The sequence below is a fragment of the Aquipseudomonas alcaligenes NBRC 14159 genome (assembly GCF_000467105.1).
Taxonomy (GTDB): domain Bacteria; phylum Pseudomonadota; class Gammaproteobacteria; order Pseudomonadales; family Pseudomonadaceae; genus Aquipseudomonas; species Aquipseudomonas alcaligenes.
In genome coordinates, this window is the sequence record NZ_BATI01000028.1 from 56088 (window position 1) to 110887 (window position 54800).

Genomic DNA, 54800 nt, shown 5'->3' on the forward strand with positions numbered 1-54800 from the left:
CGTTCGGCTACAACCTGTTCCTGATGCGCGCCATGGCGCCGCCGGAAGTCAGCCTGGGCGACATCTACCGCTCGGTCACGCCCTTCGTGGCGATCATGGCGCTGACCCTGGTGCTGGTGATGATCTACCCGCAGATCGCCCTGTGGCTGCCGCAGTGGCACTACGGCGGCTGAGGCAAATCGGTTTTCAGGGCGGCGGCCCGGGAGTGTCTGTTGTGCGAGCGCCGGTCTGGGAGAGAGGGGAGGCGCAATGGTGCGGCTCCATTCAACGCTTGGAGACGACAGCATGACTACGAGACGCAAGTTCCTGCAGACCGCCGCGCTGGCCGGCGGCACTGCAGCCCTGGGCTCGGCGCACATCTACGCCGCGGAACCGAAGAAAATCACCTGGCGCCTGCAGACCTACGCCGGCCCGGCGCTGGCCGAGCACGTGATCAAGCCCTCCATCGATGCGTTCAACAAGGTCGCCGAGGGGCAGATGGAGATCCAGCTGTACTTCGCCGACCAGCTGGTGCCCACCGGCGAGCTGTTCCGCGCCATGCAGAAAGGCACCATCGATGCGGTGCAGAGTGACGACGACTCGATCGCCGCGCCGGTCGACGTCGCCGTGTTCGGTGGCTACTTCCCCTTCGCCACCCGCTACAGCCTCGACGTGCCGGTGCTGTTCGAACAGTTCGGCCTGCGGCAGATCTGGGAGGAGGCCTACGCCGAGGTCAAGGGCGTGACCTGGCTCGGCGCCGGCGCCTGGGACCCCTGCCACTTCGCCACGGTCGAGCCGATCAACTCGCTGGCCGACCTCAAGGGCAAGCGGGTGTTCACCTTCCCCACCGCCGGCAAGTTCCTCGCCCGCTTCGGGGTGATCCCGGTGACGCTGCCCTGGGAGGACGTCGAGGTGGCGATCCAGACCGGCGAGCTGGACGGCATCGCCTGGTCCGGCATCACCGAGGACTACACGGTGGGTTGGGCCAACGTCACCAAGTACTTCCTCACCAACAACATCTCCGGCGCCTGGATCGGCTCCTACTTCGCCAACTCGGAGAAGTGGGCGGAAGTACCGGACAAGCTCAAGGACCTGTTCCGCCTGTGCATGGACAGCTCGCACTACTACCGCCAGCACTGGTACTGGGGCGGCGAGGCCAAGCTGCGGGTGGAGGGTGACAAGCTCAAGCTGACCACCATTCCCGCCGCGGAGTGGCAGACGGTGGAGGACGAGGCGCGCAAGTTCTGGGACGAGATCGCCAAGACCAGCCCGCGCTGCGCCAAGGTGGTCGAGACCTTCAAGCGCTACAACGCGCTGATGGACAAGGCCGGTCCGCCCTATCGCTACTGAGTGCCCGGCCTCCTCGCGGCGCGTTCGTCGCCGCGCGCCGGGCCAGCGCCCGGCGTGGCGATCTCAGCGGCTCAGCTGGCGGACCTCGGCGCAGCTGTCGACTAGGCTGTAGCGCTGCGCGTCATCGCGCATCACCCGGCCCATGGCGATCTGCGGGTCGTGGGTGAACACCAGGCGGCCGTCGCGGGCCAGCAGGCTGTCGAGCAGGCGCTCCTTCTCTTCGATCAGGCCTTCGGGAAAGCGGTCGTAACCCATGGTCAGCGGCAGGTGCACCCAGGGTGCACCGGGCACCAGGTCGCCGGCGAACACCACCGGGCCTCCCGGCATGGCGACTTCCGGCAGCAGCTGCCCGGGGGTGTGGCCGTCGCTCCAGTGCAGCCGCCAGTCGCCGCCGAGCAGCGGCGACTGGCCCTGCTGGTCGAGCAGCTCCAGGCGGCCGCTGGCCTCCAGCAGATCGAGCAGTTCCGGGATGTACGAGGCCCGGTCGCGCGGATGCGGACTGCGCGCGCGCTGCCACTGGCGGCGCCCGACCAGGAAGCGGGCGTTGGGGAACAGCAGGCGCGGCGGCTGGCCCTCCTGCCACGCGGCGAGCAGGCCGCCGGCATGGTCGAAATGCAGGTGGGTGAGGATCACCAGGTCGATGTCGGCATCGCTCAGGCCTTCGGCCGCCAGGCTTTCGAGCAGCACATGGTGCGACTCCTGGACGCCGAAGCGGGCTTTCAGTTCGGGGCTGAAGAAGGCGCCGATACCGGTCTCGATGAGGATGTTGCGGTCGGGCTCGCGCACCAGCAGGGCGCGGCAGCCGAGATCGATGCGGTTGTGTTCGTCGGCCGGCATCCAGCGTTGCCAGAGGGCCTTGGGGGCGTTGCCGAACATGGCGCCGCCGTCGAGCTTCTGGCTGTTGCCGCGCAGGGTGGTCAGGGTTCGCATGAGGCGCTCCGGGGGAATAAAAAGGCGCGGCCGGCAGGCCGCGCAAGTCTCGCTCAATGGCTCAGAACTGTTCGGCGTCGTGACCGAACAGCGGCGCGCTGCCGCCGCGGATGCAGGCCTCCAGCCCCAGGCAGCGGGGCAGCAGGCGGCGGAAGAAGAACTCCGCGCTGGCCAGCTTGCCGGCGTGGAAGCGCTCGTCTTCGTGGCGGCGTGCCGCCGCGCAGTCGGCCATGCGTGCCCACATGTAGGCGTAGGCGGTGTAGCCGAACAGGTGCAGGTACTCCACCGACGCGGCGCCGATCTCGTTGGGGTTGCTGCGCGCCTGTTCCAGTAGCCAGCCACTGATCGCGCGCAGGCGCTGCACGGCGTCCTTCAGCTCGTCGGCATACAGGCCGCCGCGAGCGGCCCAGGCCTCCATCTCGGCGCAGAACGTCTGCAGGCTGGCGCCGCCGCCGGCCGCCACCTTGCGCCCGAGCAGGTCGAGGGCCTGGATGCCGTTGGTGCCTTCGTAGATCTGCGCGATGCGCACATCGCGCACCAGCTGTTCCTGGCCCCATTCGCGGATATAGCCGTGGCCGCCGAATACCTGCTGGCCGTGGATGCAGCTGTCCAGGCCGGTGTCGGTGAAGAAGGCCTTGGCCACCGGCGTGAGCAGCGCGACCAGCGCCTCGGCGCGGCTGCGCTCGTCGGCGTCGTCGGCGTACTTGGCCAGGTCGAGCTGCTGGCCGACGTAGCAGGCGAAGGCACGGCCGCCTTCGGTCATGGCCTTGATGGTCAGCAGCATGCGGCGCACATCCGGGTGCACGATGATCGGGTCGGCCGCCTTGTCGGTGGCCTGCGGGCCGCTCGGCGCGCGGCTCTGGATGCGCTCGCGGGCGTAGGTCACGGCGTTCTGGTAGCTGGCCTCGGCGCAGCCTATGCCCTGGATGCCGATGGACAGGCGCTCGTAGTTCATCATGGTGAACATGGCCGCCAGGCCCTTGTTGACCTCGCCGACCAGGTAGCCGGTGGCGCCGTCGAAGTTCATCACGCAGGTGGCCGAGGCCTTGATGCCCATCTTGTGTTCGATGGAGCCGCAGCTCACCGCGTTGCGCTCGCCGAGGCTGCCGTCGGCGTTGACCATGACCTTGGGCACCAGGAACAGCGAGATGCCTTTCGGGCCGGTCGGGGCGTCCGGCAGCTTGGCCAGGACCAGGTGGATGATGTTCTCGGTCAGGTCCTGCTCGCCGCCGGTGATGAAGATCTTGCTGCCGCTGATGCGGTAGCTGCCGTCGGCCTGGGCCTCGGCGCGGGTGCGGATCAGCCCCAGGTCGGTGCCGGCGTGGGCTTCGGTCAGGCACATGGCGCCGGCCCAGCGGCCCTCGTACATGGGCGGCAGGTAGAGGCTTTTCAGTGCTTCGCTGGCATGTGCGTCGATCGCCAGGCAGGCGCCGGAGCTCAGTGCGGAGTACAGCGCGAAGCTGGAACCGGCGGCATACAGCATCTCCTCGAAGGCCACCGCGAGCATCTTGGGCATGCCCATGCCGCCGTACTGCGGGTTGCCGGAAAGGCCGACCCAGCCGCCCTGGATATAGGTCGCATAGGCCTCCTTGAAGCCCTGCGGCGTGGTCACCGCGCCGCCCTGCCATTGCGCGCCTTCTTCATCGCCGCTGCGGTTGAGCGGGGCGATCAGCTGCCCGGTGACCTTGGCGGCTTCCTCCAGAATGGCGTCGGCGGTGTCGGCATCCACGCACTCGGCCAGCGCGGGCAGGCGAGACCAGAGCTGCGCGGCCTGGAAGACCTCGTGCAGGACGAAGCGCATGTCGCGCAGGGGGGCGTGGTAGTCGGGCATGGCAAACCTCTCGACGAAAGCGCCGGAGCGAGGCTCCGGCGGTGGGTGATAAAAAGGGACCGCCGCGAGGACGGTCCGTAGGGTCGGTGGACACCGAAATCACCACCGACAGCGTCAATCTCGGATCAGTGGCTGGACGCGGCGGCGGCGCCCAGGCCGGTCTGCGCCCGGACGAACTGGTCGTCGAAGGCGGCGCGCTCACGCTCGGCGCGGGCGCTGCGGTCCATCCTGGAGACCACGACGATGACCAGGAAGGCCAGCGGCATGGAGAACAGCGCCGGATGGTCGTAGGGGTAGATCGCCTCGGCATGGCCCAGCACCGCCACCCACACCGCCGGCGACAGGATCACCAGCACCAGGGCGCTGATCAGGCCGGCGCAGCCGCCGAGCAGGGCGCCGCGGGTGGTCAGGCCCTTCCAGTACATGGCCATGATCAGCACCGGGAAGTTGGTAGAGGCGGCGATGCCGAAGGTCAGGCCGACCAGGAAGGCCACGTTCTGCTGCTCGAACAGGATGCCCAGGCCGATGGCGACCAGGCCGAGGCCGACGGTGGCGATGCGGGTCACGCGCATTTCGTCGCGCTCGCTGGCGCGGCCCTTCTTCAGCACGGTGGCATACAGGTCATGGGAGATCGCCGAGGCGCCGGCCAGGGCCAGGCCCGCGACCACCGCGAGGATGGTGGCGAAGGCCACGGCCGAGAGGAAGCCGAGGAACAGGTTGCCGCCCACGGCCTTGGCCAGGTGCATGGCCACCATGTTGCCGCCGCCGATCAGCGCGCCGCCGAGCTGGCCGTCGACGAAGAACTGCGGGTCCTGACCGACGATGACGATGGCGGCGAAGCCCAGCACCATCACCACGAGGAAGAAGAAGCCGATGAAGCCGGTGGCGTAGAACACCGACTTGCGCGCTTCCTTGGCGTTGGGCACGGTGAAGAAGCGCATCAGGATGTGCGGCAGGCCGGCGATGCCGAAGACCAGGCCGAGCGACAGCGAGGCGGCGTTGATCGGGTCGGCCAGCATGGCGCCCGGGCCCATGATGGCGCTGCCGATGGCATGCGCATCGACGGCGCGCTGCGCCAGGTTCTCCAGGCTGAAACCGAACTCGGCCAGCGCCAGGCCGGCCAGGGTGGTGCCGCCGGCGAGTAGCAGCACGGCCTTGATGATCTGCACCCAGGTGGTGGCGATCATGCCGCCGAAGATCACGTAGACCAACATCAGCACGCCGACCACCATCACCGCGGTGCGGTAGTCGAGGCCGAACAGCAGCTTGATCAGCTGACCGGCGCCGACCATCTGCACCACCAGGTAGCAGCACACCACGGTCAGCGAGCCGAAGGCGGCGAAGGTGCGGATGCGGTTCTGGTCCAGGCGGTAGGAGACGATGTCGGCGAAGGTGAACTTGCCCAGGTTGCGCAGGCGCTCGGCCATCAGGAAGGTGATCACCGGCCAGCCCATGAAGAACGCCACGGTGTAGACGAAGCCGTCGTAGCCCTTGGCGAACACCAGGCTGGACAGGCCCAGCAAGGTGGCGGCGGACATGTAGTCGCCGGCAATCGCCAGGCCGTTCTGGAAGCCGCTGATGCCGCCGCCGGCGGTGTAGAAGTCGGCGGTCGACTTGGTCTGCCGGGCGGCCCACCAGGTGATCGCCAGGGTGGCCATGACGAAGACGAAGAACATGCCGATGGCGGTCATGTTCACCGGCTGGCGCTCCGCCACCAGCGGTGCGGCGAAGGACGCGCCCGGCAGCATCACGCCCAGTGCCAGGGCCCAGGTCAGTACCCAGTTCATCGACAGGCGGCTCATTTCAGCTCCTCCAGCAGGGCGCTGCTCAGGCGGTCGAAGTCGCGGTTGGCGGTGCGCACGTACCAGCCGGTGAGCAGCCAGGACACCAGGATAATGGCGCCAGCCACCGGAATGCCGACGCTCAGCTGCTGGCCATCGACCAGCGGGGCGTGCAGCCAGCGGGGGGCGAAGGCGACGATCAGCATGAACAGGTAGTAGCCGCCCAGCACGGCGGCGGTGAGGCTCCAGGCGAGGCGCGAGCGCCGCCGCACCAGCTCCTGGAAACGCGGGTTGCTGCGGATCTGCGCATAGCGCTGGGTATGCGGTGAGGTCTGGGTCATGTGAAGTTCCTTGTTGTTTTTGTGGAACCTGGGCAAAGCCTCCCCGTGCGACCGGCATGAGCCGGCCGCCGGAGCGGCGGTACGGAGTGGGGGGCGGGCTTACAGGGCCTTGGCCATGTCGCGCAGCACGTACTTCTGGATCTTGCCGGTGCTGGTCTTGGGCAGCTGGGTGAAGACCACGGTCCTGGGCACCTTGAAGCCGGCCAGGTGCTCGCGGCAGAAGGCGATGATGTCGGCCTGGGTCACGTTCTGGTGGTCGGCCTTGAGGGTGATGAAGGCGCAGGGCGTTTCACCCCACTTCTCGTCCGGACGGGCGACGACGGCCGCTTCCAGTACGCCGTGGTGGCGATAGAGCACCCCCTCGACCTCGATGGTGCTGATGTTCTCGCCACCGGAGATGATGATGTCCTTGAGGCGATCGCGGATTTCCACGTAGCCGTCCGGGTGGCACACGGCCAGGTCGCCGGTGTGGAACCAGCCGCCCTCGAAGGCCTCTTCGGTGGCGGTCGGGTTCTTCAGGTAGCCCTTCATCACGGTGTTGCCGCGCATGAAGATCTCGCCGATGGTCTCGCCATCGCGCGGCACCGGTTCCAGCGTCTTGGGATCGCCGACCATGACACCTTCCAGGGTCGGGTAGCGCACGCCCTGGCGGGCCTTGATCTGCGCCCGCTCATCCAGCGGCAGGGCGTCCCACTCGGCATGCCAGGCGCACAGGGTGACCGGGCCGTACACCTCGGTGAGGCCGTAGACATGGGTGACATGGATGCCCATTTCCTCGACCGCGCCAATCACCTTGGCGGGCGGCGCCGCGCCGGCCACCATGGCCTTGACCGGGTGATCGATGGCGGCCTTGGCTTCCGGCGGCATGTTGACCAGGGCGTTGAGCACGATCGGCGCGCCGCACAGATGGGTGACCTGCTCGTCGCGGATCAGGGTGAGGATCTTGGCCGGGTCGACCCGGCGCAGGAACACGTGCACGCCGGCCAGCGCGGTGATGGTCCAGGGGTAGCACCAGCCATTGCAGTGGAACATCGGCAGGGTCCACAGGTACACCGGGTGGTTGCCCATGTTCCAGGTCATCTGGTTGCCGAGGGCATTCAGGTAGGCGCCGCGGTGGTGGTAGACCACGCCCTTGGGATTGCCGGTGGTGCCGGAGGTGTAGTTGAGGCTGATGGCGTCCCATTCGTCGTGCGGCCACTGCCAGGCGAACTCCGGGTCACCCTCGGCCAGCAGCGCCTCGTAGTCGAGATCGCTGACCGGCTGGCCCTCGCCGTACTCGGGATCGTTGACGTCGATCACCAGCAGCGGGTGGCCGAGCATGCCGACGGCGGCGTGGATCACGTCATGGAATTCACGGTCGGCGATCAGCGCCTTGGCTTCGCCGTGCTGCAGCATGAAGGCGATGGCTTCGGCGTCCAGGCGCACATTGAGGGTGTTGAGCACGGCACCGATCATCGGCACGCCGAAGTGCGCCTCGAGCATCTCCGGGATGTTCGGCAGCATCACCGCCACCGTGTCGCCCTTCTTGATGCCGCGGCCGGCCAGGGCCGAGGCCAGGCGGCGGCAGCGCGCATAGGTCTGGGCCCAGTCGCGGCGTACGGCGCCGTGCACCACCGCCGGGTAGTGCGGGTACACCGCCGCCGTGCGCTCGATGAAGCTCAGCGGGCTGAGGGCGATGTGGTTGACCGGGGCAGGATTCAGGCCTTGCTCGTAGATCGACATGGCAAATGACACCTTTGGCGAATTGTTAGCTCTGGTATATCCGGTGTATCAGACAGGTACCGGTTTTATTCTGGATGCCATTTATAGTTTTTGCGCGTTCAGTATGGAATCAATACTATGGTTGTATAGGTTAATTACTATAAGGCTCTGGCCGTGACATCAGCCGCCCTGTCTGCCGATCTTTCCCTTCAGGGGTTGCTGCGCGCCGTGCGCGAGGCGGCGCCGCTGGCCGTGCGTGCCGACGCGCTGCGCAGCGCCCTGCTGGCCTGCCCGCAGGTGTGCCAGGTGTGGTACCTGAGCTGGCAGCCGAGCGCCCTGACCTATGCCCAGGAGGGAGGCGTGGCGCTGCCGCCCGGGCAGGGCGATCCGCTCGCCGCCAGCGACCAGGTGCTGTTCGAGCGCCTGCAGGATGAGCCGGTCATCGACTTCGCCGCGCTGCGCGGGCTGCCCTGCTGGCTGGCAGGCCGCCTGCGCCGCGCCGCCGTCCACCAGGGATGCGCGCTGGCGCTGGAGCTGATGGCCGGGCGGCCCGGCCTGCTGCTGGTCGAGGTGCGGCAAGCGGCCGACCAGCACTGGCTGGCCTGGTTGCGCGAGCTGCTGGTGCAGGTTCTGGGTCTGGCCACGGGCATGACGCGCAGCTCCCCGCTGCTCGGCGGGGACCCGCAGCCGGCGCTGTTGCTGGATGCCGAGGCGCGCGCGCTGGACATGAATGGCGCCTTCCGCGCGCTGCTCGGCGAGCGGGGCGCCGCTGCACTGGAGGCGCTGCTGCCGGTCAACCGGCAACAACTGGTGCGGGCATGTCTGACGCAAGGGCGGGCGGTCGAGGGCGTCGAGGCGCAGGACGGCGAACGCATTCTGATCTGGTGCTTCATCCCCGATGTGGTCGAGCAGCGCGTGCTGGCACGCTGCCGCGACGCTTCGCACGAGGTACGCGAGGCGCGCGAAGCGGCGCGTGCCGGCAGGCTGTACCGGCTGATCACCGAGAACACCACCGACCTGATTTCCCGGCATACCCCCGAGGGGGTGTTCCTCGATGCCTCGCCGGCCAGCTGGACGCTGCTCGGCTACTGGCCGGAACAGCTGCGTGGGCGTGGCGTGCAGGCCCTGCTGCATCCGCAGGACCGCAAGCAGCTGATGCCGCGGGCCGGCGAAGCCCTGGCGCAGGATGGCTACCACACCATGACCTACCGCATCCGCCATCGTGACGGCCACTGGCTGTGGTTCGAGACCGCCAGCCGGGCGATTCGCGAGACCTACACCGGCACGGTGGTCGAAGTGGTCAGCGTCTCGCGCGATATCACCGCCCGGGTGCAGGCCGAGGAAAACCGCCGGCGCCTGGCCGAGGTGGTGGAAGCCAACACTGACCTGGTGCTGTTCAGCGATGCCGACGGCCGCCTCAGCTACCTCAATCCGGCCGCCCGCAAGGCGCTCGGCCTGACCGGCGCTGCGCCGCTGCCCGAGTTCGCCGAGCTGCTGGCTGCCGCCGACCTGGCGCGCCTGCAGGGTGAGGGACGCGACACCGCCGAGCGCTCCGGGGTGTGGAGCGGCGAGCTGCGCCTGCTGCGCCAGGGAGCCGCGCCGCTGCCGGTATCGCTGGTGCTGCTGGCCCATCGCGCTGCCGGCGGCGAGCGCTACTACTCGATGGTGGCGCGTGACATGAGCGAGCGCGAACTGCGCGAGGCGCAGCAGCGGCGGCACCAGGACGAGCTGGCGCACACCGCGCGCCTGGTGACCCTGGGCGAGCTGGCGTCCGGCATCGCCCACGAAATCAACCAGCCGCTGGCGGCGGTGGTCAATTACGCCGGTGCCAGCCAGCGCTACCTGCAGAGCCTCGGCAGCAACCCGCAGGCGGCCGAACGCATCGCCCAGGGCCTGGCGCGCATCACCGAGCATGCCAACCATGCGGCGCAGGTGATCAAGCGTCTGCGCGGCTTCCTGCGCAAGGGCCAGCGGCGCATGCAGGCGCTGCAGCCCGAAGAGGTGGCGCGCGAGGCGGTGCGCCTGTGCCAGTGGGAAGCCGGCAGCCGCCAGGTGAGCATCGACGAAGATTTCGCCGCCGGCCTGCCGGTGGTCTACGCCGACCGCGTGCTGCTCGAGCAGGTGCTGCTGAACCTGTTGCGCAACGCCATGGACGCCAACGGCGAGGCGCATCCGGGGCAACCCTCGCGGATCGAGCTGAGCGCCGTCGAGGAGGGCGGCCTGCTGTGCCTGCGGGTGACCGATCAGGGCCCTGGGGTCAGTGTCGACGCGCTGGAACACATCTTCACCCCCTTCTACACCAGCAAGGCGGAAGGGCTGGGGCTGGGCCTGTCGATGAGCCGCAGCATCATCGAGGGCTTCGGCGGCGCCCTGGAAGCGCGGCCGGCTGCCGGCGGCGGCCTGGTCCTGGAATGCCGCCTGCCGCTGGGGCGTACAGAACAACAACAAGAGGAGCTTGAATGAGCGTTCAGGAGCAAGTGGTGTATGTGGTCGACGACGACCAGGGCATGCTCGATTCCACCGTCTGGCTGCTCGAGTCGGTCGGCCTCAAGGCGCTGCCGTTCACCAGCGGGCGCGCCTTTCTCGAGGCCTGCGACCGGCAGCGCAACGCCTGTGTGCTGCTCGATGTGCGCATGCCCGGCATGGGTGGGCTGAATGTGCAGGAAGAGCTGCGCCGGCGCGGTATCGACCTGCCGCTGATCTTCGTCAGCGGACATGCCGATGTGCCCATCGTGGTGCGCGCCTTTCGTGCCGGCGCGGTGGATTTCATCGAGAAGCCCTACAACGAGCAGCTGCTGCTCGACAGCGTGCAGCAGGCGCTGGCCAGCCGCGTACAGCCACCGCCGGCGGAAGCGGGACGGCTGGCCGAGGTGCGGGCGTGCCTGGACCAGCTCACCCCGCGCGAGCGCGATGTGCTGCTGCCGTTGGTGCGTGGCCATACCAACCGGGAGATCGCCGAGCAGCTCGCCATCAGCGTGAAGACCGTCGATCTGTACCGCTCGCGGGTGATGAAGCGCATGCAGGCGCAAACCCTGCCCGAGCTGGTGGGGATGGCCATCGCGGCCGGGCTGGTCGACCCGCTGGCGCTGCGTGGCTAGTCGGCCCAGCCGTGCCAGACCCAGGTCAGCGGGCGCGGTCCCTGCAGGTAGCGGCTGTGGACTTCCCTGAGGCGGAACCCGCCGGCCTTGAGCAGCGCCGGGATGTCGCGGTTGAGGTGACAGCCGCCGGCCAGTGGCCGCCACAGCGGTGTGAGGCGGTCCTGCCAGACGCGGACCTTGAGGTCCGGCGCGCGGCCATGTTCACCGAACAGGAACTGGCCACCGGGCTTGAGTACCCGTCGCATCTCCTGCAGCGCGGCCAGTGGATCGGGGATGGTGCACAGGGTGAAGGTGCAGACGATGCTGTCGAAGCTGGCGTCGGCGGCCTGGATCTGCCCCAGCTCCAGGGCGATCATCTCCACCGGGATGCCGATGGCGGCGGCACGCTGGCGCGCCAGGCCTTGCATCTGTGCGGCCGGGTCGACGCCGACGATGGTGCTGACCTTGTCCGCATCGTAGAAGCTCAGGTTGAGCCCGGTGCCGATGCCGATCTCCAGCACCCGGCCACTGGCCTGCGGCACTATCTGGGCGCGGGTCTTCATCACCTGGCCCATGCCGCAGGCGAAGTCGATCAGGTGCGGCAGGATCTTCTCGTCGTAGAACTTCATCAGCGCCCCAGGCGGCGCAGTTCATCAGACTCGACGATCCGCGTGCCCTCGCCCTCTTCCAGCGCCAGGCGCCACAGCGCGCGGGCCAGCACGGCGGCCTCGATGCCGCGGTACTTGCCGGGGATCCAGCGCATCAGCGGTGCGGCCAGGCGCTCGCCGAGACGGAACTCGCGGCGCGGGCCGAGCAGCAGCGACGGGCGCACGATGGTCAGTTGCGGCCAGCCCATCGCCTGCAGGGCTTCCTCGGTCTCGCCCTTGACCCGGTTGTAGAACACCGACGAGCGCGGGTCGGCGCCCAGGGCGCTGATCACCAGCAGGTGGCGGGTGCCCAGCTCGCGGGCGCGGCGGGCGAAGGCCAGGACCAGTTCCTGGTCGACGGCGCGGAACGCCTCCTGCGAGCCGGCCTGGCGAATGGTGGTGCCCAGGCAGCAGAAGGCCGCGTCGATCCTGCCGTCGAGTTGCGGCAGCAGGTCACGCAGCTGGCCGACTGGGTTGTCCAGATGGGCATGCTCGGCCAGCGGGCTGCGGCTGGGGGCCAGCACGCGGCTGATGGTCGGCTCGCTGAGCAGGCGGTCGAGCAGGTGTTCGCCGGTCAGGCCAGTGGCTCCGGCGAGCAGTATGTGCTGGGGCGTCAGGTACATGCTGTTCCTCCGCTGTTCAGTATCAGGTTAGAGCGAATTGGCAGAAGCGGGCTAAAACTGATCGCCATTTATTGCGCTTTCGTCGCCGCGCTCAGCGCTTCTTCCGCCTGCTGCCGACGCAGCTTCTTCCAGTGTTCGAGCACCGGCCTGGGGGCCCACAGCTGCGGCTCCGAAGGTTCGAAGTCGTCAGCCTGCTCGCGCTCGGCGACCCGGGTCTTGGCCAGCTCGAAGGCGCGTGCGAGGTCGTCGGTCTCGTTGAGCGCCTCGGCGAACAGGGCGCGGCCGAAGTAGGTGAAGTCGTTCTCCTCGGAACAGCCGAAGGACACCCGGTCGGCCCGCGCGGCGGTCATCACCAGGGTCTTGTCATCCTTCAGCGGCGGGATGAAGCCGCCGGAGTAGCAGGCGGAAATCACCACCACCCTGTAGCGGTCGCGCAGGGGCTGCAGCAACGCCGCCAGTTCGCCGGCCGGCAGGTCGGCCAGCTGCAGCCGCGGCTGGTCGATGCTCAGCTCGTGGTCGTGCGAGCCGTGGCTGGTCAGGTAGAGGAACACCAGGTCCTCCGGGCCGCTGCGCTCGGCCAGCGTCTGTACGGCGCGGGTCAGGCTCTCGCGGGTAGCCAGCGGGCGATCGGCCAGGTGATCGCGATGGTTGCTCAGGGTCACGTTGCCGCGGGCGCCGAAGCGCTCGCGCAGCAGCTTGCTGACGTAGTCGGCCTCGCGCAGGAACACGCTCTGCTTGCCGTCACCGGCCAGGGTCAGGCTGTACAGCTCGACGGCCGGGGTGGAAGCGGGCAGGGCATCCAGCGCCTGTTGCAACAGTTGACCCTGTTGCAGCAGGCCGAGTTCCAGCGGGTCCGGTCGGGCTGCGCCGTCGGCCTGGCGGATCAGCTCGCCGCCGCGCCAGGTGCCCGCGGTGCGACTACCGTCCAGCGCGGTCAGCTCGCCCGCGCCGGCGTACTGGCCGTTGGCGAACTGGCCCTGGTAGACGCTGCCGTCGGCCAGGCTCAGCTTGCCCTTGCCGTGGAACTGCCAGTGGCGGAACTCGCCTTCGTAATGGCGGCCGTCGGCGCCGCGGAATTCACCCTTGCCGGTCAGCCCGCCGTTCTCGAAGCGCCCGCTCCAGACTTCGCCTTCGCCGTTCTGGTAGCGGCCCTTGCCATGGAACAGGTCGTTGCGGAAGCCGCCGCTGTAGCGCTCGCCGTCCTCACCCTGGTAGCTGCCTTCGCCTTGCAGCATGCCGTTCTTGAAGGTGCCGCTGAACTGGCCCTCGGCGTTCTTGCGCACGCCCTCGCCCTGCGGCTCGCCACGCACGAAGCGGCCCTGGTAGCGGCTGCCATCCGGCCATTCCAGCGTGCCGAGGCCGTGGTAGCGGTCATCGCGGAACTCGCCGCGATAGCTGACGCCACCCTGCTGCAGATGGCCCTCGCCATGCATCCTGCCCTGCTTGAAGCCACCCTGGTAACGGGTGCCGTCGGCATAGACCAGCTCGCCCTGGCCATGGAACAGGCCGAGGTGGAACTGGCCGGTGTAGCGTTCGCCACCGGCGCCCCGCCAGGTGCCGGGTCCCTCGAACAGGCCATCCTTGAACTGGCCCTGGTAGTAGGCGCCGTTGGCGTAGTCGAGGCGCCCTTCGCCCTGCAGGCGGCCGTCCACCACCTCGCCGCGGTAGCGGCCACCATCGGGCAGTACGGCGTCGGCTGGCAGCAGGGGTTCGCCATCGCCGCACGCGGCCAGCAGCAGGGCGAGGGTGAGTGGGGCGAAGTGGCGGAGCATGGCGAATATCCAGTCTGGGTTCGCGTCGAGTATGCCAGCGGCATAATGCAAACGGGGCGCCTGAGCGCCCCGTTTCTGCGATGTCGGTCAGATCAGACGAAGCACAGCGACAGCGACTCGGCGATGTAGGCCGGTTTGTCCTGGCCTTCGATCTCCAGGGTGGCTTCGATCTTGATCAGCCACTGGCCCGGACGCTTCTCGGTGATGTCCAGCACCTTGGCGGCCAGGCGCACGCGCGAGTCCACCTTGACCGGCTGGATGAAGCGCACGCTGTCGAGGCCGTAGTTGACGGCCATCTTCATGCCTTCCGGGGCGAGCATGAGCTTTTCCAGCAGCACCGGGATCAGCGACAGGCTGAGGAAGCCGTGGGCGATGGTGCTGCCGAAGGGGGTGTGCTTGGCCTTGACCGGGTCGACGTGGATGAACTGGTGATCACCGGTACATTCGGCGAACTGGTTGATGCGTTGCTGATCGATGGTCAGCCATTCGGAACGTCCGAGTTCCTTGCCTACATAGTCTTGCAGTTGTGCAACGGGTACGAGCGGCATAGATCCTCCTTGAGGATGCGAGGTCAGTTGTTGTTTTTGATGAACCAGGCTGGCCCTAGAACAGCATGGGGCGGCGGGGCGGGTCAAGCCGAAAGTCGAGGTTTATGGAGCACCCTCAGGCGTGTCTATAATGGGCGTCTTTGTTCAGCCGGAGTCTTTCGCATGCTGCTTCGCGGCCTGACCTGGCTGGTGCTGTTCCAGTTGCTCGGCACCGCCCTCAACGCCCTGTTCCTGACCCTGCTGCCGGGGCCGATCATCGGCATGCTGCTGCTGTTCGTGTTCCTCCTGCTGCGTGGCGAGGTGGGCGAACCGATCACCGAGGCTGCCTCTGGCCTGCTGCGCTACCTGCCGCTGCTGCTGGTGCCGCCGGCGGTAGGGGTGATGGTCTATGCCGAGCAGATCGCCGCCGACTTCTGGGCCCTGGCCGGTGCGCTGGGGCTGTCGCTGCTGATGTCGCTGCTGTTCGCCGGCTGGCTGATGCAGAAGCTGATCGACCGCCAGGCGCGCCGGGAGAAACGGCCATGAGCCTGGACTGGCACGCCGCGCTGCAGGCGGTCCTGCACCATCCGCTGTTCGGCGTCGGCATCACCCTGGCGGTGTATCAAGGCGCGCTGGCGGCTTATGAGCGCACGCGCTGGATGTTCCTGCAGCCGGTGCTGGTGTCCATGGCGGTGCTGATCGGCATCCTGCTGCTGGCCGGGTTGAGTTATCAGGAGTACCGCGAGAGCACCTTCCTGCTCAGCGTGCTGCTCGGGCCGACCACCGTGGCGTTGGCCGTGCCGCTGTTCCTCAACCTCAAGCGCATTCGCCAGCTGTTCTGGCCGACCCTGATCACCCTGCTGGTGGCCGGCCTGCTCGCCACCGTGCTGGGCGTGGCGCTGGCCTGGGCCTTCGGCGCCGAGCGCATGATGCTGATGACGCTGGCGCCGAAGTCGGTGACCTCGCCCATCGCCATGCTGGTGGCCGAGCAGATCGGCGGCGTGGCGGCGCTGGCGGCGGTGTTCGTGCTGATCACCGGCGTGCTCGGTGCCATGTGCGGGCCCGAGCTGCTGCGCCGCATCGGTGTGCACCATCCGGCGGCGCAGGGCATGGCGCTGGGCATCACCGCGCATGCGGTGGGCACCGCCCGCGCGTTGCAGGAGAGCGAGGAGAGCGGTGCCTTCGCGGCCCTGGCCATGAGCCTGATGGGCATGCTGACGGCCGTGTTGTTGCCGCTGGTGATTGCGCTGGTCGCCTGAGGAGCCTTCGATGAGCTACCCGCTGTTTCCCCTCAATACCGTGCTGTTTCCCGGCTGCATCCTCGATCTGCAGATCTTCGAGGCGCGCTACCTGGACATGGTCAGTGCCTGCATGCGCCGTGGCGAGGGTTTCGGCGTGGTGGCCCTGCTCGAAGGGCGCGAGGTCGGCGAGGCGGCGCGGCGGTTCTCGACCCTGGGCTGCGAGGCGCTGATTCGCGACTTCCAGCAGCGCCCCAATGGTCTGCTCGGTATTCGCGTCGAGGGCGGGCGGCGTTTGCGTGTGGGCGAGGTTAGCGTACAGGCGGACCAGCTGACCCTGGCCGAGGTGAGCTGGCTGGACGAGGCCGAGGATGCGCCGCTGCTGGCCGAGCACGCCGACCTGGCCGCCCTGCTGAGCGCGCTGGCCGAGCACCCACTGGTGGCCGGCCTGGGCATGGGCGGCGTGGTCGCAGGGCAGCAGGCGCTGGCCAATCAGTTGGCCTACCTGCTGCCATTCTCCATCGAGCAGAAGCTGCAATTGCTGCAGCTGGACGCTCCGCTGCAGCGGCTCGAGCTGATCCAGTACCTGCTGGATCGGATGCAGGGCGAGATGACGGCCTGAGGCGGTTGCCCGCCGTCATTGCACTCAATAGCGATACTGCTGGATCGCTTCCGGCAGCGCCCAGGCGCTGACGCCGCCGAGCAGGGCCAGGGTGGCGGGCAGGACCAGCCACCATACGCGTGCGCCGAGGGCCTGCATCGGCTCGCGGCGTTGCAGCCAGGCCAGGCAGGCGGCGCAGACGCTGCCGGCCAGCAGGGCGCCGGCGAGGATGTCGGTGGGCCAGTGCACGCCCAGGTAAACCCGCGACACGGCGATGCTCAGTGCCGGCAGGCTGGCCAGCAGCAGCCAGGTCAGGCGTGTGCGCGCGGCGGCGCCGCGGCCGGCCAGTACACCCAGCGCGAGGAAGAAGGCGAAGGCCGCCGAGCTGTGGCCGCTGGGCAGGCTGAAGCTTTCCAGGGGCTGCTGCAGCACATCCGGGCGGGCGCGGGCGAACAGGTGCTTGAGGCCGCTGGTGGCCAGCGCGGTGAACAGCATGCAGCTGGCGACGAACACGGCGGCCTGCAGGCGTCGGGCGAAGAGCAGCAGGAGGGTTACCAGCACCCCGGCGAACAGTTGTGTCTTGAAGTCGCCCAGCCCGGTGATCAGCAGGGCCAGGCTGTCCATGCTGGCGCTACGGTGCTCCTGCACCAGGGCAATCAGCCCTTCATCCAGGGCGCTCAGATGGGGCACGCCGAGCAGCAAGGCCAGCAGCAGGCTGCCGCTGATGCCGGCCGCGACGGCGGTGGCCCAGCGCTGCTCGCGCAGGCTGCTGTGGATCACCACCAGCAACATCAGGGCGATGGCGGCGGCGACCATGCCGGCGGCACTCCAGAAGCCTTCCGGCAGCGGCAGGCGCAGGGCGGCGCCGGTCGCCCAGCCCGGCAGCATGTAGGCCACCGCCCAGCCCGCAGCGGCCAGCATGCTGACCAGCACGAAGCGCACGAAAGGCATGTCGAGCATGCCGGCTACCAGCGGCAGCATCGGGCGCAGCGGGCCGATGTAGCGGCCCACCAGCAGGCTGACCACGCCGTAGCGCTGGAAGTAGGTCTCGGCGCCAGCCAGCCACTCGGGGTGGTCGCGCAGCACCGGCAGGCGGCGGATGCCCTGGTGGAAGCGGCGGCCGATGCCGTAGGAAATGGCATCACCGAGCAGGCCGCCGGTATAGGCCAGCAGCAGCGTTTCGCCCAGGCTCAGGGCGCCGCTGCCGGCCATCACGCCGAGGGCGAACAGCAGTACGGTGCCGGGGATCAGGATGCCGGCGACCGCCAGGCATTCCAGGCAGGCGGCCAGGAAGATGGCCAGGCCCAGCCACTCCGGGTTGGCCTCCAGCCAGTGCGACAGGGTTGCGTACCATTCGCTCATGGTCACTCCTCGGGGTTCAGCAGAAAGTAGTCACGGCCTTCGACCTGGCCGCGGCGCAACGGGTTGCGCGTGCAGTGGCGGGCGTGAGTGGCGTCGACGAAACGGTAGGGCAGGTGTTCGTCGCGGCCGCCCGGAATGCCCAGGCGGGTGGTCTGGATGATCTGCGCCGGGCGTTCGCCAACGTCGTCGACGAACAGGCGCGCGGGGTCGAAGCGCTGCGCATCCCAGTCCGGCACCTTGAGGCCCAGCGCCCTGCACAGCAGGGTCTGCCCGGCGCATAAACGCTCCGGCGGGCGGCGCTCACCGCTGGCCGCGGGGTTGTTGCCCTGCATGCGTTGCAGGGCGTCCGGCGCGCAGTGCTGATCCAGCCAGGGCAGGGCGGACTTGATCAGCACCGCGTTGCCTGGGCCCTGGGCGCTGAAGTTCAGCGAGTCGCCGCCACGCGCGTAGTACATGTAGATGTGGCCGCCATCGAGGAACAGGGCGCGACGCTTCTCGGTGTAGCCGAGCGAGGCATGGCTGCCCTTTTCCGCCAGGTAATAGGCCTCGGTCTCGATGATTCGTGCGGCCAGCCAGTGCCCCTGGTGACGGTGACGGATGATCTTGCCCAGCAGCGCGCGGGCGAGCACCTGGGCGTCGCGGTCGAAGAAGCTGTCGGGCAATGGGCGTGGCGTGGCGATCATCGGTCAGGGAGCTGGTGAAAGTGGCGCGATCTTAACAATGCCTCGGCGTCGTGGCGGTGAATCTTGTTCCGCGATGTTGCACGGAGGTGACCATCCGCCCGGCAGTGCTGGGCTTGACGGGGTGTGCCCGCTATAATCAGCGACTTTTTCCAACTGCCAGACCTTCGCCGACCATGACCGAGTCCGTGCTCGACTATATGACCCGCCTGGGCCGCGCCGCGCGCGCCGCCTCGCGGGTGCTCGCCCGAGCCAGCACCGCGCAGAAGAACCATGCGCTGCAGGCTGCCGCCAACGCCCTCGATGCCGCCCGCAGCGAGCTGACCGCCGCCAACGAGCTGGATCTGGCCGCTGCACGCGCCAATGGTCTGGAGCCGGCCATGGTCGACCGCCTGGCGCTGACGCCGAAGGTGATCGACTCGATGATCGAAGGCCTGCGCCAGGTCGCCACCCTGCCGGACCCGATCGGCGAGATTCAGGGTATGCGCTACCTGCCGTCCGGCATCCAGGTCGGCAAGATGCGCGTGCCGTTGGGCGTGATCGGCATCATCTACGAGTCGCGCCCCAACGTGACCATCGACGCCGCCAGCCTGTGCTTGAAGTCCGGCAATGCCACCATCCTGCGTGGCGGTTCCGAGGCCATTCATTCCAACCAGGCGATCGCCCGCTGCATCCAGCTCGGCCTGGCCGAGGCCGGCCTGCCGGCCAGCGCCGTGCAGGTGGTGGAAACCACCGACCGCGCCGCCGTCGGTGCGCTGATCACCATGCCGGAGTTCGTCGACGTGATCGTGCCGCGCGGCGGCAAGGGCCTGATCGAGCGCATCAGCCGCGACGCCAAGGTGCCGGTGATCAAGCATCTGGACGGCGTTTGCCACGTCTACGTGGACATCGCCGCCGATCTGGGCAAGGCCATTCGTGTCTGCGACAACGCCAAGACCCAGCGTTATTCGCCGTGCAACACCATGGAGACGCTGCTGGTGCACGAGGCCATTGCCGCCCGCGTACTGCCGCCGCTGGCCGCCATCTACCGCGACAAGGGCGTGGAGCTGCGCGGCGACGCCGCCACCCGCGCGCTGCTCGGTGGCGGTGTGCTGGAAGCGACCGAAGATGACTGGTACGCCGAGTACAACGCGCCGATCCTGGCGATCCGTATCGTCGACTCGCTGGATGCGGCCATCGAGCACATCAACCAGTACGGCTCGCAGCACACTGACGCGATCATCACCGAGAACTTCAGTGATGCCCGGCGCTTCCTCACCGAAGTGGATTCCGCTTCGGTGATGGTCAATGCCTCGACCCGTTTCGCCGACGGTTTCGAGTACGGCCTGGGCGCGGAGATCGGCATCTCCACCGACAAGCTGCACGCCCGCGGCCCGGTCGGCCTGGAAGGCCTGACCAGCGAGAAGTACGTGGTATTCGGCGACGGGCACATCCGCACCTGATGGCGCGACGCATTGGCATCCTGGGCGGCACTTTCAATCCGGTGCATATCGGTCATCTGCGCGGTGCGCTGGAGGTCGCCGAGTTCATGGCGCTGGACGAGCTAAGGCTGATCCCCAGCGCCCGTCCGCCGCACCGCGAGGCGCCGCAGGCGACCGCCGAGCAGCGCCTGGCCATGGTCGAGCTGGCAGTGGCCGGCGAGCCGAGGCTGGCGGTCGACGACCGCGAGTTGAAGCGTGACAAACCGTCGTTCACCTACGACACCCTGGAGTCGGTGCGCGGTGAGCTGGCGGCGGACGATCAGTTGTTTCTCCTGCTGGGCTGGGATGCCTTCTGCGGGTTGCCCACCTGGCATCGCTGGCAGGAGCTGCTGGTGCACTGCCATATCCTCGTGCTGCAGCGGCCGGATGCCGACAGCGAGCCGCCCGAGGCGCTGCGCGATCTGCTCGCCGCGCGCAGTGTGACCGATCCGCAAGGCCTCCTCGGGCCGAGCGGGCAGATCAGTTTCATCTGGCAGACGCCGCTGGCGGTGTCTGCCACCCTGGTTCGCCAGTTGCTGGCGCAGGGGCGTTCGGTGCGTTTTCTGGTGCCCGACGCCGTGCTGGCCTATATCCATGCGCACGATCTGTACCGTGCGAAAACCGATTCATGAGGTAACGATGCAAAACGAACAACTGGTCAAGGTCGCCGTGGCGGCCCTGGAAGACATGAAAGGTCAGGACATCACCACCATCGATGTGCGCGGCAAGACCAGCGTCACCGATTTCATGGTGATCGCCAGCGGCACCTCCAGCCGTCACGTCAAGTCGATGGCCAATGAAGTGCTGGAAAAGGTCAAGGAGCAGGGCGTGCGCCCGATCGGCAGCGAAGGTCTGGACGGTGGCGAGTGGGCCCTGCTCGACCTGGGCGACGTGGTGGTCCACGTAATGCAGGTTGCCACCCGTCAGTTCTACGATCTGGAGCGCCTGTGGCAAGGTGCCGAGCAGAGCCGCGCGCAGCATCAGGATCCGGCCGAGTAAGTCCGCCCCGTGCGTATCAAGCTGATCGCCGTCGGCTCGCGCATGCCGCGCTGGGTCGAGGAGGGCTGGCAGGAGTACGTCAAGCGTCTGCCGGGCGAGTTGCCGTTGGAGCTGGTGGAGATTCCGCTCAGTACCCGTGGCAAGAACGCCGATGTTGCCCGCCTGATCCGTCAGGAGGGCGAGGCGATGCTGAGCAAGGTGCAGCCCGGTGAACGCATCGTGACCCTGGAGGTCACAGGCAAGCCGTGGAGCACCGAGCAGCTGGCTGCCGAGCTGGAACGCTGGCGCCTGGATGCGCGCAACGTCAACCTGATGGTCGGCGGCCCCGAGGGGCTGGCGCCGGAAGTGTGCGCGCGCAGCGAGCAGCGCTGGTCGCTGTCGCCGCTGACCCTGCCGCACCCGCTGGTGCGTATTCTGGTCGGCGAGCAGATCTACCGGGCCTGGACCGTGCTGTCCGGCCATCCGTATCACAAATAAGTAGCAGTCGATGCCGCAGCCGATCCGCCTGAAGGACCACGAGAAGGACGCCCGCCTGGTGCGTCGTCGCGTCGTCGTCGGCGGCGTCGTGGTGCTGCTGCTGACCTGTGTGCTGATTGCCCGCATGTACTACCTGCAGGTGATCCAGTACGAGCATCACACCACCCTGGCGGAGAACAACCGCATTCACGTGCAGCCGATTCCGCCCACCCGTGGGCTGATCTTCGACCGCAACGGGGTGATCATCGCCGACAACCGCCCCAGCTTCAGTCTGACCATCACCCGCGAGCGGGCGGGCGACTGGCGCCAGGTGCTGGACGCGATCGTCGAGGTGCTGGAGCTGACCCCGGACGACCGCGCGCTGTTCGAGAAGCGCATGCGCCAGGGGCGCCGGCCTTTCGAGCCTGTGCCGGTGCTGTTCGAGCTGTCCGAGGAGCAGATCGCGCGCATCGCGGTCAACCAGTTCCGTCTGCCCGGGGTGGAGGTCAGCGCCCAGCTGGTGCGCCACTATCCGCAGAAGGAGCGCTTCGCGCATTCGGTCGGCTATGTCGGGCGGATCAACGAGAAGGAGCTCAAGGACCTCGATCCTACCGACTACGCGGGTACCCACCATATCGGCAAGACCGGTATCGAGCGCTTCTACGAGGACATGCTGCACGGCCAGGTTGGTTACGAGGAAGTCGAGACCAACGCCCGTGGTCGGGTGCTGCGGGTGCTCAAGCGTACCGATCCGACGCCGGGCATGGACCTGACCCTGAGCCTCGACGTGCGCCTGCAGGAAGCGGCCGAACAGGCACTGGCCGGCCGCCGTGGCGCCTTGGTGGCGATCGAGCCGAGCACGGGCGACGTACTGGCGATGGTCAGCCTGCCCAGCTTCGACCCCAACCCCTTCGTCACCGGCATCGGCTTCAAGGCCTATGCCGAGCTGCGCGACTCCATCGACCGGCCGCTGTACAACCGCGTGCTGCGCGGCCTGTATCCGCCGGGCTCGACGATCAAGCCGATGGTCGCGGTGGCCGGCCTGGATGCCGGGGTGATTACCCCGCAGACCCGGGTGTTCGACCCCGGCTACTACCAGTTGCCCGGGCACAGCCACAAGTACCGCAACTGGAACCGCCTGGGCGATGGCTCGGTGAACATGGAGTTCGCCATCATGCGCTCCAACGACACCTACTTTTACGACCTCGCGCGCAAGATGGGCGTGGACCGCCTGCACGACTACATGACGCGCTTCGGCCTGGGCCAGAAGGTGGCACTGGACATGTTCGAGGAAGCCCCCGGCCTGATGCCGTCGCGCGAGTGGAAGCGTGCGCGCTACCGCCAGGCCTGGTATCCGGGCGAGACGCTGATCCTCGGCATCGGCCAGGGCTACATGCAAACCACGCCGCTGCAGTTGGCTCAGGCCACCGCGCTGATGGCCACCCGCGGCAAGTGGATTCGCCCACACCTGCTGAAGACCGCCGAGGGGCAGACGCCGCAGCAGCTGATGGCCGATGGCGCCATGGACGGGGTGATGACGCCGCCGGACATCGTGCTGCGCGACGACAAGTTCTGGGACTACGGCCGCCTGGGCATGGAGGCGGTGATGCACGGGCCGCGCGGCACTGCCGCCAAGGTCGGTGCCACCTCGGTGTACCGTATCGCTGGCAAGAGCGGCACGGCCCAGGTGGTGGCGATCAAGCAGGGGGAGAAGTACGACCGCAGCAAGGTTCGCGAACGTCACCGCGACCATGCCCTGTTCGTCGCCTTCGCCCCCGCCGAGGCGCCGAAGATCGCCGTGGCGGTGATGGTGGAGAACGGCGAGTCCGGCTCCGGCGTCGCCGCGCCGGTGGTCAAGCAGGTGATGGACGCCTGGCTGCTCGGTCCCGATGGCCAGCTCAAGCCCGAGTATCGCCCCCCGGTGCCGGTAACCGAAGAGGCTAGTGTGCAGCGATGAAGCGCCAGGAATTCGACCGCAGCATTTCCGATGAAGACGTGTTCAAGCGCCGCGCCACCCTGCTGCAGCGCCTGCACATCGATGGCTGGCTGCTGCTGATCCTGCTGGCGCTGTGCGCCGGCGGCCTGTTCGTGCTGTATTCGGCCAGCGGCAAGAACTGGGACCTGGTGATCAAGCAGGGCAGCTCCTTTGGTCTCGGGCTGTTCGCCGCGATCATCATCGCCCAGTTCGAGCCGCGCTTCATGGCGCGCTGGGTGCCGCTGGCCTACCTGGTCGGGGTCGGCCTGCTGGTGGCGGTGGAGGTCATGGGCCATACGGCCATGGGTGCTACGCGCTGGATCAACATCCCCGGGGTGATCCGCTTCCAGCCCTCGGAGTTCATGAAGATCATCATGCCGGCGACCATCGCCTGGTACCTGGCGCGACACAACCTGCCGCCCAAGCTCAAGCACATCGTCATCAGCCTGGTGCTGATCCTGATCCCCTTCGTACTCATTTTGAAACAACCTGACCTGGGCACCGGCCTGCTGATCCTCGCGTCCGGCGCCTTCGTGCTGTTCATGGCCGGCCTGCAGTGGCGCTGGATCATGGGGGCGGTGGCGGCCGTGGTGCCGATCGCCATCGCCATGTGGTTCTTCGTGCTGCACCAGTACCAGAAGCAGCGGGTGCTGACCTTCCTCGATCCGGAAAGCGACCCGCTGGGTACCGGCTGGAACATCATCCAGTCCAAGGCGGCCATCGGCTCGGGCGGCGTGTTCGGCAAGGGCTGGCTGCTCGGCACCCAGTCGCACCTGGATTTTTTGCCGGAAAGTCACACGGACTTTATCATTGCCGTGCTGAGCGAGGAGTTCGGCATGGTCGGAGTGTGTATCCTGCTGTTCGTCTACTTGCTGCTGATCGGGCGCGGGCTGATGATCACGGCGCAGGCGCAGACGCTGTTCGGCAAACTGCTGGCCGGTAGCCTGACCATGACCTTCTTCGTCTACGTATTCGTTAACATCGGCATGGTCAGCGGACTGCTGCCGGTGGTGGGGGTGCCCCTGCCCTTTATTAGCTATGGCGGAACCCATCTGGTGACGCTGTTGTCTGGGTTTGGGGTTTTGATGGCGATTCAGACGCACCGCAAGTGGATCGCCCAGGCATGACAAGAGTGCAGAATTTGAAACAAGCAATGCGCAGCTGGGGAATCGCCGTGGGGGCGTTGCTCGGTCTGGTCGGCCAGGCGCAGGCCGCCGGCGAATATCAGGGCTCGCCCAAGGTGGCCGAGTTCATTGCCGAAATGACCCGCGATCATGGCTTCGCCAGTGAGCAGCTGACCGCGCTGTTCGACCAGGTGGAGCGCAAGCAGGCGATTCTCGATGCGATCTCCCGCCCGGCCGAGAAGGTCAAGCCGTGGAAGGACTACCGGCCGATCTTCATCACCGAGGCGCGCATCAGCAAGGGTGTGGACTTCTGGAACAAGCATGCCGAGGCCCTGGCCCGTGCCGAGCAGGAATATGGCGTGCCGGCCGAGGTGATCGTCTCGATCATCGGCGTGGAAACCTTCTACGGCGGCAACACCGGTAGCTGGCGTGTGCTCGATGCGCTGTCGACCCTGTGCTTCGACTATCCGCCGCGTGCCGAATTCTTCTGCCAGCAGCTGCGCGAGTTCCTCATCCTGGCCCGCGAGCAGCAGATCGACCCGCTCACCGTGAAAGGCTCCTACGCCGGTGCCATGGGGCTGCCGCAGTTCATGCCGGGCAGCTTCCGCGCCTACGCGGTGGACTTCGACGGCGACGGCCATATCGACATCTGGACCAACCCGGTGGATGCCATCGGCAGCGTCGCCAGCTACTTCAAGCGTCATGGCTGGGTCAGCGGCGAGTCCGTGGTCAGCCGCGCCCAGGTCAAGGGCGAGCAGGCCGACAGCGGCCTGACCCAGGGCCTAGACCCGGTGAAGACGGTGGGCGAGCTGCGCACCCTCGGCTGGAGCAGCGCGGATGTGCTGCGCGACGACATCCCGGTCACCGCCTTCCGCTTCGACGGCGCCGAAGGCCAGGAATACTGGATGGGCCTGCCCAACTTCTACGTGATCACCCGCTACAATCGTAGCGCCATGTACGCCATGGCCGTTCATCAACTGTCCGGCGAGCTGATCGCCAAGCGGGGTCGTCCGTGAAGCGGGTCCTGCGCACTCTGACTGCCACCGCCATCGGCCTGGCACTGGTCAGCTGCACCAACAACCGCGCCCCGCAGCCGGTCGAGCCCGGTTCGCAGCCGATTTCCGGGCCCGGTGACTACAGCCGCCCGCATCGCGACGGCGCGCCCTGGTGGGACGTCGATGTGTCGCGCATCCCCGATGCCGTGCCGATGCCGCATTACGGCAACTACAAGGCCAACCCCTACACGGTGATGGGCAAGACCTATTACCCGATCCGCGACAGCCGCCGCTACAGCGCCGTCGGTACCGCGTCCTGGTACGGCACCAAGTTCCACGGTCAGGCCACCGCCAACGGCGAAGCCTATGACTTGTACGGCATGACCGCCGCGCACAAGACTCTGCCGCTGCCGAGCTACGTGCGGGTGACCAACCTGGACAACGGCAAGACGGTGATCCTGCGGGTCAACGACCGTGGCCCGTTCTACTCCGACCGCATCATCGACCTGTCCTTCGCCGCAGCGAAGAAGCTCGGCTACGCCGAGAGCGGCACCGCGCGGGTCAAGGTCGAGGGCATCGACCCACATGAGTGGTGGGCCGCCCAGGGCCGTCCGGTGCCGATGGTGCTGGCACAGCCGAAGATGGCCAATCAGCCCGCTCCGGCGGTCGCGCAGCCGGTCGCGGTGGCGGCCAGCCAGCCGATCGAGCAGTACACCCCGCCGCCCGAGCAGCATGCCGCGGCCGTCGTGCCGGTGCAGATGGACGTAAAAAAAAACGCTTCGCCCGCAGCCTCTGGCCTGTATCTCCAAGTGGCCGCCTTCGCCAATCCGGACGCTGCGGAGCTCCTCAAGGCCAAGCTGAGCGAGACGGTACCTGCCAAGGTGTTTATCAGCTCGGTGGTGCGCAACCAGCAGATCTTGCACCGGGTACGCTTGGGGCCGGTCGAAACCCAGGCTGAGGCGCAGCAGCTGCAGGACAGTGTGCGCCTGGCCAACCTCGGCGAGCCCGCCCTGGTGAAGGCCGACTGAAGCCTTTCGTGCGCCGCGTTCGCGCGGCGCTGAATGCGGGCGGCCATGCCGTCCGTGCCATCGTTGACAGTGATCTTTAGAGAACCGGATGAACATCTCCCGCTTTGCCCAACGCCTCTCCCTGCTCGTGCTGCTGGCCGTGCCTTTCGCCGCGTCCGCCGAATCGGCGATCCCCTCGCCGCCGCAGCTGGCTGCCAAGTCCTATGTGCTGATGGATGGCGCCAGCGGCAAGGTGCTGGTGGAGAACAACGGCGATCAGCGCCTGCCGCCGGCCAGCCTGACCAAGCTGATGACCGCCTACATCGCCACCCTGGAAATTCGCAAGGGCAAGATCGGCGAGCAGGACCTGGTGACCGTCAGCGAGCACGCCTGGCGTACCGGTGGTGCGGCGTCCGGTGGTTCCACCATGTTCCTGCCGATCAACAGCCAGGTGACGGTGGATGACCTGCTGCACGGCATCATCATCCAGTCCGGCAACGACGCCAGCATCGCCCTGGCCGAATACATCGCCGGTAGTGAAGACGCCTTCGCCGACATGATGAACGAGACCGCCGAGAAGCTCGGTATGAAGAACTCGCACTTCATGAACGCCACCGGCCTGCCGCACCCGGAGCACTACTCCAGCGCCCACGACATGGCCATCCTGGCCCGCGCCATCATCAACGAGGACCAGGAGCACTATGCGATCTACTCGCAGAAGGAGTTCTTCTGGAACAACATCAAGCAGGGCAACCGCAACCTGCTGCTGTGGCGCGACAGCACCGTCGATGGCCTGAAGACCGGCCACACCGAGGAGGCTGGCTTCTGCCTGGTGGCCTCGGCCGTGCGTGATGGTGCGCGCATGATCACTTCGGTATTCGGCACCGACAGCGAGAAGACCCGCGCCGCCGAGACCCAGAAGCTGCTGACCTACGGCTTCCGCTTCTTCGAGACCCAGACCTTCTACAAGGCAGGCCAGGAGCTGGCCCAGGCCCAGGTCTGGAAAGGCACCACGCGTCAGGTCAAGGCCGGCCTTGCCCAGGACCTCAGCCTGACCCTGCCGAAAGGCCAGGTGAAGCAGCTCAAGGCCAGCATGGTGCTGGAGCCGCAGCTGGTAGCGCCACTCAAGCAGGGCGACGTGATCGGCAAGGTCGAAGTCAAGCTGGGTGAAGAGGTGGTACACAGCGCCGACCTGATCGCCCTGGAGCCGGTGGAGGAGGGTGGTTTCTTCCGTCGCCTGTGGGATAGCATCCGCCTGTTCTTCTACGGCATGTTCAACTGAGAGTCGTCTGGCGGTCTTGAAACACCGCCGTTCGGGCCCCAGATAAGGGACTGAACTGAAGGCTGACAAGGACGCCCCGGAATCGGGGCGTTCGCATTTCACGGGTGACAAACCCGGAGTGACCGCGATGACCGATACCGAAGTACAAGCCCCGAAAATCGAATTCCCCTGCGAGCGCTACCCGATCAAGGTGATCGGTGAGGCCGGCGCCGGCTTCGCCGACCTGGTGGTGGAAGTGATCCAGCGCCATGCGCCGGGCTTTGATGCCGCCAGCCTGGTGGTGCGCGACAGCCGCAATGGTCGCTTCCTCTCCGTGCAGGTGCTGATCACCGCCACCGGGGTCGAGCAGCTGCAGGCGATCCATGTCGACCTCAAGGCCACCGGTCGCGTGCACATGGTGCTCTGATGGCCGAGCTGGTCGTGCGTCACCTGGGGCTGGCGGACTATCTGCCGACCCTGGAAGCCATGCGCCGCTTCACCGCCGAGCGTGATGAGTCGACCCCTGACGAGATCTGGCTGCTGCAGCATCCGCGGGTGTTCACCCAGGGCCAGGCCGGCAAGGCCGAGCACCTGCTGGCACCCGGCGATATCCCGGTCATTCAGGTCGAGCGCGGCGGTCAGGTCACCTACCACGGCCCCGGTCAGCTGGTGGCTTATTTGATGCTGGACCTGCGTCGCAAGAAGCTCGGCGTGCGTGAGCTGGTGACGGCCATGGAGCAGGCGCTGGTCGATGTGCTGGCCGGCTATGGCATCGAGGCCGCGCCGAAGGCCGATGCCCCGGGCGTCTATGTCGCCGGCGACAAGATCGCCTCGCTGGGCTTGCGGGTACGCAACGGCTGTTCGTTCCACGGCCTGGCGCTGAACGTCGACATGGACATGGCGCCCTTCCAGCGCATCAACCCTTGCGGTTATGCCGGCCTGAAGATGATCCAGCTCAGGGACCTGCTGGCAACCGTGCCGTCGCTCGATGAGGTGGCGCAGCGCCTGGAACCTGCACTGCGCGAGCGCCTGGGTTACCGCTGAGGCTGGATAGAGGCCAAGCAAAAGGCCCTGGGGCGGATGCCACAGGGCCTTTTATGTTTCTACGCTAAGGGTCAGTTCAGATTGAGCGCCGGAATCAGGCTGTCGTTCTGTTGCTGGCCCGGCACTGGGGCGGGGGCGGCCAGGCCCAGGTTGTTCTTCTCGAATACCCGGTCGGCACGGTAGCTGGAGCGCACCAGCGGGCCGGCGGCGACTTCCATGAAGCCCTTTTCCAGGCCGATGTCGCGCAGGCGATTGAACTCCTCGGGGCTGACCCAGCGCTGCACCTTGAGGTGGTTGCGCGTGGGCTGCAGATATTGGCCGAGGGTGAGGATGTCCACGCCGATGGCGCGCAGGTCGTCCATGGTCGCGAGGATTTCCTCGTCGGTCTCGCCCAGGCCGAGCATCAGGCTGGTCTTGGTGATGACTGAAGGACGGTGCTGCTTGGCGAACTCCAGCACCTTCAGGGTTTTCTCGTAGCCGGCGCGCGGGTCGCGCACCTCATGGGTCAGGCGCTTGACCGTCTCGACGTTCTGCGCGAACACCTCGAGGCCGGAATCCACCACGCGGGCGATGGCCGCGTGGTCGCCGTCGAAGTCCGGCGTCAGGGCCTCGACCACCACCTGCGGCGTGTTGGCCTTGATCGCCTGCACGCAGGCCGCGTAGTGCGCGGCGCCGCCGTCGGGCAGGTCGTCGCGGTCCACCGAAGTCAGCACGATGTAGCGCAGGCCCATCAGTTCCACCGACTTGGCGGTGTTCTGCGGCTCTTCCAGGTCCAGCCAGCCGTTCGGGTTGCCGGTATCGACGGCGCAGAAGCGGCAGGCGCGGGTACAGACCGAGCCCATCAGCATGATGGTGGCGGTGCCGTTGGACCAGCACTCGCCCATGTTCGGGCAGTGCGACTCCTGGCACACGGTGCTCAGGCGATGCTCGCCGACGTTGCGCTTGACCGCATCGAAGCGGCTGCCGCTCGGCGCCTTGACCCGCAGCCAGCTCGGCTTGGGTTCGACGACCTGCGGCTCGGCCGAAGCGCGGCGCTTCTGGCCATCCTTGATCGCGGTGATTCCCTGGGGGGTGCGAAATTTTTCGCCGCTGGAGACGGACTTGGGCGGGACTGCGTCGGACATCGAGATCTCGGCTCCGGTAGGAGGCTTGGGTAGCGGGGCTTTTGGCCTTCCGGCAGTCTACCATGGATGGCTACCTGCGGCTTGCGACCCTTGTCGGACGCGCTCTGCAGCCGTGGAGGCACTCCCCGCGGCCGTGCGTTGCTACTACCTCGCTCAGGCTCAGCTCTTCAGCTGGTTGGCGAACTGGCCGATGGCCTGGACCACCTGTTGTGCGCCGTCCTGGATCTCGACGATCACCGCACCGGCCTCGCTGGCCAGGCTGAGGCCCTGCTCGGCCTGCTCGCTGCTGCTGGCCATGCTGTCCACGGCGTTCTGCGCCAGGCTCTGGTTCTTCTGCACCACCTCGACGATTTCCTCGGTAGCCTGGCTGGTGCGGCCGGCCAGCTGGCGGACCTCATCGGCAACCACGGCGAAGCCGCGTCCCTGTTCGCCGGCCCGCGCGGCCTCGATGGCCGCGTTGAGGGCGAGCAGGTTGGTCTGGTCGGCGATGCCGCGGATGGTCTGCATGATGGTGCTGATCAGTTGCGATTGCTTGCCCAGGGCCTCGATACCCGCGCTGGCCTCGCGTAACTGACGGGCAATGCGCTGCATGACTTCGACCGTCTGGCTGACCACGGCGGCGCCTTTGTTGGCGCTGGCGTCGGTCTGTCGCGAGATGCTGTAGGCGATGCTCGCCGCTTCGGCCACGGCCTGCTCCTGGTTGACCTGATCGGTGATCACGGTGGCGAACTTGACCACTTTGTACAGCTGGTCGTGGCTGTCGACTATCGGGTTGTAGGAGGCCTCCAGCCAGACGCTGCGGCCGTGGCTGTCGACCCGCTGGAAGCGGCCGGCGACGTATTCGCCGCGATTCAGGCGAGCCCAGAAGTCGCGATATTCCTGCGAGCTCGCCTCCTCTGCCGAGCAGAACATACGGTGGTGTTTGCCGCGGATCTGTTCCAGCCGGTAGCCCATGCCGTCGAGGAAACGCTGGTTGGCGGTGAGCACTTCGCCGCTCAGGTTGAACTCGATGACGGCCGTGGAGCGCAGCAGGGCGTCGATCAGCCCTTCGTGTTCGCGCGAGGTAGCGATGGTGCGGGTCAGGTCGTTGGCGCAGAGGGTGAAGTAGGCCAGTTCGCCGCGGCTGTTCAGCACCGGCTGCCAGATGGCGCGCAGCCAGGCCTCCTGACCGTTGCCGCGGAGCAGGCGGAAGGCGCCGCTGAGGTGCTCGCGGTTGCGCAGCGCCTGCTGCAGGCGGGCATAGTTGGCTTCCGTACGGAACGACGTGGGGATCAGCGAATCCAGCGGGCGGCCGAGTAGCGCATGGTCGGCGTAGAGCATCTCGGCGAGAAAGTTGTCGTTGGCGTAGCGCACCCGGCCATCGGGCTCGATTTCCAGAACCAGCATCTCGCTGTACAACGAGTCCTTGATCTGGCGCATGCTCGCCAGTTCGTTACGCAGCTGGGCCAGCTCCGCTTTCAGCGTGTTGTTGAACATCTGTAATACACCTTCTGGGCTGATGAAGCGGTCTGTACCGGGGCAATTGCCTTTCTTGGTATCGGCCGCTGGCGGAAAAGTCGCAGTCCCTGCAGTGTAGTTCCCGACCAGCCGCTCCATGACCAGGCCGCCATGACCCGACTCGATCTCGAAATGCCTTTGCCCGCCGACTACCGGCTGGCCGACCTGTTGAGCTTCCATCGGCGCGATGCCCAGGCCCTGGCCGAGCGGGTGACGGACGATGGTCTGGACAAGGGTTTGCTCTGGCAGGGGCTGCCGGCCTGCCTGAGCCTGCGCTTCGTCGCGCACCGAGTGCGGGTGAGCCTGCAGGTGGATGGCGATATTGACGACGATCCGCAGCCGCTGGAGGCGCTGGCGGCGCACATGCTGGGGTTGACCCAGTCGGTGCACGCCTTCGAGGCGGCTTATGGCGCGCACCCTCTGCTGGGCCGGCTGATCGCTGCCAACCGGGGCTTGCGCGTGCCCCAGGCGGCTTCGGCCTTCGAGGCGCTGACCTGGGCCATCAGCGGCCAGCAGATCAGTCTGGCGGTGGCCATCAGCCTGCGTCGGCGTCTGATCCAGCTGGCCGGGCAGCAGCACTCGGGCGGCCTGTTCTGCTATCCGGACGCGGCGGCGGTCGCGGCGCTCGATGAGGACGTGCTGGGCCAGGCCGGCTTCTCCCGGGCCAAGAGCCAGACCCTGCTGCGGCTCGCGCGCGAAGTGGTCGAAGGGCGCTTGCCGCTCGATCAGTGGCAGGCTGATGCGCCAGCCGAGGTCATTGCCGAACACCTGCTGGCGCTGAAGGGCATCGGGCCCTGGACGGTGGACTACGCACTGTTGCGAGGCTTCGCCCGGCTGGACGGATCGTTGCACGGTGATGCCGCGGTCAGGCGCCAGCTGCAGCGCCTGCTCGGCGCGGAGGAAAAGCTCACACAGCCGTTCGTACGCGACTGGCTGCAACCTTTCGCACCCTGGCGCGCGCTGGTGGCGGCCCATCTCTGGGCGCTGCCGTAGTGGATTGCGAGGCAGGGCCGGGTGCTCGGCCCTGCTGCTGTGGTGCTCAGCGCAGCTGTTGCAGCAGCGCCGGGGTCGGATAGCCGTCGGCCGGCAGGCCCAGGCTCTGCTGGAAGGCGCGTACGGCACGGCGGGTGTTGGCGCCGATGATGCCGTCGGCCGGGCCCGGCTCGTAGCCGCGGGCAGCCAGGCCCTCCTGCAACGCGATGCGCTCGCTGCGACCCAGCGGGCGTTCGTCCTTCGGCCAGCTGGCCAGCAGCGGCCCGCCGCCACCCAGGCGCTGGCCGAGCAGGCCCACGGCCAGGGCGTAGGACGAGGAGTTGTTGTACTTGAGGATGGCGCCGAAGTTGCGGAACACCAGGAAAGCCGGGCCACGGTGGCCGGCCGGCAGCAGCAGGTAGCCGGTGTCGTTCGGGTCGACGTTGGTCGGCGTGCCTTTCACCCCGTGGGCATACCACTCGGCATAGGTCTTGCGCACCTCGGTGTCGGCCAGGGCGTAGTCGAAGCCGCTCGGCAGGGCCACCTGGATGCCCCAGGCGCGGCCCTTCTGCCAGCCGGAGGCCTGCAGGTAGTGGGCGGCCGAGGCCAGGGCGTCGGCGCTGGAGTTCCAGATGTCGCGACGGCCGTCGCCGTCGAAGTCCACCGCGTGGGTCAGGTAGGTGGTGGGAATGAACTGGGTCTGGCCCATGGCGCCGGCCCAGGAGCCGCGCAGGCCGGTGCTGCTGATGTCGCCGCTCTGCAGGATCTGCAGGGCCGCCAGCAACTGGTCTTCGGCGAAACGTGGGCGGCGGCCTTCATAGGCCAGGGTGGCGAGGGAGCGGATCACCGACTGCTCGCCCATGAACTGGCCGAAGCTGCTTTCCATGCCCCAGATGGCGACCAGGGTCTCGCGGTCGACGCCGTAGCGCTGCTCGATGGCATCCAGCGTGGCGGCGTGCTCGGCCAGCAGGGCCTGGCCCTTGCGCACGCGCAGCGGCGAGATGGCGCCGTCGAGGTATTCCCAGACCGGGCGGGTGAACTCCGGCTGGGCGCCGTCGGCCTTGACCACGCTCAGGTCCGGGGTCACGCCGGCGAAGGCCTGGTCGAACACCTGGGGCTGGATGCCGGCCTGCAGGGCCTTGGCGCGGAAACCTGCGCGCCAGTCCGCAAAGTTCAGCGCCGGTGCGACGGGCGCGGCGGCCTGCGCCTGAGCGGGGTTCTGCTGGGTTTGCTGTGGCGGCTGGGTGGGCGAGGCGGCAACCAGTTCGGGGGCGGGGTTCGGGGTTTCGGCACAGGCGCCGAGGAAGAGCATGGCGCCGGCGAGCAGGCAGCTCAGGCGGGCGTTGGCGGAAAGCTGGAACATCGGGGTGTCTCGGTCTTGCCAGTCAAATCGCGACCTTAACATGCCGGGCGGCTGTCCGGGCCCGGGCAACAGCGCGGTTGTGGCTCAGGCGACGCTTTTCAGCGGCCCCAGAATGCAAGAAGCCTCCCAGTGGGAGGCTTCGCGGCGGTAGCTGCCTTTGCCTTTCTTCGGCTGTTCCTGGCGGCAGCGGAACAGCGGTTGGGCGACTATGGACTTGGCCTTGTTCGGCCGCTTCGGGGCTTTCTTGCTCATCGGAGTGCTCCTCGCAGGCTCGCGGTATTGCGAGCGGCGCGGACTATGCGCCGATGGTTAAAAAATGTCCATAGGCGCAGGTGCCCGGCTTCATTCGCTGAGCGGCAGGCGCTGGCCGGCCATCAGCAAGGCCAGGCGCGCCAGGCTGCTCCAGGCATCACCGGCGGCCTGGCCCTTGACCTGCGCGTCGATGCGCTGGGCATCGATCAGCAGCTGGTTCCAGCGCGCCGCCGTATGGCGTTGCAGGGCGCGGCTGTAGAGTGGACGGCGCTTGTCCCAGACCGGCGGGCGGGCGCTGGCGAAGGCTTTTTCCAGCGGTACGCCCTGGCTGAACTGCAGGGCCAGGCCGGCCAGCTGGCGCAGTTCGCGGGCCAGCATGACGACAATGAACAGTGGTTCCACGCCTTCGCCGCGCAGGCCTTCGAGCATGCGCAGGGCATGTGCGGCTTCGCCGTTGAGGATCGCATCGACTAGGCCGAACACGTCATAGCGGGCGCTGTCGGCCACGGCCGCCTGCACCGTGCTGGCGTCGATCTGGTTGCCCTCGGCCAGCAGCTTGAGCTTCTCGATTTCCTGGGCGGCGGCCAGCAGGTTGCCTTCCACCCGCGCGGCGATCAGCTCCACCGCTTCCTGGCTGGCAGCCAGGCCGGCTTGCGACAGGCGCTGGCGAATCCAGTTGGGCAGCTGGGCGACCTCGATCGGCCAGATCTGCAGGAACTGGCTGTGCGGGCCGTCGATCAGCGCCTTGGCCCACTTGGTCTTCTGCGTGCTGCCGTCGAGCTTGGGCAGGCTGATCAGCAGCACCGTGTCTTGCGGCGGCCGTTCCAGGTATTCGAGGATGGCCGCGGTGCCCTTGTCGCCCGGCTTGCCATTGGCGATGCGCAGCTCGATCAGGCGTTTCTCGGCGAACAGCGAGAGGCTGGCGCCGGCTTCGTAGAGCAGGCCCCAGTCGAAGCTGGCTTCGGCATGGAACACGGTGCGCTCGCTGAAACCCTGCTGGCGGGTGGCGGCACGGATGGCGTCCTCGGCTTCCTGGCACAGCAGCGGCTCGTCGCCACTGACCACGTAGACCGGCGCCAGGCCTGCCTGCAGATGCTTGCCGAGTTGGGCGGGGTTCAGTTTCATCGCGGCTTCTTGCGAAAAGGGCCGGTTGCCCGGCCCTCTCTTATCACTGCTTGATCGGCAGCTGGATCGGCGACTGCAGCGGCGCCGACTCCTGCTCGGCGCGGCGCGCCGCGGCGGCGGCTTCCGCTTCGGCGGCGGCGCGGGCCTCGGCTTCCTGCTGCAGCTGTTCCAGCTGGGCCGGGGTCAGCAGTTGCAGGCGCAGGGACAGCTGCTGGATCAGCTCGCGGCGCATTTCCTGGCGCAGCTGGCCGGACTCCTGGCTGGAGCCGATCAGGTTGTTCTCGTCGTGCACGTAGATGCTCTGCACTTCCAGCTTGTCCTGCAGCAACAGCAGGTTCTTCTCGCCGCGGATCTCGTAGTCCAGGCGGGTGGTCAGCTCGAGCTCGGCACTGCGTGCGCTGCCGCTGCGGCTGGCGGTACGCTGGGTTTCCTGCTCGTTGGCCAGGAACAGGCGGTAGGGCGCGCCGTTGTGGACCTTCACGCCGCTGTTCTCGAGCAGCTGGCGCAGCTGCTTGGCGGTATCGCTGTAGGCGTTGCGCGCCTGCAGGTCGATTTCCTTGACGGCGAACTCGGCGCTGCCGGTGCCGCGCAGCTGGAAGCCGCAGGCGCTGAGCAGAACGGCCAGACCTATTACCACCAGATTCCGTTTCATCATTCTCTTCTATCCCCTTGGAGAGCCTCGGTGCCATGCGGGCATGGCGCCGAGCTTAAAGCAGTTTTCAGTTGGCAACGATGTTGACCAGCTTGCCCGGCACGACGATGACCTTGCGGATGGTCACGCCTTCGGTGAAGCGCTGCACGTTCTCGTTGGCGCGGGCAGCGGCTTCGACTTCCTCGCGCGAGGCCGAGGCCGGCACTTCGATCTGGCCGCGCAGCTTGCCGTTGACCTGGATCACCAGGGTCAGGCTGTCCTGTACCAGGGCCGACTCGTCCACCTGCGGCCACTGTGCGTCGATCACGGCGCCGGTCTTGCCCAGGCGCTGCCACAGTTCATGGCAGATGTGCGGGGTGATCGGCGCCAGCAGCAGGGCCACGGTTTCCAGGCCTTCCTGGAGCAGGGCACGGTCCTGTTCGGTAGCCGTCGCCGCCTTCTCCAGTACGTTCATCAGGGTCATCACCTGGGCGATGGCGGTGTTGAACTTGTGGTGCTGGCCCACATCGTTGCTGGCCTGGCGGATGGCCAGGTGGATGGCACGGCGCACGGCCTTCTGCTCGTCAGTCAGGCTGGTGACATCCAGCGCGCCCGGCAAGCCGGCGCTGACGTGGCTGTGGGCCAGGCGCCAGACGCGACGGAGGAAGCGGTTGGCGCCTTCGATGCCGGCGTCCGACCACTCGCAGCTCATGTCGGGCGGCGAGGCGAACATCATGAACAGGCGGCAGGTGTCGGCGCCGTAGGCGTCGATCATGGCCTGCGGGTCGACGCCGTTGTTCTTCGACTTGGACATCTTCTCGGTGCCGCCGATTTCCACCGGCAGGCCGTCGCTCTTCAGCTTGGCGCCGATGACCTTGGCCTTGGCGTCACGCTCGACTTCCACGTCGGCCGGGTTGAACCAGTCCTTGCCGCCGTTTTCCAGGGTGCGGTAGTAGGTCTCGGCGACCACCATGCCCTGGGTCAGCAGGTTCTTGAACGGCTCGTTGGAGGTGACCAGGCCTTCGTCGCGCATCAGCTTGTGGAAGAAGCGCGCGTACAGCAGGTGCAGGATGGCGTGTTCGATGCCGCCGATGTACTGGTCCACCGGCAGCCAGTGGTTGGCGGCCTGCGGGTCGACCATGCCGCCGGTGTAGTTCGGCGAGGCGTAGCGGGCGTAGTACCAGGACGACTCGACGAAAGTGTCCATGGTGTCGGTTTCGCGCTTGGCCGCGGCGCCGCATTTCGGGCAGCTGCACTCGTAGAACTCGGGCATCTTGGCCAGCGGCGAGCCGGCGCCGTCCGGCACCACGTCTTCCGGCAGGACTACCGGCAGCTGGTCTTCCGGTACCGGCACGTCGCCGCAGCTGGCGCAGTGGATGATCGGGATCGGGCAGCCCCAGTAGCGCTGACGGCTGATGCCCCAGTCGCGCAGGCGGAACTGGGTCTTGCGTGCGCCGTGGGCGCTGGCTTCCAGATCGGCAACGATGGCGTCGAAGGAGGCGCTGAAGTCCAGGCCGTCGTACTTACCGGAGTTGATGGTGGTCAGGCCGGCCTTGTCGCCGTACCAGTCCTGCCAGGTGCTGGCGTCGTAGTCCTTGTCCGCCGCGACATACACCTGCTTGATCGGCAGGTCGTACTTGTTGGCGAACTCGAAGTCACGCTCGTCGTGCGCCGGCACGGCCATCACCGCGCCTTCGCCGTAGCCCCACAGCACGTAGTTGGCGACGAACACCGGCAGCTTGTCGCCGGTCAGCGGATGGATGACGAACTGGCCGGTGGCCAGGCCCTTCTTCTCCATGGTGGCCATGTCGGCCTCGGCCACGGAGCCGGACTTGCACTCGGCGATAAAGGCAGCAATCGCCGGGTTGGATTCGGCGGCGCGCTGGGCCAGCGGGTGCTCGGCGGCCACGGCGACGTAGGTGGCGCCCATCAGGGTGTCGGGGCGGGTCGAGTAGACCTTGAGCTGGCCATCGATGCCGATGCTGGCGACGTCGTAGTCGAACACGATGTCGGCACCGAAGCTCTTGCCGATCCAGTTGCGCTGCATGGTCTTGACCTGCTCGGGCCAGCCTTCCAGCTCGTCCAGGCTGCTCAGCAGCTCTTCGGCGTAAGCGGTGATCTTGAAGTAGTACATCGGGATTTCGCGCTTCTCGATCAGCGCGCCCGAACGCCAGCCACGGCCGTCGATGACCTGCTCGTTGGCCAGTACGGTCTGGTCCACCGGGTCCCAGTTCACCGTTCCGTTCTTGCGGTAGATGATCCCCTTCTCGAACAGACGGGTGAACAGCCACTGCTCCCAGCGGTAGTAGTCCGGCTTGCAGGTGGTGACCTCGCGGGTCCAGTCGATGGCCAGGCCCAGCGATTTCAGCTGGGACTTCATGTAGGCGATGTTCTCGTAGGTCCACTTGGCCGGCGCGACCTTGTTCTTCATCGCGGCGTTCTCGGCCGGCATGCCGAAGGCGTCCCAGCCCATCGGCTGCAGCACGTTCCTGCCCTGCATGCGCTGGTAGCGGGCGATCACGTCACCGATGGTGTAGTTGCGCACGTGGCCCATGTGCAGCTTGCCGCTCGGGTAGGGGAACATCGACAGGCAATAGAAGGTGTCCTTGCCGGGTTGTTCGGTCACGACAAAGGACTTTTCCGCGTCCCATTGGGCTTGGGCGGCGGCTTCGATTTCACGGGGCGAGTACTGTTCGTGCATGGGCTTCTGGCGCTGGAAAGAGGGCTTTCGAGAAACGCCGTAGCATACATGACCCCCCCTGATTCAGGGAAACCCTGATTGTGCCTCGGCCGCCGTTTGTCGCGGCGTCCGGCCTCGCCCGGGGCTGGCGCTAAGCTTGCCAGAGAGAGGCGCGCGGTAGGCGTCCGGTCGAGGTGAGGGATGGCAGAGTCGCGGCGTGCGGAGGTGGGCGGAGGGCTCTACGAGCGGCTGTTGCAGCGCCTGGCTCTGGCTCTGCAGGAAGCGGATACCGCGACCCGCCTGCACCAGGCGCCGCCGGACGAGCTGGAGCTGAGTGGTCTGACGCCCGCCGAGCTGGAGTTGATCCGCGCCTACCTGGATCGCGACCTCAACTGGCTGCGCGGCTGGCATGCCGCCGCCGAGGAGCTGGCGCTGATCGAGCAGCTGCCGGCCGCCAGCAAGCCTGTCAGCAAGCTGCCGGCGCGGGCGGCGAGCAAGCCGCTGCCGCGTGGCAAGCCGATGATCAAGAAACGCCAGCAGCTGTGCTGCGCGCTCTGTGGCACTGTGGCCCGGGTGCAGCGCGGCGAGGGTGTGCTGCCTTGCAGTGCGTGCGGCTCCAAGCTGTTTCGTGCCGGTCAGCCACGTTAGCGCTCGACTAGCCGGGGCGTAGCTCATAACCTCCGGGCACTGGAGGTGCCCATGGAACTGCGCTTTATCCTCAAACAACTGATCCTGCCGCCCGGCGGCCTGATGCTGCTGATCCTGCTGGCCTGGCTGCTGTGGGCCTGGGCGGGGCGCCCGCGGCTGGCAGTGGCGTGCCTGCTGGCTGGTCTTGGAGGGCTGTGGCTGCTCAGTCTGCCGGCCGTGGTGGAGTGGGCGGCGCGACTGATCGAGCGCGAGCCGGCGCTGGTCGAGGCGCAGTGGCCCGGCCTGGCGCAACGCTCTCAGGTCATCGTGGTGCTCGGCTCCGGGCGCGAGGAGGCCGATCCGGCTTGGGGCAGCGACCAACCCAGCGTCACCGCGATCGAGCGCCTGCGCTATGCCGCGCGCCTGCACCGGGCCTCGCAGCTGCCGCTGCTGATCAGTGGCGGCCTGCACTACGGCCAGCCACCCAGCGAGGCGGCGATGATGGCCGACGTGCTGCAGCGCGACTTCGGCGTGGCAACCCGCTGGCGCGAGGAGCGCAGCCGCACCACCTGGGAGAACGCGCTGTTCACGGCCGAGCTGCTCAAGGCGCAGGGCGTGAGCCGCGTGGTGCTGGTGACCCAAGCCGCACACATGCCGCGGGCGCGCTGGTGCTTCGAGCGTGCCGGGCTTGAGGTGGTGGCGGCGCCGCTGGGCTTTCTCGGCGTGCCCAACGAGCGCCCGCTGGGTGGCTGGCTACCGGAGGGCAAGGCGCTGTGGCAGAGCACGCGCCTGCTCAATGAGGCGATCGGGCTGGCGGTCTATCCGCTGCTCTATCGCTGAGACGGTCCGCGCTCAGGCCGCCTGCGGGCTGAGGCCGCGAGCTGCGCGGCGGCGGGCGAAGAAGGCCCAGCCCAGCAGCAGGCTGCACAGCACCACCAGCGGCCAGGCGCGCCATTGCAGGTAGGGCGTCAGCCCCTGCATCGGTTGCACCTCGCCATAGAGGATGGCCTGCTGGAACTGCGGGATCTGCGCGCTGATACGGCCTTGCGGGTCGATCAGCGCGGTGACGCCGTTGTTGGTGGCGCGGATCATCCAGCGGCCCGCTTCGAGGGCGCGCATCTGCGCCATCTGCAGGTGTTGCAGTGGGCCGATCGAGGTGCCGAACCAGGTGTCGTTGCTCACCGTCAGCAGCAGATCGCTCTGCGCGGCCAGGCCGGCGGCGAATTCCGGGTACACGACTTCGTAGCAGATAAAGGGCGCGATCTTCAGGCCCTTGGCCTGCAGCGGGGCCTGGTCGGCGGGGCCGCGGGCGAAGTCGGACATCGGCAGGTCGAAGAAGGCGATCAGGCCGCGCAGCACTTCCTGCAGCGGCACGTATTCGCCGAACGGCACCAGCTTCTGCTTCAGGTAGGTGCCTTCGCCCCAGCCGGTGACGGTGATCGCGTTGTAGTAGCGTTTATCGCCATGCTCGTTGCTCTGGCGCAGCGGCACGCCGGTGATCAGCGCGGCGTCGCGCTCGGCGGCGACGCGGCCCATCACCTTGAGGTAGCCCTCGGCGTACTCCTTGAGCACCGGTACGGCGGTTTCCGGCCAGACGATCAGGTCGGCGGGGCGGCTGCTCAGGGTCATGTCGCGGTACAGGTTCAGCTGGGCCTCCAGCTGGGCCGGGTCCCACTTCATGTTCTGCTCGACGTTGCCCTGCACGGCGGCGACCTTGAGCGGCTCGCCCTTGCTGGCGGTCCAGGCGTTGCCCTGCAGCGCCAGGCCGATGCCCCAGGGCGCCAGCAGCAGGAGCAGGGCGGCGGCCAGGCGTGGTTTGTCGCCGAGCAGGCGGGGCAGGTTGACCAGCAGCGCGGCCGACAGCGCCAGGCTGAGGGAAATCAGCCACATGCCGCCCACCGGCGCCAGCCCGGCCAGCGGTCCGTATAGCTGGCTGTAGCCGGCATAGAGCCAGGGGAAGCCGGTGAGGAACCAGCCGCGGAAGGCTTCCTGAGCCAGCCACAGGGCGGCGAAAGCCAGGGCGTCGCTGACCGGTGCATCGTTGCGGCGCAGCCAGCGTGCCCACAGCCAGGCCGCCAGGGCGAAGAACAGCGCGATCCCGGCACAGAAGCCGAAGGTGAGAAAGGCCGCCAGGGCCGGAGAGGCGGCGCCGTAGTCGTGGATGCTGACGTAGACCCAGCTGGTGCCGGCGAGGAACAGGCCGAGGCCGTAGCACCAGCCGCGCAGCAGCGCCTGGCGCGGGCTCAGCTCACGCAGGCCGAGATAGAAAATGGCGATGGCCAGCAGGGCCAGCGGCCAGATATCGAAGGGAGCCAGGGCCAGGGTGGTGGTGGCGCCGCCGGCGAGAGCCAGCAGGTTGCCCGGCCAGCCGGGTGGGGTGATCCAGCGCATCGTGCGTCCTTGATCGGGAATCAGGCGGGCAAGGGTACTGGAAGCAGGGGTGGGTAGAAACTCCCTCTCCCTCTGGGAGAGGGCTGGGGTGAGGGTGCCATGTGCAGTTTGGAATTGCCTGGAAGACGCGGGCCGCCCCTGCCCCTCTCCCGGAGGGCGAGGGGAGGCTGGGCTTAACGCTCCAGCGGCGTCAGGCGCAGCAGGTGCACCCGGCGGCTGTCGGCGTTGAGTACGCGAAAGCGGTACTCGCCGATCTCGGTCACTTCGTTGCGCTTGGGCAGGTGGCCGAAGGCATTCATCACCAGGCCGCCGACGGTGTCGAACTCGCTGTCGGGGAACTCGGTGTCGAAGGCTTCGTTGAAGTTCTCGATCGGGGTCAGCGCCTTGATCAGGAAGTCACCGGACGGCAGCGGTTTGATGTAGCTGTCTTCCTCGACATCGTGCTCGTCCTCGATGTCGCCGACGATCTGTTCCAGCACGTCCTCGATGGTCACCAGGCCGGCGACGCCGCCGTACTCGTCGATCACCACGGCCATGTGGTTGTGGTTGGCGCGGAACTCGCGCAGCAGCACGTTGAGGCGCTTGGATTCCGGCACGAAGGTGGCCGGGCGCAGCAGCTGCTTGATGTCGAACGGCTTGTCGCTGCCGAGGATCAGCGGTAGCAGGTCCTTGGCCAGGAGGATGCCGATCACCTCGTCGAGGCTTTCGCCGATCACCGGGTAGCGCGAGTGGGCGGAGTCGATGATCGCCGGGAGGAACTCCTGCGGCGAGTGGCTGGCCTTGATGCTGACCATCTGCGAGCGCGGCACCATGATGTCGCGTACCTGCAGGTCGGCGACCTGGATGGCGCCCTCGACGATGGCCAGTGCTTCGCTGTCGAGCAGCTTGTTCTGGTGGGCTTCGCGCAGGACTTCCAGCAGCTCCTGGCGGTTTCTCGGCTCATGAGCAAAAGCCTGGGTCAGCTTGTTGAACCAGGACTTCTGCTCGTTGCTCGATCGGTCTTCGCTCATGGTGAGTCTCAGTATCTTCCTATTCTTCGGCGTACGGGTCGGGGTGACCCAGTTCGGCCAGCAATTCTCGTTCCAGTGCTTCCATCTCCTCGGCTTCCTCGTCTTCGAGGTGGTCGTAGCCGAGCAGGTGCAGGCAGCCGTGGATGACCAGGTGGGCCCAGTGCGCCTCCAGGGTCTTGCCCTGTTCGCGGGCCTCGCGCTCGACCACCGGCACGCAGATCACCAGGTCGCCGAGCAGCGGGATATCCAGTAGTTCGTCCGGCACATCGGCCGGGAAGGACAGCACGTTGGTGGCGTAGTCCTTGTGTCGCCAGGTGTGGTTCAGCTCGCGGCCTTCGGCTTCGTCGACCAGGCGGATGGTCAGCTCCGAGTCGGCCGTGCGCTGGCGCAGGGCCAGCTCGCACCAGTGGCGCAGCTGCGCCTCGCTGGGCAGGTCGGTGGCGGCGGAGGCGTTCTGCAGGTCCAGTTCAAGCATGCGGCTGGCCTTTGCCGGGCTCGTCCTGCTGTTCCTCGAAGCGCTCGTAGGCCTCGACGATGCGCTGCACCAGCGGGTGGCGGACCACGTCCTTGGGCTGGAAGTGGGTGAAGCTGATGCCGGGGACGTCCTTCAGCACCTTGATCACGTGGGCCAGGCCGGACTTGGTGCCGCGCGGCAGGTCGACCTGGGTGACGTCGCCGGTGATCACGGCGGTGGAGCCGAAGCCGATACGGGTGAGGAACATCTTCATCTGCTCGAGCGTGGTGTTCTGACTCTCGTCGAGAATGATGAAGCTGTTGTTAAGGGTGCGGCCACGCATGTAGGCCAGCGGGGCGATCTCGATCACCTGCTTTTCGATCAGCTTGGCCACGTTGTCGAAGCCGAGCATCTCGTACAGCGCGTCGTAGAGCGGGCGCAGGTAGGGGTCGATCTTCTGCGCCAGGTCGCCGGGGAGGAAGCCAAGCTTCTCGCCGGCTTCCACCGCCGGGCGCACCAGCAGGATGCGTCGTACCTGCTCGCGCTCCAGGGCGTCCACCGCGCAGGCCACGGCCAGGTAGGTCTTGCCGGTACCGGCCGGGCCGATGCCGAAGTTGATGTCGTTGTCGAGGATCGCCTTGACGTAGCGCTGCTGGTTGGCGCCACGCGGCTTGATCACGCCCTTCTTGGTGCGCAGGGTCACGCCGGAGTCGGCCTTGCCGCTGTCCAGCGCTTCCAGGCCGGACTCCTGCAGGTACAGGTGGACCAGCTCCGGCGACAGCTCGGCGCTCTTGGTTTCGCGGTACAGGCGGCGCAGCAGGTTCTCGGCGGACTGGGTGTGCTTGCTCGGGCCGACCAGTTCGAACTGGTTGCCGCGGTTGCGAATCTCGATCGACAGGCGCTGTTCGATCAGGCGCAGGTGCTCGTCGAATTGCCCGCACAGGTTGGCGAAGCGGCGTGCTTCGTAGGGTTCGAGGGTGAAACGATGCGGTTCTATGGAGACGTTCAATGGGGTCCGGTTGCCGTTGTGCGGCGGGAATGATGGTCGAAGGATAACCCCAGGTGCCCGAGGACGAAAGTTCGGGCACCTGGCGAAGGGCTAGCCGTTAGTCGATAAGAGTGCCGCGCAGCGAGTGGGGCAGGGCGCCATCGATGTGCACGTTGACGAACTGGCCGATCAGCGCGGGGTTGTCCGAGCGGAAGTTGACGATGCGATTGTTCTCGGTGCGGCCCTGGAGCATGCCCGGGTCTTTCTTCGAGTAATCGCTGACCAGGATGCGCTGGGTACTGCCGGTCATCTTGTGGCTGATCTCGTAGCCCTGCTGGTGGATGCGGCTCTGCAGGATCTGCAGGCGCTGCTTCTTCACCTCGTCCGGGGTGTCGTCGACCAGGTCGGCCGCCGGGGTGCCCGGGCGCGCGCTGTAGATAAAGGAGAAGGAGAAGTCGAAGCCGACATCCTCGATCAGTTTCATGGTCTGCTCGAAGTCCTTCTCGGTCTCGCCGGGGAAACCGACGATGAAGTCCGAGCTGATGCAGATGTCCGGCACCGCCGCCTTCAGCTTGCGGATGCGCGACTTGTACTCCAGCGCCGTGTGGTTGCGCTTCATCGCCGCGAGGATGCGGTCCGAACCGGACTGCACCGGCAGGTGGAGAAACTTCACCAGCTGCGGAATCTCGGCATGGGCCTGGATGATGGCGTCGGAGAACTCCAGCGGGTGGCTGGTGGTGTAGCGGATGCGCTCGATGCCGTCGATGGTCGCCACTGCGTAGAGCAGGTCGGCGAAGTCGGCAATGCTGCCGTCCGGGGTCTCGCCGCGGTAGCCGTTGACGTTCTGGCCGAGCAGGGTGACTTCCTTGACGCCTTTCTCGGCCAGCTGGGTGATTTCCAGCAGCACGTCACCCAGCGGGCGGCTGACTTCCTCGCCGCGGGTGTAGGGCACCACGCAGAAGGTGCAGTACTTGCTGCAGCCTTCCATGACCGAGACGAAGGCGCTGGGGCCGTCGACGCGTGGCTCGGGCAGGCGGTCGAACTTCTCGATCTCGGGGAAGCTGATGTCGATCTGTGCCTTCTTGGTGCTGCGCGCAGCGTCGATCATCTCCGGCAGGCGGTGCAGGGTCTGTGGGCCGAAGACCACGTCGACATAGGGCGCGCGGTCGCGGATGGCGGCGCCTTCCTGGCTGGCCACGCAGCCGCCGACGCCGATCACCAGGTCCGGGTTCTCCTGTTTCAGCTCGCGCCACATACCCAGTTTGGAGAACACCTTTTCCTGAGCTTTTTCACGGATCGAGCAGGTGTTGAGGAGGATCACGTCGGCTTCGGCCGGATTTTCCGTGACTTCCAGGGCCTGGTGTTCGCCCAGCAGGTCGACCATGCGCGAGCTGTCGTACTCGTTCATCTGGCAACCGTGGGTCTCGATATATAGCTTCTTGGCCATCTGCGTGCGTCGGGGTGGTTCGATAGGACCGCGCATTATAGGGGCCGACCGCCAGCCTTCCTAGCGTTGCCTGTCCGGCCCCTGTAAGATCGCGCCCCCGATTTGCAGCAGTCCTCTATCCTTCTTCCCATGAGCAAGCGCGAACCCATCTACAAGGTGATCTTCATCAACCAGGGCCAGGTGTACGAGATGTACGCCAAGCAGATCTATCAGAGCGATCTGTGGGGCTTCCTGGAGGTGGAGGAGTTCGTCTTCGGCGAGCGCACCCAGGTGGTGGTCGACCCCAGCGAGGAGAAGCTCAAGGCGCAGTTCGAGGGTGTGGTGCGCAGCTTCGTGCCGATGCACTCGATCGTGCGCATCGACGAGGTGGAGCGTCTGGGGACGCCGAAGATCAGCGAGGCCAAGGGTGGCGGCAACGTGATGCCGTTTCCCATGCCGATGCCCGAGAAGTAGCGCTCAGTTGGGCGCGAAGGCCGGCACCTGCGGGCTGCCGAGCGAGCCGCCCGGGGCCGGTGTGAAGCCTGAGCCGGGTGTGCTGGGCGTGCTGTCGATGTGCTGCAGTTCCAGTAGGTAGCTGCGGAAGATCTGCCCCAGCACCTGGCTGGCGACCTGCAATTCCTCGCGCTGCATGTGCTCGGCCACCTGGTCGGCACTGTCCATGGCCTCGTCCGAGCCGTTCACCGCCGCCATCTTCAACACGATATAGGCCTGCACGTTGTTGGCCTGCACGCCCTCGCCGCGGAAGAACATGGTGCCCAGGCGCAGCTGAGCCTGGGCATTGCCTTGCAGCGACGCCTGCTCGAACCAGTGCAGGGCCTGGGGCAGGTCGCGCGGGGCGCTTTGCCCCTGATAGAAGAACTCGCCGAGCTCGTACTGAGCCAGGGCATCGCCCTGTTGGGCCAGTTGCTGGCAGGCGGCAATGGCCTGGGAGAGGTATTCGGGGGCAGTGTTCAGCGCGCAGCGAGCGGTGGCCGGGACCAGCAACGAGTTGTCGCCTGCGTGGGCCAGCAGGGGGGAAGCGAGCAACAGGCAACCCAGAAGCAGGTTGCGGCCGGTGCGGTTCATGGAAATCGGAACGCCTCGCGGAACGGGTCGGGCTTCATGCCCCGCCGGCTGAATGCGCCGGCCATCACATTATGTGATAAGCCGATGCGTCCTTACAAAGTCTTTACCGGGATTTCCTCGCCAGCGGGTGCGCGCAGCGTCAGTAGCAGCCAGGCGAGCAGCGGGTAGGCCGGGGTCAGCAGGGCATGAAACAGGTCGACCCGGCGTAACGGGCCGATAAAGCCTTCAGTGCCGACGGCGAGGCCGGCGACCAGAAATAGACTGACCACGCCCAGTGCGGCCAGGCCCGGCAGGCGCTGCGGCCAGCGGCTCAGGCCGGCGTAGAGGATCAGCAGCAGGGTGGCCAGGCTCAGGGCCAGGCGATAGCCCGGGTCGATTCCCAGCACACGAGCTCCGATGAATAGCCCGACCAGCACCAGCAGGCACACCGTCCAGACCGAGCGGCCCCAGACTAGTCCCCGGGCCAGCGCCAGCGCGGCCAGGCCGAGCAGGGGCAGGCCAAGCACGGCGCTGAGCTGGCTGAAGGAGCGGTGCTTGTCGATCCAGCTCGGGTCCAGGCCATAGCGCACCGCGCCGCACAGGGCAGCCGTAGCGGTCAGGCCGAAGCCCAGCAGCAACGCGCGCAGCACCGGCTGACCGGCGAAGGCCGGGCGCAGCCAGAGCAGGCTGGCCAGGCAGGCCAGCGCCAGAACGGCGTCACTCAGCGCGGTGCTGTATTGCATCACTTGAGCCTGGCGAAGGCGCGCTCGGCGGCGGCGAAGGTGATCTCCAGCTCCCTGTCGCCGTGGGCGATGGAGGTGAAGCCGGCTTCGAAGGCGCTCGGGGCCAGGTATACGCCGCCTTCCAGCATCAGGTGGAAGAACTTGTTGAAGCGCGCCGCATCGCTGGCCATCACGTCGGCGAAGGTGACGATGTCGTCGGCACCGCTGAAGTACAGGCCGAACATGGCGCCGGCCTGGGTGGTGACGAACGGGATGCCGGCGGCATCGGCGCGCTCCTGCAGGCCGGCCAGCATGCGGCTGGTGAAGTCGGACAGCTCGGCGTGGAAGCCCGGGCGGCTGATCAGCTTGAGAGTGGTCAGGCCGGCGGCCATGGCCAGCGGGTTACCGGACAGGGTGCCGGCCTGGTAGACCGGGCCGAGCGGGGCGATGCATTCCATGATTGCGCGCTTGCCGCCGAAGCAGCCGACCGGCATGCCGCCGCCGACGATCTTGCCGAAGGTCGACAGGTCCGGGGTGACGCCGTAATGCGCCTGGGCGCCGCCGAGGGCGACGCGGAAGCCGGTCATCACCTCGTCGAAGATCAGCACCACGCCGTGCTTGTCGCACTGCTCGCGCAGGCCTTCGAGGAAGCCCGGCGCCGGCGGCACGCAGTTCATGTTGCCGGCGACCGGCTCGACGATGATGCAGGCGACGGTCGAGCCGACTTCGGCGAGGGTATTCTCGACGGCGGCGATGTCGTTGTAGGGCAGGGTCAGGGTGTGCTTGGCGAAGTCCGCCGGCACGCCGGCCGAGCTCGGCACGCCCTGGGTCAGCAGGCCGGAGCCGGCCTTGACCAGCAGGCTGTCGGAATGCCCGTGGTAGCAGCCTTCGAACTTGATGATGGCGTCGCGGCCGGTATAGCCACGGGCCAGGCGGATGGCGCTCATGGTCGCCTCGGTGCCGGAGCTGACCATGCGCACCAGTTCCATGGACGGCACGATGGCGCAGACCAGGTCGGCCATTTCCACTTCCAGTGCGGTCGGCGCGCCATAGGACAGGCCGTGCTCCAGCTGCTTGCGCACCGCGTCCAGCACCTGCGGGTGGGCGTGGCCAAGAATCATCGGGCCCCAGGAGCCGACGTAGTCGACGTAGCGCTTGTCGTCCTCGTCGATCACATAGGCGCCTTCGGCATGCTTGAAGAACAGCGGAGTGCCGCCGACGCTGCGGAAGGCGCGCACCGGCGAGTTGACGCCGCCGGGGATGTGTTTCTGGGCGTTGGCGAACAGGACTTCGGAACGGGACATGGCAGCTCTCTCTTGAAGGGGCTCGAATCAGGAAGCAGTGAACAGTGCGCCGAAGGCACTCGCGCGGGCCTCCACCTCGGTGGCGGAGGGCGCGGAAAACAGGGCATGGACCACCGCCAGCAGGTCGGCGCCGCGGCTGATCAGCTCGGCGCCGTTGTCCAGGCCGACGCCGCCGATGGCAGTGATCGGCAGGGCGAAGCGCGCGCGCGCCTGCTCCAGCAGCTCGGGTGTGGCGCTCGGCGCGCCGGGCTTGGTCTGCGAGGTGAAGAAGCGGCCGAAGGCGATGTAGCTGGCGCCCTCGCGGGCGGCCTGCTCGGCCAGCGTCAGGCTGGCATGGCAGGTGGCGCCGATGATTGCCCTTGGGCCGAGCAGGGCGCGGGCGGCGGCCAGTGAGCCGTCACCCTGGCCCAGATGCAGGCCCACACCCAACCTGGCCGCCAGTTCGGCGTCGTCGTTGATGATCAGGGTGGCGCCGTGGCGTGCGCACAGCTCGGCCAGCTGCGAGGCTTCGCGCAGGCGACGGGCCTGGTCGTCGGACTTGTCGCGGTACTGCAGCAGGCGTGCGCCGCCCTTCAGCGCCGCTTCCACGTAGGGCAGCAGGCGACCATCGGCCAGCAGCTGGCTGTCGGTGATGGCATACAGGCCGCGCAACGGGCCACTCACGAGCAGAAGTCCAGGGGCAGGCGGCGCGGCACGAACTGGCCGTGGCCGGGCTGTTCGGCGTCGCGCAGGGTGCGCCAGGTGTAGTCGAGGGCACTGCGTACGGCGCTGACCACTTCCTCGCCCAGGGCCAGGCGCCCGGCCAGGGTGCTGGCCAGGGTGCAGCCGGAACCGTGGTAGCTGCCCGGCAGGCGCGCGCAGGTGAAGGTGTGGCAGTCGCCGCCGCGTACGTAGAGGCGGTTGTGCACCTCGGCCTCGTCGCCGTGGCCGCCGGTGATCAGCAGGTGCTGACAGTAGGCCGAGAGCTTCGCCGCGCATTCGTCCGCCGTGCCTTCGGGCAGCTCGGCGAGGATGCGCGCTTCCGGCAGGTTCGGCGTGGCCACGGCAGCGATCGGCAGCAGGCGCTCGCGCATGGCGTAGCCGACGTCGTCCTTGCCCAGCGAGCCGCCACCACCGGCGCGCAGCACCGGGTCGCAGACCAGCGGCACGCCGGGCAGCGCCTGCATGATCTCGACCACGGTATCGACCATCTGCACCGAGCCGAGCATGCCCAGCTTGACGGCGGCTACCGGCAGATCGGCGATGATGGCGCGGGCCTGGGCCAGCACCCAGTCGCGGTCGAGTACGCGGAAGTCGCTGACGTTGACCGTGTCCTGCACGGTCAGTGCGGTGACCGCCGGGGCGGCGTGGCAGCCCTGGGCGAGCAGGGCTTCGATGTCCGCCTGCAGGCCGGCACCCCCGGAGGGATCATGACCGGACAGGCAGAGGACGACGGGGCGGGAGTTGTGTCTGTTCATGGCCGGCGAGCTTACCACCTGGCGCCCCGGCGGCCCAATGCGCGGGGGCCCGAATCTTGTCGGAAGTGCCGGCTTTTCTGGCGCCAAGCCTGTGCTAGAGTGCCGCCCATACCAAACCAGAAGGATTCTGTGGGCCGCGCCATAGGGAGAAGAGGGCTCCGTGCGCGGCTGCACAAGAGTCCATGCGAGCCTGCATGCGTCACATCGTCTTTGTTCTTCTGTTCAGCCTGTCGTGGCTGGCCCAGGCCGTCGAGTTCGACGAGCACACCCGCTATCTCACGCTCGGCCCGCAGATGCAGGTGTTCGAGGACGTGCGTGGCGACGCCACCATCGAGCAGGTCAGCTCGGCGGCGCTGAGCGGCAGCTTCCGTACCAACGGCAAGGCGGTGCTCAACGCCGGCTACTCGCGTTCGGTGTTCTGGCTGCGCGTCGATCTGCTGTACCGCCCGCGTGAAGCCTCCGCGGCGCGCAACTGGCTGCTGGAACTGGCCTACCCGCCGCTGGACAACCTGGAGCTGTACCTGCCGGATGGCGCCGGCGGCTACCGCCTGGCCGCGCAGACCGGCGATGCCCTGCCGTTCTCCAGTCGGCAGATCAAGCAGAACAACTACCTGTTCGAACTCGGCCTCAACCCCGGCGAGCCGCTGCGCCTGTACCTGCGCGCGCAGAGCCAGGGCTCGATGCAGATGCCACTCGGTCTGTGGGCGTCGGAGGCCTTCATCGAGGCGCAGCCGGCGCGTATCTATGTGCTCGGCATCATCTACGGCGTGCTGCTGGTGATGCTGATCTACAACCTGTTCATCTTCCTCAGCGTTCGCGATACCAGCTACCTCTACTACATCCTCTACATTGCTTCCTTCGGCCTCTACCAGGTCTCGGTCAATGGCGCCGGCATCCAGTACTTCTGGCCGAACGACCCCTGGTGGGCCAACGCCTCCACGCCGTTCCTGATCGGTTCGGCGGCGCTGTTCGGCTGCCAGTTCGCGCGCAGCTTCCTGCACACCGGCGAGCACAGTCCCTGGGTCGATCGTCTGCTGCTGCTGTTGATGGCAGTCGGCCTGCTGACCATGGTGCTGGCCCTCACCACCAGCTACGCCACCGCGCTGCGCCTGGCCACCTACCTGGCCCTGGCCTTCACCGTGGTGATCTTCACCGCCGGCATACTGGCCTGGCTGCGCGGCATGCGCGTGGCGCGCTACTTCATCATCGCCTGGTCGGCCTTCCTGGTCGGCGGGGTGATCAACACCCTGATGGTGCTCGGCTACCTGCCGTACAACTTCTTCACCATGTATTCCAGCCAGTTCGGCTCGGCGCTGGAAGTGGGCCTGCTGTCGCTGGCCCTGGCCGACCGCATCAACGCCATGAAGGAAGAGCGCACGCGCATCCTGCAGCAGGCCGGTGACGAGCTGGAGGCGCTGAACCGCGAGCTGGCCGAGAGCAACCGGCTCAAGGACGAGTTCCTCGCCACCGTGACCCACGAACTGCGCACGCCGATGAACGGGGTGATCGGCTCCCTGGAGCTGATGCAGACGGTCAAGATGGATGTCGAACTGGAGCAGTACCACAAGACCGCCGCGACCTCCGCGCGCGACATGATGCGCATGGTCGGCGATATCCTCGCGCTCACCGAGCTGCAGGCCGGCAAGCTCTACCCGCGGCGCGAGCCGTTCAGCCTGCGCGGGCTGGTCGATGGCCTGCGCGCGCAGTATTCCCCGCGCGCCACCGACAAGGGCCTGGGGTTCGTCGTCGAGCTGGAGGACAGCCTGCCCGATACCCTGGAAGGCGATGCCGGCAAGCTGGCCCAGGCCCTGGGCTACCTGCTGGACAATGCGGTGAAGTTTTCCCATCAGGGCCAGGTCACCCTGCGTGTGCAGGCGGCCGGGCCGCTGTCCGGCAGCATGCCGCTGCGTATCGAAGTGCTCGATACCGGCATCGGCTTTGTCGCGCCGGAAGAGGGCAGGCTGTATCAGCGCTTCCACCAGCTGGACGGCTCCATGACCCGCCAGTACGGCGGCCTGGGGGTTGGCCTGGCGATCTGCCGGCAGCTGGTCGAGCTGCTCGGCGGTCGTCTGCAGCATCACTCGGCGCCGGGGCACGGCAGTGCCTTCAGCGTCGAACTCGAACTCAAGTTGCCGGTGCAGCGCCATGATGCCGTGACCGGGTCGCGCCGAGTCGGTGGCGCGCCGCAGCGCAGCCCGGAGCAGTGTACCGTGCTGATCGTCGAGGACAACCCGATCAACCAGCTGGTGACGCGCGGCATGCTGCTCAAGCTCGGCTACCGGGTGCGTACCGCGGACAACGGCGCCGAGGCCCTGGAAATGCTGCGCAGCGAGCCGATCGACGCGGTGCTGCTGGACTGCCAGATGCCGCTGATGGACGGTTTTGCCACCTGCCGTGCGCTCCGGCAGCTGCCCGGCTGCGCCGACACCCCGGTGCTGGCCATTACCGCGCACAGCCACAGCGGTGACCGCGAGCGCTGCCTGGCCGCCGGTATGAGCGACTACCTGGCCAAGCCGGTGAAGTTCCTCGAGCTGCAGGCCCTGCTGCATGACTGGGTGCTGTGCCGCCCTGTCGATAGCTGACAACGATTCGGCCGTGATTTGGCCGAATCGTCGTTTCCAACCCAAAATGAATCGTGATTCACTTGAGGCAATAACAGTGAATCCGGATTCATTCCATGGCCGCACTCCCTTCCACCGCCCGTATTGACCGCGCCCATGAGCTGCGCGAACGCATCCTCGCCTGCGCCCATGCGCGGGTCGCCGAGGGTGGCTTCGCCAGCCTGACCATGCAGGCCCTGGCCGAGGACGCCGGCATTGCCACCGGCAGCCTGTACCGCCACTTCAGCGGCAAGGGCGAGCTGGCGGCAGAAGTCTTCAGCAATGCCTGCCGGATCGAGGTCGAGGCCCTGGCCGCCGTCCTGCGCGGCCCCGGCAGCGCCAGTCAGCGCCTGGCTGCCGGCCTCGAGCAGTTCGCCGCGCGCGCCTGGCACAGCCGGCGCCTGGCCTTCGCCTTGATTGCCGAGCCGGTCGAGCCGGAAGTCGACGAGCAGCGCCTGCTGTTTCGCGAGGCCTACGCCGAGCTGTTCGTCGATCTGCTGGACGAGGGCGTGCGTGGCGGCGAGTTCCGCGTCGAGCAGGTCAGTCTGGTCGCCGCCTGCCTGGTTGGCGCCATTGCCGAAGCCCTGGTCGGGCCGCTCTCGCCGCCGGCGCGCGCGGCTCGCGATGCCGGCCTGCCGGCCGCGGACCTGGCCACCGTCAGCCAAGCCCTGATCACCTTCTGTCTGCGCGCCGTCGGCGCCCCGGAGTCCTGAGATGTCCCTGCAGCAATTCGCCGAAACCCACGAAGTGTTCAACCAGGTGCCGAGCCTCGACGGCGCCAACCTGTACCGCGTCGACCTGCCGCTGCAGGAGTGGATTCGCCGCTACGACGGTGGCTGGGCCGAAGACCGGCTGAATACCTATGGCGCCCTGGCCGGCGGCCCGCTGATGCAGGCCGGCTTCCTGGCCAACGAGCACAAGCCGCAGTTCAAGACCCATGACCGCTATGGCAACCGCATCGACCTGGTGGAATTCCACCCGGCCTATCACGAGCTGATGCGCACGGCCATCGAGCACGGCCTGCCGTCGCTGCCCTGGACCGACCCGCGCGCCGGCGCCAACGTCGTGCGTGCCGGCCTCACCTACCTGCACAGCCAGGCCGAGGCCGCCAGCGGCTGCCCGCTGACCATGACCTTCGCCGCCGTGCCAGCCCTGCGCCTGCAGCCGGAGATCGCCGATATCTGGGTGCCGAAGATCCTCGCCACTGAGTACGACCCGCGCAACGTCGGCATCGAACAGAAAGCGGGCGTTACCATCGGCATGGCGATGACCGAAAAGCAGGGCGGCACCGATGTGCGCGCCAACACCACCCGCGCCTACCCGGTGGGTATCGGCGGCCCCGGCCAGGCCTACGAGCTGGTCGGCCACAAGTGGTTCTGCTCGGCGCCGATGTGCGACGCCTTCCTCACCCTGGCGCAGACCGACAAGGGGCTGAGCTGCTTCCTGCTGCCGCGCCACCGCCCGGACGGCACGCGCAACCAGTTCTACGTGCAGCGCCTGAAGAACAAGCTGGGCAACTGGGCCAACGCCTCCAGCGAAGTGGAATACCGCGGCGCCCTGGCCTGGATGATTGGCGAGGAAGGCCGCGGCGTGCCGACCATCATCGAGATGGTGGCCATGACCCGCTTCGACTGCATGGTTGGCTCCAGCAGCCTGATGCGTCAGGCCCTGACCCAGGCCGCGCACCACTGCGCGCACCGCAAGGTCGGCGGCAAGCTGCTGGCCGACCAGCCGCTGATGCAGAACGTGCTGGCCGACCTGGCGCTGGAGAGCGAGGCTGCCCTGGCCCTGTCCATGCGCATGGGCCGCGCCCTCGACCACCTGCACGACGAGCAGGAGGACAAGTTCGCCCGCCTGGTCACCGCCATCGGCAAGTACTGGATCTGCAAGCGTGCGCCGGAGATGGTCTACGAGGCCAGTGAGTGCATGGGCGGCGCCGGCTATGTCGAGGAAACCATTCTGCCCAGGCTGTACCGCGAGGCGCCGGTCAACTCGATCTGGGAAGGCTCAGGCAACGTGCAGTGCCTGGACGTGCTGCGCGCCCTGTCAAAGGAAGCCGGCGTGCTCGACGCGCTGTTCGCCGAACTCGGCGACGGCCATGGCGATGCGCGCCTGAAGGCGCATATCCAGCGGCTCAAGGCGGATTTCGCCGATACCGCCGACATCCAGTACCGCGCCCGCCAGCTGACCGAGGACGTGGCCGTCGGCCTGCAGGCCAAGCTGCTGCTGGAAGCCGGCAACAGCACGGTGAGCGATGCCTTTATCGCCAGCCGCCTGGAGGGCCGTGGCCGGGTCTACGGCACCCTGCCGCGCGGCGTCGATGTCGAGGCGCTGGTGGCGCGCAGCACGCC

53 protein-coding genes and 1 pseudogene (2 of these 54 cut by a window edge) are annotated in these 54800 nt (G+C 67.4%); 25 read left to right on the plus strand and 29 right to left on the minus strand.

Features of this window, described 5'->3' with window-relative positions:
• A protein-coding gene (locus PA6_RS15190; RefSeq protein WP_021701821.1) for a TRAP transporter large permease crosses the window boundary here: on the plus strand, window positions 1-173 show its 3' portion. Its footprint begins 1153 nt before the window's first position; 173 of the gene's 1326 nt are visible here — the last part of the coding sequence; its start codon lies off the left edge, out of view; its stop codon occupies window positions 171-173.
• A 112-nt stretch (window positions 174-285) separates the two neighbouring features.
• Window positions 286-1329, plus strand: coding sequence for a TRAP transporter substrate-binding protein (locus tag PA6_RS15195; protein WP_021701822.1), 1044 nt, complete (start codon window positions 286-288; stop codon window positions 1327-1329).
• A gap of 63 nt (window positions 1330-1392) precedes the next feature.
• On the opposite strand, the gene PA6_RS15200 is transcribed toward PA6_RS15195, so the two are convergent.
• From PA6_RS15200 to PA6_RS15220, 5 genes are all read right to left on the minus strand, one after another.
• A complete protein-coding gene (locus tag PA6_RS15200) occupies window positions 1393-2259 on the minus strand; it encodes an MBL fold metallo-hydrolase (protein ID WP_021701823.1) in 867 nt (288 codons plus the stop codon).
• 61 nt (window positions 2260-2320) lie between these two features.
• A complete protein-coding gene (locus PA6_RS15205) occupies window positions 2321-4090 on the minus strand; it encodes an acyl-CoA dehydrogenase C-terminal domain-containing protein (RefSeq protein ID WP_021701824.1) in 1770 nt (589 codons plus the stop codon).
• Between the two features lie 125 nt (window positions 4091-4215).
• Window positions 4216-5877 carry a cation acetate symporter gene (locus tag PA6_RS15210; protein ID WP_043216779.1) on the minus strand — a complete coding sequence of 554 codons (1662 nt, stop codon included), beginning with the start codon at window positions 5875-5877 and terminating at the stop codon, window positions 4216-4218.
• A gap of 11 nt (window positions 5878-5888) precedes the next feature.
• Window positions 5889-6212: a DUF485 domain-containing protein gene (locus PA6_RS15215; RefSeq protein ID WP_021701826.1), complete on the minus strand. Its 324-nt coding sequence runs from the start codon at window positions 6210-6212 to the stop codon at window positions 5889-5891.
• 99 nt (window positions 6213-6311) lie between these two features.
• Window positions 6312-7934, minus strand: a complete 1623-nt coding sequence (locus PA6_RS15220) for an acyl-CoA synthetase (RefSeq protein ID WP_021701827.1) — start codon at window positions 7932-7934, stop codon at window positions 6312-6314.
• Window positions 7935-8087: 153 nt separating this feature from the next.
• Here PA6_RS15220 and PA6_RS15225 point away from each other — a divergent pair, with 153 nt between their 5' ends.
• Window positions 8088-10376 carry a PAS domain-containing sensor histidine kinase gene (locus PA6_RS15225; RefSeq protein WP_021701828.1) on the plus strand — a complete coding sequence of 763 codons (2289 nt, stop codon included), beginning with the start codon at window positions 8088-8090 and terminating at the stop codon, window positions 10374-10376.
• Entirely contained in the window at window positions 10373-11011 is a 639-nt protein-coding gene (locus tag PA6_RS15230; RefSeq protein ID WP_021701829.1) for a response regulator transcription factor, read from the plus strand. Before PA6_RS15225 ends, PA6_RS15230 begins: the two co-directional genes overlap by 4 nt.
• Here the strand turns inward: PA6_RS15230 and PA6_RS15235 are convergent.
• The 4 genes from PA6_RS15235 to PA6_RS15250 form a co-directional block, all read right to left on the minus strand.
• Complete coding sequence (locus PA6_RS15235) at window positions 11008-11619, minus strand: class I SAM-dependent methyltransferase (RefSeq protein ID WP_021701830.1); 612 nt, start codon at window positions 11617-11619, stop codon at window positions 11008-11010. The genes PA6_RS15230 and PA6_RS15235 overlap by 4 nt on opposite strands.
• Window positions 11619-12260, minus strand: coding sequence for an oxidoreductase (locus tag PA6_RS15240; protein ID WP_021701831.1), 642 nt, complete (start codon window positions 12258-12260; stop codon window positions 11619-11621). The genes PA6_RS15235 and PA6_RS15240 overlap by 1 nt, the downstream gene beginning before the upstream one ends.
• 68 nt (window positions 12261-12328) lie before the next feature.
• On the minus strand, window positions 12329-14032 hold the full coding sequence (locus PA6_RS15245; RefSeq protein ID WP_021701832.1) for a C13 family peptidase: 1704 nt from the start codon (window positions 14030-14032) through the stop codon (window positions 12329-12331).
• Window positions 14033-14124: 92 nt separating this feature from the next.
• The gene (locus tag PA6_RS15250; protein WP_021701833.1) at window positions 14125-14580 is read right to left on the minus strand and encodes a MaoC family dehydratase; all 456 of its coding nucleotides are present in this window, start codon (window positions 14578-14580) and stop codon (window positions 14125-14127) included.
• Window positions 14581-14742: 162 nt separating this feature from the next.
• Between PA6_RS15250 and PA6_RS15255 the strand changes: the two genes are divergently transcribed.
• From PA6_RS15255 to PA6_RS15265, 3 genes are read left to right on the plus strand one after another with little or no spacing between them, the layout of a single operon-like run.
• Window positions 14743-15105 carry a CidA/LrgA family protein gene (locus tag PA6_RS15255; RefSeq protein ID WP_021701834.1) on the plus strand — a complete coding sequence of 121 codons (363 nt, stop codon included), beginning with the start codon at window positions 14743-14745 and terminating at the stop codon, window positions 15103-15105.
• A gap of 2 nt (window positions 15106-15107) precedes the next feature.
• Entirely contained in the window at window positions 15108-15818 is a 711-nt protein-coding gene (locus tag PA6_RS15260) for an LrgB family protein (protein WP_115288018.1), read from the plus strand.
• Window positions 15819-15828: 10 nt separating this feature from the next.
• Complete coding sequence (locus PA6_RS15265; protein ID WP_021701836.1) at window positions 15829-16419, plus strand: LON peptidase substrate-binding domain-containing protein; 591 nt, start codon at window positions 15829-15831, stop codon at window positions 16417-16419.
• A 24-nt stretch (window positions 16420-16443) separates the two neighbouring features.
• Here the strand turns inward: PA6_RS15265 and PA6_RS15270 are convergent, their stop codons facing one another.
• Window positions 16444-17760: a bifunctional DedA family/phosphatase PAP2 family protein gene (locus PA6_RS15270; RefSeq protein WP_021701837.1), complete on the minus strand. Its 1317-nt coding sequence runs from the start codon at window positions 17758-17760 to the stop codon at window positions 16444-16446.
• 2 nt (window positions 17761-17762) lie between these two features.
• On the minus strand, window positions 17763-18443 hold the full coding sequence (locus tag PA6_RS15275) for a DNA-3-methyladenine glycosylase (RefSeq protein WP_021701838.1): 681 nt from the start codon (window positions 18441-18443) through the stop codon (window positions 17763-17765).
• 173 nt (window positions 18444-18616) lie between these two features.
• Between PA6_RS15275 and PA6_RS15280 the strand changes: the two genes are divergently transcribed.
• The 11 genes from PA6_RS15280 to lipB all read left to right on the plus strand — a co-directional run bounded on the left by PA6_RS15280 (window position 18617) and on the right by lipB (window position 28761).
• Window positions 18617-19882: a glutamate-5-semialdehyde dehydrogenase gene (locus PA6_RS15280; RefSeq protein WP_021701839.1), complete on the plus strand. Its 1266-nt coding sequence runs from the start codon at window positions 18617-18619 to the stop codon at window positions 19880-19882.
• Window positions 19882-20532, plus strand: a complete 651-nt coding sequence (gene nadD, locus PA6_RS15285) for a nicotinate-nucleotide adenylyltransferase (RefSeq protein WP_021701840.1) — start codon at window positions 19882-19884, stop codon at window positions 20530-20532. Before PA6_RS15280 ends, nadD begins: the two co-directional genes overlap by 1 nt.
• A gap of 7 nt (window positions 20533-20539) precedes the next feature.
• Window positions 20540-20899: a ribosome silencing factor gene (rsfS, locus tag PA6_RS15290; RefSeq protein ID WP_021701841.1), complete on the plus strand. Its 360-nt coding sequence runs from the start codon at window positions 20540-20542 to the stop codon at window positions 20897-20899.
• A gap of 9 nt (window positions 20900-20908) precedes the next feature.
• Window positions 20909-21376, plus strand: a complete 468-nt coding sequence (gene rlmH / locus PA6_RS15295; protein WP_021701842.1) for a 23S rRNA (pseudouridine(1915)-N(3))-methyltransferase RlmH — start codon at window positions 20909-20911, stop codon at window positions 21374-21376.
• 10 nt (window positions 21377-21386) lie between these two features.
• On the plus strand, window positions 21387-23312 hold the full coding sequence (mrdA, locus tag PA6_RS15300; protein ID WP_021701843.1) for a penicillin-binding protein 2: 1926 nt from the start codon (window positions 21387-21389) through the stop codon (window positions 23310-23312).
• Entirely contained in the window at window positions 23309-24457 is a 1149-nt protein-coding gene (rodA, locus tag PA6_RS15305; RefSeq protein WP_021701844.1) for a rod shape-determining protein RodA, read from the plus strand. The genes mrdA and rodA overlap by 4 nt, the downstream gene beginning before the upstream one ends.
• Window positions 24454-25470: a lytic murein transglycosylase B gene (gene mltB, locus PA6_RS15310; protein ID WP_081693994.1), complete on the plus strand. Its 1017-nt coding sequence runs from the start codon at window positions 24454-24456 to the stop codon at window positions 25468-25470. The genes rodA and mltB overlap by 4 nt, the downstream gene beginning before the upstream one ends.
• Window positions 25467-26477 (plus strand): septal ring lytic transglycosylase RlpA family protein, encoded by a 1011-nt coding sequence (locus PA6_RS15315; RefSeq protein ID WP_021701846.1) that lies wholly within the window; start codon window positions 25467-25469, stop codon window positions 26475-26477. The genes mltB and PA6_RS15315 overlap by 4 nt, the downstream gene beginning before the upstream one ends.
• An 88-nt stretch (window positions 26478-26565) precedes the next feature.
• Window positions 26566-27738, plus strand: coding sequence for a D-alanyl-D-alanine carboxypeptidase family protein (locus tag PA6_RS15320; protein ID WP_021701847.1), 1173 nt, complete (start codon window positions 26566-26568; stop codon window positions 27736-27738).
• A 127-nt stretch (window positions 27739-27865) separates the two neighbouring features.
• Window positions 27866-28144, plus strand: coding sequence for a DUF493 domain-containing protein (locus tag PA6_RS15325; RefSeq protein WP_021701848.1), 279 nt, complete (start codon window positions 27866-27868; stop codon window positions 28142-28144).
• Window positions 28144-28761: a lipoyl(octanoyl) transferase LipB gene (lipB, locus tag PA6_RS15330; RefSeq protein ID WP_021701849.1), complete on the plus strand. Its 618-nt coding sequence runs from the start codon at window positions 28144-28146 to the stop codon at window positions 28759-28761. The genes PA6_RS15325 and lipB overlap by 1 nt, the downstream gene beginning before the upstream one ends.
• A 71-nt stretch (window positions 28762-28832) precedes the next feature.
• Here the strand turns inward: lipB and lipA are convergent, their stop codons facing one another.
• The 3 genes and pseudogenes from lipA to PA6_RS24640 form a co-directional block, all read right to left on the minus strand.
• Complete coding sequence (lipA, locus tag PA6_RS15335) at window positions 28833-29885, minus strand: lipoyl synthase (RefSeq protein WP_021701850.1); 1053 nt, start codon at window positions 29883-29885, stop codon at window positions 28833-28835.
• Window positions 29886-30044: 159 nt separating this feature from the next.
• Window positions 30045-30605 carry a methyl-accepting chemotaxis protein gene (locus tag PA6_RS24635; RefSeq protein WP_255209929.1) on the minus strand — a complete coding sequence of 187 codons (561 nt, stop codon included), beginning with the start codon at window positions 30603-30605 and terminating at the stop codon, window positions 30045-30047.
• Window positions 30585-31562: pseudogene (locus PA6_RS24640) on the minus strand (PAS domain-containing protein); the annotation flags it as partial. The pseudogene PA6_RS24640 and the gene PA6_RS24635, both read right to left, overlap by 21 nt.
• Here PA6_RS24640 and PA6_RS15345 point away from each other — a divergent pair.
• Window positions 31494-32375 (plus strand): DNA-3-methyladenine glycosylase family protein, encoded by an 882-nt coding sequence (locus tag PA6_RS15345; RefSeq protein ID WP_021701852.1) that lies wholly within the window; start codon window positions 31494-31496, stop codon window positions 32373-32375. The pseudogene PA6_RS24640 and the gene PA6_RS15345 overlap by 69 nt on opposite strands.
• Window positions 32376-32421: 46 nt before the next feature.
• On the opposite strand, the gene PA6_RS15350 is transcribed toward PA6_RS15345, so the two are convergent.
• From PA6_RS15350 to leuS, 5 genes are all read right to left on the minus strand, one after another.
• Entirely contained in the window at window positions 32422-33717 is a 1296-nt protein-coding gene (locus tag PA6_RS15350; RefSeq protein WP_021701853.1) for a lytic murein transglycosylase, read from the minus strand.
• A gap of 84 nt (window positions 33718-33801) precedes the next feature.
• A complete protein-coding gene (arfA, locus tag PA6_RS22825; RefSeq protein WP_021701854.1) occupies window positions 33802-33969 on the minus strand; it encodes an alternative ribosome rescue factor ArfA in 168 nt (55 codons plus the stop codon).
• 90 nt (window positions 33970-34059) lie between these two features.
• On the minus strand, window positions 34060-35094 hold the full coding sequence (holA, locus tag PA6_RS15355; protein WP_021701855.1) for a DNA polymerase III subunit delta: 1035 nt from the start codon (window positions 35092-35094) through the stop codon (window positions 34060-34062).
• Between the two features lie 43 nt (window positions 35095-35137).
• Window positions 35138-35749 carry an LPS-assembly lipoprotein LptE gene (locus PA6_RS15360; RefSeq protein ID WP_043216768.1) on the minus strand — a complete coding sequence of 204 codons (612 nt, stop codon included), beginning with the start codon at window positions 35747-35749 and terminating at the stop codon, window positions 35138-35140.
• A gap of 64 nt (window positions 35750-35813) precedes the next feature.
• Window positions 35814-38426 carry a leucine--tRNA ligase gene (gene leuS, locus PA6_RS15365; protein ID WP_021701857.1) on the minus strand — a complete coding sequence of 871 codons (2613 nt, stop codon included), beginning with the start codon at window positions 38424-38426 and terminating at the stop codon, window positions 35814-35816.
• Between the two features lie 180 nt (window positions 38427-38606).
• Here leuS and PA6_RS15370 point away from each other — a divergent pair, with 180 nt between their 5' ends.
• Together PA6_RS15370 and PA6_RS15375 are read left to right on the plus strand one after the other, a co-directional pair.
• Window positions 38607-39053 (plus strand): hypothetical protein, encoded by a 447-nt coding sequence (locus PA6_RS15370; protein ID WP_021701858.1) that lies wholly within the window; start codon window positions 38607-38609, stop codon window positions 39051-39053.
• Window positions 39054-39104: 51 nt separating this feature from the next.
• Window positions 39105-39872 (plus strand): YdcF family protein, encoded by a 768-nt coding sequence (locus PA6_RS15375; protein ID WP_021701859.1) that lies wholly within the window; start codon window positions 39105-39107, stop codon window positions 39870-39872.
• A gap of 12 nt (window positions 39873-39884) precedes the next feature.
• On the opposite strand, the gene lnt is transcribed toward PA6_RS15375, so the two are convergent.
• From lnt to miaB, 5 genes are all read right to left on the minus strand, one after another.
• Window positions 39885-41423, minus strand: a complete 1539-nt coding sequence (gene lnt, locus PA6_RS15380) for an apolipoprotein N-acyltransferase (protein ID WP_021701860.1) — start codon at window positions 41421-41423, stop codon at window positions 39885-39887.
• 173 nt (window positions 41424-41596) lie between these two features.
• Entirely contained in the window at window positions 41597-42433 is an 837-nt protein-coding gene (locus tag PA6_RS15385; protein ID WP_021701861.1) for an HlyC/CorC family transporter, read from the minus strand.
• Window positions 42434-42452: 19 nt separating this feature from the next.
• Entirely contained in the window at window positions 42453-42908 is a 456-nt protein-coding gene (gene ybeY, locus PA6_RS15390; protein ID WP_021701862.1) for an rRNA maturation RNase YbeY, read from the minus strand.
• Window positions 42901-43896, minus strand: coding sequence for a PhoH family protein (locus tag PA6_RS15395; protein ID WP_021701863.1), 996 nt, complete (start codon window positions 43894-43896; stop codon window positions 42901-42903). The genes ybeY and PA6_RS15395 overlap by 8 nt, the downstream gene beginning before the upstream one ends.
• Window positions 43897-43993: 97 nt before the next feature.
• Window positions 43994-45322 (minus strand): tRNA (N6-isopentenyl adenosine(37)-C2)-methylthiotransferase MiaB, encoded by a 1329-nt coding sequence (miaB, locus tag PA6_RS15400; RefSeq protein WP_021701864.1) that lies wholly within the window; start codon window positions 45320-45322, stop codon window positions 43994-43996.
• Window positions 45323-45451: 129 nt separating this feature from the next.
• Here miaB and PA6_RS15405 point away from each other — a divergent pair, with 129 nt between their 5' ends.
• Window positions 45452-45775, plus strand: coding sequence for a DUF1820 family protein (locus PA6_RS15405; protein ID WP_021701865.1), 324 nt, complete (start codon window positions 45452-45454; stop codon window positions 45773-45775).
• Window positions 45776-45778: 3 nt separating this feature from the next.
• On the opposite strand, the gene PA6_RS15410 is transcribed toward PA6_RS15405, so the two are convergent.
• From PA6_RS15410 to PA6_RS24245, 5 genes are all read right to left on the minus strand, one after another.
• Complete coding sequence (locus PA6_RS15410; RefSeq protein WP_021701866.1) at window positions 45779-46387, minus strand: tetratricopeptide repeat protein; 609 nt, start codon at window positions 46385-46387, stop codon at window positions 45779-45781.
• A gap of 92 nt (window positions 46388-46479) precedes the next feature.
• Complete coding sequence (locus PA6_RS15415; protein ID WP_021701867.1) at window positions 46480-47109, minus strand: DUF6962 family protein; 630 nt, start codon at window positions 47107-47109, stop codon at window positions 46480-46482.
• A complete protein-coding gene (gene hemL / locus PA6_RS15420; protein WP_021701868.1) occupies window positions 47109-48392 on the minus strand; it encodes a glutamate-1-semialdehyde 2,1-aminomutase in 1284 nt (427 codons plus the stop codon). Before hemL ends, PA6_RS15415 begins: the two co-directional genes overlap by 1 nt.
• 27 nt (window positions 48393-48419) lie before the next feature.
• Window positions 48420-49055, minus strand: coding sequence for a thiamine phosphate synthase (gene thiE / locus PA6_RS15425; RefSeq protein ID WP_021701869.1), 636 nt, complete (start codon window positions 49053-49055; stop codon window positions 48420-48422).
• Window positions 49052-49849, minus strand: coding sequence for a hydroxymethylpyrimidine/phosphomethylpyrimidine kinase (locus PA6_RS24245; protein ID WP_021701870.1), 798 nt, complete (start codon window positions 49847-49849; stop codon window positions 49052-49054). Before PA6_RS24245 ends, thiE begins: the two co-directional genes overlap by 4 nt.
• 194 nt (window positions 49850-50043) lie before the next feature.
• Here PA6_RS24245 and PA6_RS15435 point away from each other — a divergent pair, with 194 nt between their 5' ends.
• The 3 genes from PA6_RS15435 to PA6_RS15445 form a co-directional block, all read left to right on the plus strand.
• A complete protein-coding gene (locus tag PA6_RS15435) occupies window positions 50044-52431 on the plus strand; it encodes a hybrid sensor histidine kinase/response regulator (RefSeq protein WP_043216771.1) in 2388 nt (795 codons plus the stop codon).
• Window positions 52432-52526: 95 nt separating this feature from the next.
• Window positions 52527-53162 carry a TetR/AcrR family transcriptional regulator gene (locus tag PA6_RS15440; RefSeq protein WP_021701872.1) on the plus strand — a complete coding sequence of 212 codons (636 nt, stop codon included), beginning with the start codon at window positions 52527-52529 and terminating at the stop codon, window positions 53160-53162.
• Window position 53163: 1 nt separating this feature from the next.
• Window positions 53164-54800 carry the 5' portion of an acyl-CoA dehydrogenase family protein gene (locus PA6_RS15445; protein WP_021701873.1) on the plus strand. It continues 13 nt past the right edge of the window, so only the first 1637 of its 1650 coding nucleotides appear in the window; it begins with the start codon at window positions 53164-53166; the stop codon falls past the right edge of the window.

What these genes read in the sequence shown, in the direction of transcription:
- PA6_RS15195 (WP_021701822.1), top strand. Translation starts at nt 286, where the DNA reads ATGACTACGAGACGCAAGTTCCTGCAGACCGCCGCGCTGGCCGGCGGC.
- PA6_RS15200 (WP_021701823.1), bottom strand. Translation starts at nt 2,259, where the DNA reads ATGCGAACCCTGACCACCCTGCGCGGCAACAGCCAGAAGCTCGACGGC.
- PA6_RS15205 (WP_021701824.1), bottom strand. Translation starts at nt 4,090, where the DNA reads ATGCCCGACTACCACGCCCCCCTGCGCGACATGCGCTTCGTCCTGCAC.
- PA6_RS15210 (WP_043216779.1), bottom strand. Translation starts at nt 5,877, where the DNA reads ATGAACTGGGTACTGACCTGGGCCCTGGCACTGGGCGTGATGCTGCCG.
- PA6_RS15215 (WP_021701826.1), bottom strand. Translation starts at nt 6,212, where the DNA reads ATGACCCAGACCTCACCGCATACCCAGCGCTATGCGCAGATCCGCAGC.
- PA6_RS15220 (WP_021701827.1), bottom strand. Translation starts at nt 7,934, where the DNA reads ATGTCGATCTACGAGCAAGGCCTGAATCCTGCCCCGGTCAACCACATC.
- PA6_RS15230 (WP_021701829.1), top strand. Translation starts at nt 10,373, where the DNA reads ATGAGCGTTCAGGAGCAAGTGGTGTATGTGGTCGACGACGACCAGGGC.
- PA6_RS15235 (WP_021701830.1), bottom strand. Translation starts at nt 11,619, where the DNA reads ATGAAGTTCTACGACGAGAAGATCCTGCCGCACCTGATCGACTTCGCC.
- PA6_RS15240 (WP_021701831.1), bottom strand. Translation starts at nt 12,260, where the DNA reads ATGTACCTGACGCCCCAGCACATACTGCTCGCCGGAGCCACTGGCCTG.
- PA6_RS15245 (WP_021701832.1), bottom strand. Translation starts at nt 14,032, where the DNA reads ATGCTCCGCCACTTCGCCCCACTCACCCTCGCCCTGCTGCTGGCCGCG.
- PA6_RS15250 (WP_021701833.1), bottom strand. Translation starts at nt 14,580, where the DNA reads ATGCCGCTCGTACCCGTTGCACAACTGCAAGACTATGTAGGCAAGGAA.
- PA6_RS15255 (WP_021701834.1), top strand. Translation starts at nt 14,743, where the DNA reads ATGCTGCTTCGCGGCCTGACCTGGCTGGTGCTGTTCCAGTTGCTCGGC.
- PA6_RS15265 (WP_021701836.1), top strand. Translation starts at nt 15,829, where the DNA reads ATGAGCTACCCGCTGTTTCCCCTCAATACCGTGCTGTTTCCCGGCTGC.
- PA6_RS15270 (WP_021701837.1), bottom strand. Translation starts at nt 17,760, where the DNA reads ATGAGCGAATGGTACGCAACCCTGTCGCACTGGCTGGAGGCCAACCCG.
- PA6_RS15275 (WP_021701838.1), bottom strand. Translation starts at nt 18,443, where the DNA reads ATGATCGCCACGCCACGCCCATTGCCCGACAGCTTCTTCGACCGCGAC.
- PA6_RS15280 (WP_021701839.1), top strand. Translation starts at nt 18,617, where the DNA reads ATGACCGAGTCCGTGCTCGACTATATGACCCGCCTGGGCCGCGCCGCG.
- nadD (WP_021701840.1), top strand. Translation starts at nt 19,882, where the DNA reads ATGGCGCGACGCATTGGCATCCTGGGCGGCACTTTCAATCCGGTGCAT.
- rsfS (WP_021701841.1), top strand. Translation starts at nt 20,540, where the DNA reads ATGCAAAACGAACAACTGGTCAAGGTCGCCGTGGCGGCCCTGGAAGAC.
- mrdA (WP_021701843.1), top strand. Translation starts at nt 21,387, where the DNA reads ATGCCGCAGCCGATCCGCCTGAAGGACCACGAGAAGGACGCCCGCCTG.
- rodA (WP_021701844.1), top strand. Translation starts at nt 23,309, where the DNA reads ATGAAGCGCCAGGAATTCGACCGCAGCATTTCCGATGAAGACGTGTTC.
- mltB (WP_081693994.1), top strand. Translation starts at nt 24,454, where the DNA reads ATGACAAGAGTGCAGAATTTGAAACAAGCAATGCGCAGCTGGGGAATC.
- PA6_RS15320 (WP_021701847.1), top strand. Translation starts at nt 26,566, where the DNA reads ATGAACATCTCCCGCTTTGCCCAACGCCTCTCCCTGCTCGTGCTGCTG.
- PA6_RS15325 (WP_021701848.1), top strand. Translation starts at nt 27,866, where the DNA reads ATGACCGATACCGAAGTACAAGCCCCGAAAATCGAATTCCCCTGCGAG.
- lipB (WP_021701849.1), top strand. Translation starts at nt 28,144, where the DNA reads ATGGCCGAGCTGGTCGTGCGTCACCTGGGGCTGGCGGACTATCTGCCG.
- lipA (WP_021701850.1), bottom strand. Translation starts at nt 29,885, where the DNA reads ATGTCCGACGCAGTCCCGCCCAAGTCCGTCTCCAGCGGCGAAAAATTT.
- PA6_RS15345 (WP_021701852.1), top strand. Translation starts at nt 31,494, where the DNA reads ATGACCCGACTCGATCTCGAAATGCCTTTGCCCGCCGACTACCGGCTG.
- PA6_RS15350 (WP_021701853.1), bottom strand. Translation starts at nt 33,717, where the DNA reads ATGTTCCAGCTTTCCGCCAACGCCCGCCTGAGCTGCCTGCTCGCCGGC.
- arfA (WP_021701854.1), bottom strand. Translation starts at nt 33,969, where the DNA reads ATGAGCAAGAAAGCCCCGAAGCGGCCGAACAAGGCCAAGTCCATAGTC.
- holA (WP_021701855.1), bottom strand. Translation starts at nt 35,094, where the DNA reads ATGAAACTGAACCCCGCCCAACTCGGCAAGCATCTGCAGGCAGGCCTG.
- PA6_RS15360 (WP_043216768.1), bottom strand. Translation starts at nt 35,749, where the DNA reads ATGATGAAACGGAATCTGGTGGTAATAGGTCTGGCCGTTCTGCTCAGC.
- leuS (WP_021701857.1), bottom strand. Translation starts at nt 38,426, where the DNA reads ATGCACGAACAGTACTCGCCCCGTGAAATCGAAGCCGCCGCCCAAGCC.
- PA6_RS15370 (WP_021701858.1), top strand. Translation starts at nt 38,607, where the DNA reads ATGGCAGAGTCGCGGCGTGCGGAGGTGGGCGGAGGGCTCTACGAGCGG.
- PA6_RS15375 (WP_021701859.1), top strand. Translation starts at nt 39,105, where the DNA reads ATGGAACTGCGCTTTATCCTCAAACAACTGATCCTGCCGCCCGGCGGC.
- lnt (WP_021701860.1), bottom strand. Translation starts at nt 41,423, where the DNA reads ATGCGCTGGATCACCCCACCCGGCTGGCCGGGCAACCTGCTGGCTCTC.
- PA6_RS15385 (WP_021701861.1), bottom strand. Translation starts at nt 42,433, where the DNA reads ATGAGCGAAGACCGATCGAGCAACGAGCAGAAGTCCTGGTTCAACAAG.
- ybeY (WP_021701862.1), bottom strand. Translation starts at nt 42,908, where the DNA reads ATGCTTGAACTGGACCTGCAGAACGCCTCCGCCGCCACCGACCTGCCC.
- miaB (WP_021701864.1), bottom strand. Translation starts at nt 45,322, where the DNA reads ATGGCCAAGAAGCTATATATCGAGACCCACGGTTGCCAGATGAACGAG.
- PA6_RS15405 (WP_021701865.1), top strand. Translation starts at nt 45,452, where the DNA reads ATGAGCAAGCGCGAACCCATCTACAAGGTGATCTTCATCAACCAGGGC.
- PA6_RS15410 (WP_021701866.1), bottom strand. Translation starts at nt 46,387, where the DNA reads ATGAACCGCACCGGCCGCAACCTGCTTCTGGGTTGCCTGTTGCTCGCT.
- PA6_RS15415 (WP_021701867.1), bottom strand. Translation starts at nt 47,109, where the DNA reads ATGCAATACAGCACCGCGCTGAGTGACGCCGTTCTGGCGCTGGCCTGC.
- hemL (WP_021701868.1), bottom strand. Translation starts at nt 48,392, where the DNA reads ATGTCCCGTTCCGAAGTCCTGTTCGCCAACGCCCAGAAACACATCCCC.
- PA6_RS24245 (WP_021701870.1), bottom strand. Translation starts at nt 49,849, where the DNA reads ATGAACAGACACAACTCCCGCCCCGTCGTCCTCTGCCTGTCCGGTCAT.
- PA6_RS15435 (WP_043216771.1), top strand. Translation starts at nt 50,044, where the DNA reads ATGCGTCACATCGTCTTTGTTCTTCTGTTCAGCCTGTCGTGGCTGGCC.
- PA6_RS15440 (WP_021701872.1), top strand. Translation starts at nt 52,527, where the DNA reads ATGGCCGCACTCCCTTCCACCGCCCGTATTGACCGCGCCCATGAGCTG.